This is a genomic window from Paenibacillus sp. SAFN-054 (assembly GCF_051966755.1).
In the GTDB taxonomy this organism is placed as follows: domain Bacteria; phylum Bacillota; class Bacilli; order Paenibacillales; family Paenibacillaceae; genus Paenibacillus_AQ.
In genome coordinates, this window is record NZ_JBQCKS010000006.1 from 346029 (window position 1) to 398753 (window position 52725).

The following is a 52725-nucleotide window of genomic DNA, read 5'->3' on the forward strand; positions in this document are numbered from 1 at the left end:
TGGGTATTCGCCCGATTCCGCTCCTATCCCTGTCTACCGGGCATTCGTCTATACCTTATGTTCGCCTAGCACATACAGTATAATAAAACATTCCAAAAAGGAAAGTGATATCCATGCCTGAGCATTACTATCACCGCAAGACTCGCAACGATCAACGCTCACTGAACGGCGGCGGTCCTTTTTCCCCTTACCCATCCTATTCACCCTATCCGGGTATCCCTTATAGCGATTTCGCCGGCCCCGGCACGGGACTTGTTCCGTTCCAGGGCGCCGAGGCTTTCGCCGGAGCTGAGGCTCTGGCGGGAGCGGAAGTGGCGACCGGGGCCGCCGAGCTTGTCACCGCAGCCGCGCCGGCAGCCGCAGCAGCCAAGACCGGCTTCTCATTAGCCAATATCGGCGAGCTGAAGGGCATTATCGACCGGCTTGGCGGCATCGACGGCATCGTGAACAATATCGGGAAGGTGCAAAAGGTCATGACCGGCGTACAGCAGGTCGCGCCGATGTTCAAGCTGTTCTTCGGCAAAGGCAAGACCAACAGCGCCGATGATGATGGATACCGCCCGCGCCGCAGAAGAAAATCCAGCCAAAACCGCAAAAAGTCGTCTTCCCGCAAACGCAAAAACACCGCGAACCGTCCCGTAAAATCGAAAAACTCCTCGGGCAAAAAGCGGCGCTGATTCCACCAGACACATAAAGCAGGGCACAGGGGGCGAAAGAAAGGCCCCTTGTTTCACCTTGAAATTTGGACAAGATTCATGAGCGCGTAGCATCTATCCCCCCCTACCGCACACGTTCTTGGCAGCATTCGGACAGCCGAACCTCATTCGTTCGGTTACATCACAAACAGGCCCCTACTTACTTAAACCATCCCCGTTTCAGGAACCACAGCACCATCCCGCCTCCGAGGACGAACATGAGAAGCAGCACAGCTGGATAGCCCCATGTCCAGTCCAGCTCCGGCATGCGGGCGAAATTCATTCCATAGATGCCGGCTATGAGCGTGAGCGGCATGAACACGGTCGTAATGACCGTGAGGGTCTTCATGATGGAGTTCATCCGGTTCGAGTTCAGCGATATGTAGCTGTCACGCAGATCCGCCGTCATTTCGCGGTCCGCTTCGATCATGTCGGTCAGCTTCAGCAGATGATCGTAGATGTCGCCGAAATACACTTTATGCTCGGTATTGCTCTGAATATGCTGCGAGTTGACGATCCGGTACATCAGGTCGCGCATCGGCACCACGGTTCGGCGCAGCTTCAGAAGGCGTCCCCGCAGGTCGAACACCTGGTTCATCAATTCCTCGATGGACTCGGTACTGCCGCGGTTCTCCAGCTCCGCCAGCTCATCCTCGATGCTGAAGACGCTGGGGAAATACTTGTCAACCAGCTTGTCCATCACGTTATAAGCGCAAGAGACCGGTCCGCGCGACCAAATTTTGCGGTCATGGGCATGCTGAATAATCTCGGCCCACGACTGATCCACCTCCTGCAGCAAGGCGTTATGGAACGATACGATCAGGTTCTGCCCGAGAAACAGATCGACTTCCTCGACCCGCAGCGTGTCCGGGTCCAGCGCGTGCAGGACGAAGAACTGCAAATCATCATAATAATCCAGCTTCGGGCGCTGCAGCACATGCAGGCAATCCTCGACCGCCAGCGGGTGAAAATGAAAATACGTCGTCAAATATGCAGATTCCTCCGGCGTCGGTGCATTGAAATCCACCCAGATCCATGCGTAATCGTCCGGCTGGAGCTTCTCCAGCGGTATGTCCGTCACCACCTCATGCGTACGGGTAATGGCCAGCGTGCGTATCATCGTTATGTACTTGCTCCTTTCGTTCTTGGCAGCTGCTGCTCCAGCTTCAACCGGGTTCATCCTGTCAACCTTCACAGCATTATTGTACCCTATCGGCCCGTGAATCACGAAATCAGCGGCTTCATGGGCAAACAAAAAAGCCAACCTCAACGATTGGCCCCCACTCTAATCCTATTGTTTTATCTAAAATAATATTTTAAAAATAATGCCTGCCAGTATGGCCGAAATCGGAATGGTAATAAACCATGTAATGACGATTCGTCCAGCCAGCGACCACTTCACTTCGGAGAAACGCTTCGCGCTGCCTACGCCGAGGATCGCGGAGGTCACCGCATGGGTCGTGCTGACGGGCAGATGCAGCAGAGTCGCGCCGAAGATGACCGAGGCGGAGGTAAAGTCAGCCGCAAATCCGTGAATCGGCTCGATTTTGAAAATTTTCGTTCCCATCGTCTTGATGATCTTCCAGCCGCCGATGGAGGTGCCGAGCGCCATGGAGGTCGCTGCCGCGATTTTAACCCACAGCGGTACTTCAAGACTTTCCAGATGCCCCGACGTCACGAGTGCGAAGGTGATGATCCCCATCGCTTTTTGCGCATCATTCGTGCCGTGCGTAAAAGACTGCGCAGCAGCGGTCAGGATCTGCATCGTACGGAAGCCTTTGTTGACGGTATGAGGGCTCCTCTTGGCAAATATCCACTTGAGTATCGTCATGATGATATAACCGATGACAAATGCAATCAGCGGAGACAGCAGCAGTCCTTCTACGATCTCAATGAATCCGCTCCACTTGAGGTGATCCGAACCGGCTCCGACAAACACTGCACCGGCCAAAGCACCGATGAGCGCATGCGAGGAGGAGGACGGAATACCGAGCCACCAGGTCGCCAGGTTCCAGATGATCGCAGCAAGCAGCGTGGCCGTCACCACTTCCAGACCGTTATCGAGCGTCGTCGGATCCGTAACGCTTCCGCCGATTTTCTTCGCGACGCCCGTAAAGAGAATGGCTCCAAGGAAGTTCATGGCCGCTGCCAGGATGATCGCCGTACGCGGCTTCAGCGCGCGCGTCGATACCGAGGTTGCAATCGCGTTGGCCGTGTCATGGAAACCGTTGATAAAGTCGAACGCCAGCGCCAGGAAGATGACAATGCCTATAACGAAGATTGATGATGTATCCATGTTTTAGTAGGCCCCTTACGAGTTGCTCATAATGATCGATTCCAGCATATTGGCCACGTCTTCACACGCATCGGTGGTGGTTTCAAGCCGTTCGTAAATCTCTTTGCGCTTGATCAGCTCGATCGGGTCCGTCACTTTCGCGAACAGCTCTTTGATGCAGATGCGAAGCAGCTCGTCCCCTTGGTTCTCCAGATCGTTCAGACGAATGGTGTATTCGCGGATCGCAAGCAGCTTTTTCTGTGACAGCAGGTGGATCGCCTTCTGAATCTCGTAGGCCGACTGCCGCAAAATTTCCGCAAACTGCACGATATACTCGTCCGGGTCCGGGAGATGATACATATCGAAACGTGAAGCACAAGCTTCCAGTCCGTCCATTACATCATCCAAAGTGGTCGTCAAATCCATGATGTCGTCGCGTTCAATCGGCGTTATAAACGTTTTGTTGAGTTCCGTAATAATGGTGTGTGTGTACTCGTCACACTGCGACTCAAACTTCTTCATTTCATTGGCAAAAAGAAGCACATCTTCGAGATTGGCTACACGCTGTGCGAAATAATCGGCAGCTTGTACAATCGTATCGGCCATATTCTCCAAGGTTTGGAAAAATATGTCCTTTTTCTTCAATTTCATACGATAACCCCTTTACTTAAAATTGCCGTGAACGCGCGAAAACGACAAAAGTGACAACCCCAACTATTTTATCAATCCGCGGCGTATTTTGTAAAGATAACGCCCCTTCTATTTTAACGCAATGTAAAGGTACTCGCAGGTTTTCATACCTTACATTACCCAATCCTCCACAAAAATATCCAAGGGCTGGAATGTGCTATTCCAGTATTTTCATATCATTCGTCATCAATGGCCTACGGCTGATGTATTTGCAGATGGCTGTCGAAGGTTGGCGCATTGGGTACGATATTGAAATATGTGGTACCCGGATACAGCGGCACCTCCTGCCCGTCCTTCACGAAGCGGATCACGTCATTCTTGGCACGCACCCATTGTCCTCTCAGGACCTTCCCCCGCTGCAGCAGAATCGCTTCCCCGCCTTTCTCAACATTGACGGCCAGGCGGCCAACGTCATCGAGCGTCTTATGGTCCGCTCCCAAAATGACCACGTTCGTTGCCGACAGCTGCTGTCCCGTATTCAAATCGACATGGGGCTTACCGTTAATGGAGCGCAGATACATCTTGCTTGCTTCATGGTATTGGTAAGATACCTTGTAGCTTTTCAGCAGAAAGGTGATGTCAACGCCGGACGCGCTCTCGCCCTCTGGAAGCTCATCGTCGGCCCGGAACGCGTAAGAGGGGATGTCCACTTCCTTCGCGTACCGCAGCTTGTCTGCCCCTGCTCTGAGCTTGTCTGCATCCGAATACAGATTATGGGGTGCCTTGCGCGTCTTGTCTCTCCAGAAGTATGCCCCCGCGTTGCCGATTTCATCGAGATCTTCCTTATGCTGCTTTTGCAGGATCGCATAGGCATCATTGCTGCCGCCCGCATGCACGAGCACGCCGCCGTAGCTCTCGCCAAGATCGATCAGATAGGGACGGATGCTGCGGATCGGGCCAATCTTTTCATCAGTGCCTTTACTTTGGAAAATGCCGATCAGACGCGTAATGCCACCTTCGGCCAGCACCTCGTATACGATGTCCGCTTGGGTCAGCCCGGACTGCGGACGCGCGGCCGGCGCATTGTTGATCATGATGGACAGCGGACGGGACGTAGGCGCGTGATCCATGGGCAGTCCGGTCAGCGGCGCCGTAAAGGCAGCTTGTTCCGGCTCTCCCGATGGCACCGGGTTCTCCGGGGCCGGCTCCTCCAGAGGCATCTGTTCCTCCACGACCGGTTCCTTGGGCGTTTCAGCGTTCTGTTGGCCGCATCCAGCCAGAAGTGAAGCGCTTACGATCACGCACAGCATGATGCTCCTCATTCCGTTTCTGCTGATCCCCAATCGACTCTTCATATCCTTTCATTCCCCCTTGATCTTGTTCGAACGGCCTCTCCCAACGTGCAAGCCTTTCGTTTGGTCGATTCTCCCCTCCAGCCTTACTTTTCCTCCCATTTAAGCATAAAAGGGAAGCTTTGTCTTGAAAAACCCGCAATGAACAACCTTTGTGGACGCATGCCAAAAAAGAATAACCACGTCCCTAATCACCAAGAGCCGAAACCGGGTTGCCGGTTCTGCTCACTTTTCCATACTCCGGCTTCACCTTCCAATCCATTTAAAGATCCCGCAGCTAATACAAATCTAGTCCTCGCTACGAACCCCATGATGTAAAGGCTTTCAAAATTAAATTAAATTTTTATTTAAAATTGTGATTTAAATCACATGTCATGTGAAATGTTTCACATATAATAAAGACATGAAAGAGATGATCATCTTCCATCAAAAACAAAGAAGCTAAACACCAAGATTAACAGCTATCTAGAGCTTCCTGAAATAACATTAAAACATTTGAGGAGTGGATTGTAATGTTCAACAACTGGCTGAGAAATAACAAAGTGGCAATGTGGTTACTGACGGTGGTCCGGATCTACCTTGGATATACCTGGTTCAAAGGCGGCCTTGAGAAATTAACCGGCGGATTCGATGCCGGAGGCTTCCTGCAAGGCGCTATCGCCAAAGCAAGCGGCGATCACCCCGCCGTACAAGGCTGGTGGGCGGCATTCCTGGAGCACGGCGCACTGCCTGGCGTGAAATTGTTCAACGTCGTCATCCCGCTTGGTGAAACACTGGTAGGTCTCGGACTCATCCTGGGTACCTTCACCACCTTCGCAGCCCTGATGGGCATGGTGATGAACTTCGCCTTCCTCTTCTCGGGCACCGTAAGCACCAACGCCCAAATGGTACTGCTGGAGATCTTCATCGTCGTCGCTGCTGCTAACGCCGGACGCATCGGACTTGACCACTGGGTAATGCCTTATCTACGCGGCCTCTTCCACAAGAACAACCATGATGTTGCTCCCGCACCTGCACCGCAAGGCGGCATGAAGAAGACCAAAGGCGCAGCTTAATAAGTCGAATGAATAAAAAGACAACCACAAAGAGCCGGGCTGGAACTTCCAGCCCGGCTCATCCACGTTCATCGTTACTGCATTTCTCTCCGCTGTTACCCTGCCTCTTAGGAACCGAACATCCAGCAGTTCAGGCTAAGATTACCGTACTGGTAAGCCTGATAGAGACGCTTGGCCTGGCGGTCATCATCCGCCGCGCCCATGGCATAGAACAAAGGAATGAAATGCTCTACTCCGTAAGAGGGCACCGCCTGGCGGACATACGGAGCTTTTTTGTCGTAATCAAACAGCTCTTGGACCTTCCAGCCCTCCAGCCGTTTGGCGATCCATTCGTCGAACTCCATCGCCCAGTCGTCGGCTTCATCCGATTGGCCGATCATGCGTAAGTTATGCACGAGTCCGCCGCTGCCGATGACCAGCACATTCTGCTGGCGCAGCTCCTTCAGCATGGCGCCGATCGCATACTGCTCTGCGGGCGAACGTCTGGAATCCACGGACAGCTCCACAACCGGAATGTCAGCGTCCGGGTACATTTTCTGCAAAACGACCCACGCCCCGTGGTCCAGACCCCTTCCCAAAACCGGCTGATAGGATAGATTGCCTGCGTCGAACAGCTGGCCAATCCGCTGGGTAAGCGATGCAGAGCCCGGAGCCGGATACCGCAGTTCGTACATGGCTTCCGGAAAACCGTAAAAGTCATGCATCGTACCATGGGATTCATCCACGCTAACAGACTGGTCGGGACTGTCCCAATGCGCCGAGAAAATCGCGATAGCCTCCGGTTTCGGAAGCTCCCGTCCCAGATTCGCAAGAAAGTGCGTGTATCCGTTATCTTCCAGGGCGAGCATAGGTGAACCGTGCGCTACAAATAAAGATGGTAATGTCATCGATGTCAACCTCCACACGCCAGTATAAGTTGCTACTTATATTTTACCGTGTATGAAGAGATATTTCCAATCTCTAGTATCACTGCTGGCTTGATTGATTTCGTGTAATGTATAGAGTGTATGCGTTTCTATGTCAGATCATCCAGTGCTGCCAATCCTGTTGCAGGTTCTTCTGCTCGTTTAACCATTCCTTCGTCCGGTGAATCAGCTGTCCGCAGTGCGAGCCTGACGAATAGGTATGGTTTCCCTGGAAAATGATTTCCTTGTCGCAACGGCCTTCGGAACGCATCCAGAACACCTTCTGATACAGGAACGCGTAGTCCACAGGAATCGTGTCATCCGACGTGCCATGTACGACAAGGACATTGCCTGCGAATTTGACGGCCTCCTGGAAAGGCTGATATGTTCCGAGCGAATCGAAAAAGGAAGGCGCAAACTCGAAGCCGAGATAATCGGAGCTGCCGGTTTTTACCGCATGGTCATAAACGTCCCGGCCGGTGATCTTCAAAATATCGTTCAGCGGATAGCCGACGGCCGACCACAGAATGAGGTTCTTCACCCTGCGGTCCCGCACAGCTGTAAGAATCGCGACCGCCCCGCCCAGACTGTGCCCGATCAGCGTTACCTGGGACGGATCAACGTTCCCGCAGTCGAGGGCATAATCCAACACGCTCCGGGTTTGCGCAATCATGGACTCCAGACCTTCCCTTCCGTAATGGCCGCTGCTTTCGCCGCATCCGGCATAGTCGAAGCGCAGCACCATGTATCCTTCCCCGGCCAGCTCCCGTGCCGTCTTGACGAACAAGCGGTCCACGCCTACGCGGCTTCCGACGAATCCGTGGCAGATGACTACGAGCGGCGCCCGCTCGCCGCAGCGTCCGTTCGTCCCTTCCGGCTGCGCAGGATAGTGAAGGCTTGCGGTAAGTTCTTCCTGACCATGGCGAATCGTGATATGTCTCTCCATTGTTCATTCCCCCATGTATACATTATTTCTGTCCTTACTTATAAGAAAGCAGCGTTTAAAAAACATCATTCCATATATTTTATAATTCCGATAAGTTTAATAAGAATTAGATTTGAAATTCATATTAGCATCGGTCCTTCTGTTGTGTCAATCCACATTTGAATGGCTTTTTAGTGAAATAAGAAGTGTATCTGGTATGGAATGACCGCATGTGACGGAAACTACGGTCAGAACCGTGTTCAGAAAGGGACATGACAATGTGGCAGCAACTGATATCGCAAATACGTGAGCATCCCCTGTCTTGGGTGCTCGCCGCCTGCGTCGTGCTGGCGGTCATCTACGTGGCACTGCACTATGAACAGCTTTTTTATAAGGAATAGGCGGGGACGGGCCAAAAACGAGCTGCCCTTGTCATCGGCGGTTTCTGTTCCTATACTTGTTGTATACGGAGGAACGGATATGACAACAAGACAAATGATACAAGAGAACAACCGTCTGCGGGAGCAGATGACCCCGGCGAACCGGGATTTCTATGAAACCATCGTCGTCTGCGTACGCGACAGCCGCGCGGAGCGGCAGCAGGCCGAACGGCGGCTGCTTGAACTCGCGCAGAATGTCCTTGACGCGCAGAAGAAAGGACAGTCGGCATCCAAGCTGTTCGGCGGGGACGCAGAAGCCTTCGCCCGTTCGGTCATTGAATCGTTACCTGCGGTCAAGCCGATCGAGGGACCGGCCTATTACGCGATGATTGCCTGGACGGCGCTGACCATTCTTTTCCTCGTGGAGGCGATTATCGGCTTCGGTGCACAGCTTGCCGGCTACAGCGGCAGCCCGGTGAACCGCATCAGCCTGCTGGCGATCATTCTGGTGGCTGTGGGCTCCATTCTGGTGATGGAAACCTTGACGAAGACGATGGGCAAATCACAGGAAGCAGACAACGCGAAGCCGGGAATCAACCTGAAAGGCATCGGCGTGTATGTGATCGTCGCGGTCGTCGTGATGGTGATCGGCTTCTCGCTCCGCACCATGCTGCCGGTCTTTACCATTAAGCCTTGGATCAGCCTGGTGCTTTGCCTCATCGGATTTCTTGGACTGAAATTCATCTTTTTACGCAAATCGAAATAAACGTCGCTGAAAGCACAACATCTCAGCTCCGAACGCTAAACCGCGTTTGCTGGAGGCTGAGATGTTTTTTTGCATGCTTCCAAGCTCTCCAGGGGGAACCCGTGAATTGTTTCCGAGTTTTGCTTCAAATGTTTACAGGTTCGAAACAATCGGACGCCTTGACGAAACAACACGCGGGTAATATGAGGATAACAACGAAACCTTGGAGGTGCTTTTCCATGAAATTCAACAAATCCGCAATTACTGCCGCTGCCCTGATCGCAGCGATGTCATTACAAGCCGGTGCCGGAGCGGTTCATGCCGCCGGAACAACCGCCGCTCCCAAAGCCGTCTCGTCATCAAGCTCCGCATCCGCCAAAACGGCACATCAGAACGCAATTTTCAATAACTTGATGAAGCTGCTCACAAATCCGTCCAAGCAGGCCGAAGCCGTGAGCTATATGGAGAAGAACATCTATCAAATGTCGCCATGGCAAGCTTCGATGATGGTGCTGCGGGTAGAGAATGCCGAGAAAGCTAATCTGGACGCCTGGAACGACAAGTTCTTCAAAGACCGCATCCAGTCCACGCTCATGAAGCTGATGAAATCCGGTGATGACCTGACCTCCCTCATCAACAAAACAAGCGATAAGAGCCTGAAAAGCCTGTTCAAAGGCGCCTGCGACAGCGGCTATCGCCTGGATACATCCGAAGGCATGTACTACCTGGTTCTCGATTATCCGAGATTCCAAAAGGTCCGTTCGTATGTATCTGCTGACATCAAGAGCTATATCGATATCATGACCACAGAGACCAAAGCTCCGTTCGCGAATGATGCCGCCCTCTCGATCGGCTGGACAGAAGTAACCAAGCGCGCGCTGGCGCAGGAGGCTTTCCTGAAGAGCTTCGCGTATTCGAACCGTTCAGCCCAGGTCAAAAGCCTGTACAACCAATACTTGAGCACGTCCCTGTATGGCTTGAACAACACGCCGATGTTCGATTATGACACTAAAAAAGTCGACTCGGAGGCCAAAGCAGCCCTGCAGGCAGCCGTCAGCAAAGGCGACGTGACGAAGAGCGGTTACCTGAAAACCATCAAGGGCTTCCTGGATGTGCTCGACAAGAACAACGATACCCTGACGCCGGAAGTGGATAAATACAGAAAGTCCGTGACTAATATGTAATTTAATTATTTTAAAATTCCGAGGGCTACTCCATCCCCCTTCCGGAACCTATCATCCTTTACAGCCGTTCGGAGAGAATCCGGCGGCTTTTTTTGTTTCTCCTTCTTGATATGCCAATGCAGGATAGTTGGTCCAAGTTGGATTTCGCAGCATCGATCTTACATCAGTGCTGATCAGGTAATTCGTAACAAATCCATTTCTTATTCCGTTTTTAATATGTGAGCTTTATTCCTGTGTAAGGGAGGGATTCTTGTCCATAAAGTACTGGTTTGTATACTCGGCGTTATTTTATTGTCCGGATGTTTTAATGGTTCCTCTATCTTATATACTGGGGAAAGTAAGAACTGGTCAGCAAGCTATGCCGTTACGGACCTTAATCGTGATATTCATCAATCCAGATTGACGCTAACATATAAAGGGGAAAACCCTTCTGAAGTTGGTAAAGTCCATTATAGATTCTCTGCATCATCAGGTGGAGGAAGTGCAGAGACAGAATTGTCAGAGCGCAAAGAACTCATTCATGTATCTGGGAGCAATGGCGCCGTTCCTCAGAAAGAAGAAATCATCCATGTTACTGTCGAATGGAAAGATAAGAAGGAAGAGTTGCAGCTTTCAACGAACGGGAAATGACAGCTCAGTAATGAACATTGAAGTTAGTGGTAAAAAGAGATTTGCTGCAAAAGCAGCGAAGCATCACGAAATAGAATCCGCAGTTTAGAATTAGGCAATAAGAAGACTTTCGGGAGCATTCGAGCTCCGGAAGGTCTTCTTTTTTTGTTCTGTTTTTCCATCGAGCGGAGTATATAAATCTAGTATAACTTTCCGTAAATGATTTTCTATATTTGCGGATATTTAGAAAATTATTTTCTAAAAGCGTTTACAAATGATTTGGTTTTTGTTAGCCTATAGGCATTAAAAGGAAATCCATCTTGCACAACGAGGAGTGGAAAACATGAAGCAATATGACGTAGTGGTTATGGGCGGAGGTATTTCCGGTTCGATGGCGGCCATCGCGGCGGCGAAAACGGGTGCCCGTACGCTGATTATCGAATCCCATGGTTTTCTCGGCGGTACGCTGACGGCGAACGGCGTCGGACCGATGATGACGTTCCATGCCGGCGACAAGCTGGCCATTCAAGGGTTTACGGATCAGCTGATTGAACGGCTGAAGAAGCTTGGCAAATCACCAGGCCATATTTTCGATACGGTAGGCTTTACATACTCCGTCACCCCTTTCGATGCCGAAGCGATGAAGCATGAATTGGAGCTGATGGTAACCGAAGCCGGCGGCGACATTCTGTACCATACGATGCTGGCCGGAGTTCATACGGAACATGGACGCATAACCGCGATTCAGGTATGCAACAAGTCAGGCATCGGTGAAATCCGGGCCTCCGTCTTCATCGATGCCACGGGCGACGGCGACCTGTCCGCAGGCGCAGGCGTCGAATACACGAAGGGACGGGAGTCTGACGGCGCAACCCAGCCGATGACCCTGAAGATGAAAATGTACAACGTCGACATTCCCAAGGTCAAGGAGTATATTCACAGCCATCCCGAGGACTTTCCGCTATATAACGGAGATACCTCCATTATCGAGAAAGCTCCCCGCCTGTCGGTCGGCGGCTTTGACAGCCTCTTCCGGACGGCAAAGGAACGCGGCGAGATCTCCATTCCGCGCGAGAACATCCTGTTCTTCGAAACGAACAACCCGGGCGAGGTCATCCTGAACACCACCCGCATCCTCGGCCATGATGCCACAGACGCGCTCAGCCTGAGCCGGGCGGAAATGGAAGGCCGCAAGCAGTGCCGGGAGCTCGAGCTATTCGTGCGTAAATACATTCCGGGCTTCGAGAACGCGGTCGTCGAGTCCACGGGACCGAACATCGGTGTTCGCGGCTCGCGTCAGATCAAAGGCGTGTACACGCTGACGGCAGACGATATATTGGAGCAGCGCCTGTTCGACGATACTATCGCCCACTCCGGCTATCCGATCGATATCCACAGCCCGGACGGCGAAGGCACCAAGCATCAGAAGCTGGAATGGGGCGGCATGTACAGCATTCCGTTTTCCTGCATGATCACGGACTCCGTGAGAAACCTGATTGTCATCGGCCGCTGCATCTCGGCCACCTTCGAGGCGCAGGCAGCGATGAGAACGACACCGACGACGGGCGCCATTGGACACGGCGGCGGCGTTGCTGCAGCGCTCGCTGCGCTGGAGGGCCGGGACGTGCAGGACATCGACATCAAGAAAGTACAGACGATTCTGAAGGAGCAAGGCGCTTATCTGGAAGTGTAGATTGGCATAGCAGCCCATTTGAGAGGGGAAATTCCTGTGACAACGTCCATGTGGTTCCAAGCAATCGGTATTCTGCTCGTCTTTCTCGTATTTGTAGGTCTTATGATGGCACGCAAGCTGCCGACCATTCTGGCCCTCCCCTGCATGGCGATCCTCTTCGCGATCATTGCAGGCGTGCCGTGGATGTCGAATAACCCGGACGTGACCTCCATCGCCAAGACCATCCTGGCCGGCGGCTCCATGAAGCTGTCCGGCGCTATCGCTGGCCTCGTATTCGGCGCCTGGTTCGGCCAGATCCTGAACAAGGTCGGTATTACCAAATCCATCATCCGCAAGGCGGCCGAGCTGGCCGGAGATAAACCCGTACTTATCGCGATTCTTTTCTTCATTACCGCATCCATCATCTTCTCTGCCGCCGGCGGACTGGGCATGGTCATCCTCGTCGGTACGATCGTCATTCCGATCATGCTGACAGCGGGCATTTCCCAATTCGTAGCATCCATCGTCGTCCTGCTGGCCGTCGGGGTCGGCGCACTTTTCAACGTGTCCAACTGGGCAGTGTACGTGGACGTGCTCGGCCTCTCGGTCGATAAGATCGCCAACTACACACTGGTTGTCGCCCTTCCGCTCATCGTCGTATCGCTCATCATGATCGTCTTCTACATCAAAAGGGACGGCAAAGGCCGCAAAGCCTGGGCCATGCCTGCCGCAACACCAGGGGATAACAAAAAGGTGCCGACCATTTCCCTGATCAGCCCGCTTGTGCCGGTCGCCCTCGTCTTTATATTCAAAATCGATATCGTACCGGCAGTCATCGTTGGCGCGATCGTCACGATCCTGCTCACCTGGCCGAAGCGTCCGATCCATATCCTGTCCAGCGCAATGGTGGAAGGAATTCAGGATGTCGCCGGCGCTATGGGGCTCATGATCGGCATCGGCATCCTGCTGAGCTCGGTGATGTCGCCGCAGGTGTCGGCCGTCATCTCGCCGCTGATCGAATCAGTGCTGCCGGGCAACCCGGTAATGTACATCTTATTCTTCACGATCCTGTCGCCGCTCGCGATCTACCGCGGTCCGTTGAACGTATGGGGTCTTGGAAGCGGGATTGCCGCCCTCTTCGTCTCCGCCGGCATGACGCCGGTGGCAGCCATGCTCGCTCTGCGCGCGGTGAGCAACGTGCAGGCCGTGTCCGACCCTACCAACTCGCATAACGTCTGGGTGGCGGATTTCACGAAGAGCGATATTAACGAGATTCTGAAAAAGACGCTGCCGTGGACAATGGCATCCGTGCTGATTTCGTTAATTTTCGGAGCGTTCATGGTGTTTTGATTGAGAGGTTAGAGAGAAGGGTTCGGATTTAGAGATAAAAAGTTCGAATATAGAGATATGAAGCAACGGTTAATAGATGCGAATCAATACAAAGTCCTTGGCCTACCTGTACCGTACTATTAAACAAAGCCGATAAGGGCTTGAAATAGGAATTTTGTTATTGGGTTCGATTTAGGGTTCAATCTTGGGTTCGATTTTGGGTTCAATCTTGGGTTCGATGAAAAGGGCCGATGGAAGCTTTCGGACTCAAGAATTTTGAGATTTTGGGATTTTGGGATTTTGGGATTTTGGGATTTTGGGATTTTGGGATTTTGGGATTTTGGGATTTTGGGATTTTAGGTTGTTGTGTTTGTTATTACGCTTCAACGGAGGAGGCGGAATTATTCTGGAGAAGCGTAGCGTTCGCCTACAAGCTTTCCGCAGGAAAGCTGCTTCGGAAGCACATGCTTTGACCGTGGATTTAAACATTAGATAAAGTTCAAAAGAAATCCAGGGGCAACAGCGATCGTAAGAATAATCCGCATCCGGAGTGCTGCAGTATCAATAACAATGTATCAGATAAAAACCGGGCAAAGATCCCTTCAGCGGTCTCTTTGCCCGTCATCTCAGGAGGACATTATGGGGAGACAAAAGGTACGAGTAGGCATCGACGTCGGCGGCACGTTCACCGACGCGGCCCTGATCGATCACGAAACATTCGAAGTCATCGAAAAAATGAAAATCCCGACCACTCACCATGACCCGGACGGCGTGGCGAAGGGCATCGTTCAAATTTTGAATCAAATATTAAGCAGCAAAGGCATCCTGCCGGAGGACGTCACCTTCATCGCCCACGGGACGACGCAGGCGACGAATGCCCTGCTGGAGGGCGACGTTGCAAAGGTCGGCATCATCGGCATGGGCTCAGGCCTCGACGGACTTAGCGCCCGCTCCGAGTCGAATCCGGGAGATATCGAGCTTGCGCCGGGCAAGTATCTCCACACCTTCCATACGTACCTGGACTCCAAGAACCTGACGGACGAACAGATCGAGGCCGCCATCGAGGAGCTGGCGGGCCAAGGCGCCGAAGTCATCGTCGCCTCCGAAGCCTACAGCGTCGACGATCCCGCGAACGAGCTGCGCGTCGTGGAGCTCGCGAACCGCAAGGGCATCTATGCCACCGGCGGCCATGAGATCAGCCAGCTGTATGGCCTGAAGACGCGGACCCGGACCGCGGTCGTGAACGCCTCCCTCATTCCGAAGATGATGGAGACCGCGAACATGACCGAGAAATCGGTCAAGAACGCGAATATCCAGTCGCAGCTCATGATCATGCGCTGCGACGGCGGTGTCATGAGCATCGAGGAGGTGCGAAAGCGGCCGATCCTGACGATGCTGTCCGGCCTTGCTGCCGGCGTCGCCGGAGCGCTCATGTACGAGAAAATATCAGACGGCATTTTCTTCGAGGTCGGCGGCACCAGCGTCGACATTTCCGTCATTAAGAACGGCAAAGTCATGATAAAGAATGCCGAGGTCGGCGGTCACCGCACCTACCTGCAGTCGCTGGACGTGCGCACGCTCGGGATTGCAGGCGGCAGCATGATCAAGGTAGCCGGCGGCCGCATCACCGATGTCGGGCCGCGCAGCGCGCATATCGCCGGCAAGGAGTACGAAGCCTTCGCACCGTCAGAGAATATCCGGGATCCGAAAGTGAAATTCGTCAGCCCCCGCGAAGGCGATCCCGCCGAATACGCAATCCTTGAATGCGCAGACGGCCGGGAATATTCCTACACCCTCGCCGGTGCGGCGAACATCCTGGATTACATCCCTCCGGGCGACTACGCCAAGGGAAATAAAGATGCCGCCCTCAAGGCTTGGAAAGCACTCGCCGATCATGTCGGTGTGAGCGTGGAGGAAGCCGCCAGGCAGGTAATGAACATCGCAATCGACAAGACGATGAAGACCGTGAACGAAATGATCGACGATTACGAGCTGGACCGTTCCTTCGTGACCCTCGTCGGCGGGGGCGGCAGCGGTGCCGTGCTCGTACCCGCGATGGCGGAGCGCGAGGGATTCAAATCCCAAATCGCCAATAATGCGCCGTACGTGTCCACCATTGGCGTCGCGCTCGCTATGGTCAAGGAGCAGCTGGAACGCACCGTCGTCAATCCAACCGACGAGGACATCAAGCGCATCCGCGCCGACATTGTGGAGCGGATCGTCAAATCCGGCGCTTCCGAGGAAACCGTGGAAGTGACGATCGAGATCGACAACCAGAAGAACATTCTCCGCGCCGTCGCCACCGGCTCCACCGAGCTTCGTTCCAAGGATCTGGCGCAGGAAGCGATGTCGGTCGATGACATGAAATTAATCGCGGCAAGCTCGATCGATTTGCCTGCGGAGAATACGACACTGGCCGCGCAAACCGGGCGCTGGAGCCTGTTTGCGGGCGAAAGCGTCAAAAAATCATTTTTCGGCCTGCTGAAGAAAAAATCCAGCAGCGTCAGCGTGCTCGACCGCGAGGGCGTAGTCCGCTTCAAGAAGAGTAATGTGCATTATGCCAAGCTCAGCAAAGCCGCGAAAGAGGCTCTTAACGATTTTCTCGACGACAATACAATCTATTCCGACGCCAATGCCACGCTGCCGAAGGTATTCGTCTTTTATAAGGAAAAAATGCTCGACCTCACCGGCATGCAGACGAAGGAGCAGCTGCTGTCCATCCTGGATATTGAAACCGAAATGCTGGCCGCCCAGGATGAAATGCTGGTCGTCGCCTACCAGTAGCCATCCTGGTTGATCGCAATGCCATGAAAGGAGACGCCGCGTATGCCTGCTCATGCCCTGTTTAACCCTCCCCTGCCCGATCGAAACGACCTGTCCGATGAACTGCTCGGATGCATGGAGCTCAGGCAGGATCCGCTTTTTCATAAAATACCGGAAGCGAGAATTTCATATTATGTCAGGGAGTCGCTCCATGCAGGCCGCAAGGCAGCAGAGCCGTATAAGGGGAGCAGCATCCGGCGGATGTGCGAAGATGCAGGGCTCCGCTATGAGGTGACGGATGAATCCGGCGACTATCATAACGTGTCTTTTCGCGCACAGATCGATTTTGCCAAGAAACCGCCGCAGGTTACGCTGTACGCGTCCTCCCTGAGGGGAATGCAGAAGGTATGCAGGGACGTCCTCGGACGAGGTTCAGATGATGCCGGGAATGAGCTGGAGCTCCTGACTGACATCCATTTGGCGCATGAATTTTATCACTGGCTCGAGTACCGCGATGGTACATTTACGAATGAGGCCCTGGACCGGATCGAGGTATTCAAGCTTGGACCGTATACGAAAAGATCGAGCGTAGTGCAGTGCAGCGAAATCGCGGCGCATGCTTTTTGCAAGGAAGTGCTTGATCTGCCGTTCCTGCCCAATTTGCTGGATTATGCGTATTTGATCGCAGAGAAACAGATGCGGGCGGAGGCGTTCGCCGAACAGCTCTCCGCTTGCAAATGCTGGATATAATCCGCTCTCCATACCTCACTCCGTATGATATAATGGGGAAATCTAGCGGAGATTAACGGACTCGTCATTTCCAGCGTTAGATCAGGAGGAGGTAGCATGTCTTCACAGGTTCCGGCCGTCATTGCAAAAATCGTATCCCAAACCCAAAAATTGACTTACGGTGAAAACCAGATTGCCAATTTTGTCATACACAATCCCGATTTTATTACGCGCAACACGATCACATCCATTGCCAATGAAATCGGCGTATCCGAAACAAGCATCAACCGGTTTTGCAAAAAGATCGGCTTCAAGGGCTTCAACGACTTCAAAATCGCCTTTGCCCAGGATGCTTTTTACCGGGATATGCAGGCCAAGAAAAAAGAAAGACGGGAAATCAACCCGATCGACGCGCTGGCGCTCGACTATAATGAGCTCATCGTCAATACATCCGCGCTCGTCACCGAGGAGCAGCTTCACCGCGTGGTGGAGATTCTGACGGGAGCCCGTCGGATCTATATTATCGGCCTGTTCGATTCCTATCTGGCGGCCATCGCCCTGAAGAATCGCCTGTCGATCATCGGCATCATGGCCGAAGCGCTGAATGACAGCCGCGCCATGAAAATCGCCGCCGCGCAGTCGGGCAAGGAAGACGTCGTCGTCGCCTTCTCCCGCTCCGGGTCCACGAAGGAAGTGGTCGATACGGTCGCGATCGCGCAGGTCAACCAGGTCAAGACCATCTCGATCACCTGCTACGACTCGTCGCCGATTACGGAGAACGCGGACGTGAACATCATCGTGCCGGACAAAATATCGGTGAACAACAGCGCGCTGATGTCCAACCACATCACTTTCCTGTTCGTCGTGGACTTGATCATGAGCATTTTCATTTCCTCGGACAAGACGTATTTGAAAAAGAAGCTCGACAGCGAAGCCGTGCTGGCGAGCGATCAAGCCATGACCAATTATTATTTATAACACCAAGCGACCGCTTTCCGAATAACCGGAAAACGGTCTTTTTATATCCTGAATATTTAACACAGCCAATTATCCTTGATTCGCGTATTCGTGCAATTCTGAAGCGTGATGAAGCTCTCCGCCTCCTCCTTTTCCGACGAAGCAGGCATCCGGTCGGAACGACGGATGGTATTCCCAGCGAACGTTAACCGATCCACGTATTGGGCTTCTAGCACCTTCCCGAGCGTGTCGAAGGTGTTCCCTTCAATCCGGATATGCCGATGAACGGCCTGACCGTCCCCTTCCTCCTGCACCTCCGGCTCGATCCGGATGACCGGATGGCCACCGGTTCCGCATTCGATAAAGTGGTTATCCCGAATCGTAAGATCGTTCACCATGCCGGATTCATACCAGCTGCTCGCATCATCCGCCACGAGAATGCCGCTCATTTCCATGCGTTCGAACCGATTCTGCTCGATCACGACTGGGCGTCTTGTCGTCACCAGAATGCCCCGGGTCGGAATTCTCGCAAACGTATTTCTGCAAATTCGTACCTCCGGCGTCCAAGTCGCATTTTCTACCACATCGGTAGGCATAACCGGTTGGTTAATGGTACTCTCCAGAGACAGCAGCATTTCCCGCGGATTGATCCGGGTCACGCGCTCCACTCGACCCGAGGCATATACCGTTAACGTTGCCGCGCGTACAAAGTCAATGTCGTCCCCAGGGAAAAAGGCATCAAATCCATAGCTTTGCGCATGCATAAAGCGCACCCGGATTTGCTTGGGTCCTGTCTGCTCCATGATCCGCAGATGCGTTCCATGAACGTTGATCGCATCGTCATGCGCCCCTTCAAACCGGCAGTCCGCAATCTCGATTCTGCCCCGGTTTCCCGACAGATGCAGAAAGTCAGCAAACGCAGCGGCGGTCCTCCCCGTAGACTGGCGAGGACTCAGATCCATTTCCCGGAAGGTCAAATTCTCGCTGTACTGCCCGACCATGCCAAGCCCATGCATGTAATGCATCCCGACGCGGCTCCATACGATATTCCGGCATCTGTGAATGAAGGCTCCCGCCTGGTCGCGAATGCCATCGCGCATTTGCAGTACGTCGCCAATGCTCACGTCCGGAATCGCAGCGTAATGCAAGCGGAGTCTGCCCGGTGAGCGTTCCTCCACACGGGCTGCCGCGCTGATCGGGTTCGGAATCCGCCATGTCCTGTTTTCCCGGGGATGAAACTGCTGCGCCGGTCCATCCCTGAACCTCCAGCCCTCGCCTATCCAATGAAACCCGTCCCCATCCAACGTGTAACGGGAATCCGGATGGACCCTCGTTTCTATGTACTTTTCACCAATGGATTCCACGGTCATTTCCGCAATGGTCGGGCTCGCGTAGTCCACGTTCACGTTCCTGATCGTGATATTCTCGCATGCATCCAGCACGAACATAGTCATTTTGCCATGGAATAGCAGCAAGGACCCGTTGCCTTCCACGGTCACCTGCTTTAAACCATGCAAGAAGAGCCCGATGGATTTGGTCACATCCGCCTGCTCCTCCTCGGAGGCCGTGTTCGAAATGTAATAGGGAGCCTTGACGGCCTGATCCCGAAAGAAATCATACTGTCCCCGCGGGAATTCCAGCACTGCAGGCCTCCCCAACCATCGCACCGCTTCCATAGCCCGTGCAACCGCGGGACCCGCATCCTGGCCTGAATCCGGTATGGCGCCATAATCCGTGATACGGATCACCGCCCCGGGCAGATCTGATGTAGCCTCTTCATTCATCCTTGACCAGCTCCCCTCATCATTTGATTCCGTAACCGCTGCCCAGCTTGTTCCCTGCCATGAGATAGGCCTTGGCGCTCCGCTGCAAAGATGAACATTCTTCATACTTCGTTATATCCGCTTCCAACCGGTTAAATATGCGTTGTTCCGCTTCCCTTGCATCCGGATCTTCATGATAGATTCTAAAATGCTTTTGGAAAAGGACGATATTGGAGTCCGGAGGCAGCACTTCTGCCAGCTTCGGAAAGAGCAGCCAAGAATGGCACATAAAGATCGGGGTGATACCTCTAAAAAAACATCTGGCCCGCTCAAAGGAATCCTCCACCTGCTCGGGATACAGCGGCTCACCGGATGGAATATGCACATTAAGCACGATCTGATTCTGATAGATCCGTCTTTCATCAGCGACCAAATCCCGGTCAAAAGGATAGGGCTGAAACTGCAGCCGCCCCAGTCTGAACAGCCTCAGCTGAACGTGCTCCTGCAGCCAGTTATATTCCTCGATGCCGTATTCGCCGTAATCCTCCTTGCATTTGGAGCTCCACAGCTCGATATCGGAAAAGGTAGCGTCATAAACCTCATCCTCAATGCCTCTTATCCGGTACCCCTCGTAGGCATCCGCCGCAAACCTCACGAAAAAATATAAAAACAGTCTCCTGTACTCCGCTGCCTGTTTGACAGAGTCAAAGAACCGGAAACGGTCATTCACAAACAGCTGTTTATATCGCGCATAGGCGCCTTCATCCATTTCAACAAGAGAGAGCTGCCGCCGCGCTCCCGGGCTCAATTGAATCCGCTCGCAAAATGTGTTCAAATCCAATGATTGCGTCCCTCCCGTTCTTATGTGCGGTTGATCCATTTCCCGTTCGTGAAATCCGGTATGGCCACCGGATGGCCGCCCATGGAGATGGAATCCTCGGTTAGCGAAGAAATGCTCATCCAAGCTGCCATATCATAGACATCCAGTGGCGTAGGCGCTCCCTTTTTTACGCTGTCAAAGAAATCGGCGAAGACCAGCCAATCCATCCCTCCATGCCCTGCTTTGACTCCTTCGTCCAAATATTTCTTCCATACCGGATGCTCATACCGATCCCTGAAACGGTCTGCGTTCCCCCACTGTCCCCGCCAGTCGAAATGGTTCTCGTCATGCAGCCCGTCAATAAAGATAGAATGATTATCCTCGACATACATGCCCTTGGTTCCTCGTACCGTGAAGCCTCTGGAATAATATCTCGGAAGTGTCGTATCCAGCGTGAGCGTGATCGTCTCGCCCCGGGCGCACTTGATGATCGTAGTCACGATGTCGCCCTGCATAAATTCAGCATTCGCCAGGGTGCTGTCCGGGCCTTGAACCTTCCGGATGTATTCATTCATCCCTTTGGCTTTGGAGGACATCGACACAAGCGAAACCATCCGGTTGCCGCGGTTGATGCCCAGAATTCGCGCGATCGGCCCGAGCTCATGGGTTGGATAGTTCTCGCAATTCCGGTGCAGGTAATTGGTCAGCCGGTAATGTCTGTTTTCGCTGCCGTATGCAATTTCTTCTCTCAGATCATGCAGATAACCTCCGGCACAATGCACGATTTCCCCCAATACCCCTTCCTGCACCATGCGCAGAACCATCAGCTCGTCTCGGCCATAACAGCAATTCTCCATCATCATGCACGGAATCCGTGTCCTTTCATAGGCATCGACCAGTCTCCAGCATTCTTGAATGGAATAGGCACCGCCCACTTCACAGGCGACGTACTTTCCCGCTTCCATAGCAGCCACCGAAAGGTTCGCATGATCTGCCCAGGACGCGCAGACGACGACCGCTTCGATATCGGCGATAGCCAGTACCTCCTCATAATGAATGGTTGCGAAAGGACGAAATCCTTTTGCATGTTCAACCCGGTCAGCCGCTTGCTTGCACCGATCCTCATAGAGATCGCACACCGCAGCAATCTCCACGTCCGGCATCTTCAAAAAAACGAGATCCAGCAGCCCCATGCCACGGCCGCCGAGTCCGATTAATCCAACCTTTATCTTCTCTTTCATGAGCTGGAACTCCCTCCGAACAATGATATCGGGATTGCGTGCGGAACCTGGATAGCAGAACCCCCGCCTTTTGCTAACGGATACGAGGGTCCTGTATCTTGGCCCGCATGCTTATTTGGCCGCAGCCACTTTCTCGTTCATGAGTTTTACGACGGACTCGTAGTCGCCGAGCTTTGTAATTTCGTTCTTGAAAGAATCCCATTCATCAAAGCTTTTCTCGCCGATAATGAACTTCGTCACCATTTCGCTGACATACGTATCGATTGGGGTCATGATCTCGTTTCGCATCGCCTGCTCTTCTTTGGTTAAAGCGATGACCGGTGCCCGATCCATCGGCGCGATCGAATCTTTGCCTCCATATTCGTTCGTTACGTTGAAGCTGATGGCGTTCATGTACTTCCCGCCGGCGAAGAATGGCATCGGCTTGTATTTCCCCACGTCGGAGCCGAAGTCCTGCGGCGTAAAGACGAATCCGGACCGGTTATCGCCGCCGGTGCCGAAAGGATCCAGCGCTTTGGAAGGAATTTCGGCGTTCATGATTTCAGGCAGATACTGTTTTTTGCCGTCCTTGATCTCATAGGTTTTGCCTTCGATGCCCCAGTTGACGAGATCGATCATTTCATCCGAATATTGATAATCGATCATTTTTACGAGGAGCTCGGGATTCTTGGCCTTGGCGGAGATCAGGACCCCGTTATATGGTTTGATGATCCTTCCCGGCTCTACGGATGACATCTTCCAGGCTTTCCCGTATTTCGGATTGTTCGGAAGCAGAGCGCCGCCCCACTCCATTTGGCCTTTCGTCAGGCTGTTAAATTCGTCGGCGAAGCCGAACCAGGCCATCGGAATCATGAAGGATTTGCCCGTCGTCATCTTCTGCTTCATCTGATCCTCGGACTGCGTAATGATCTCGGGATCCAGCAGCTTCTCCCGGTAGAGCTTGTTCACGAACTCCAGGGATTCCCTGAAGCTGTCCGATATCGTACCGTAGGTGAACTGCTTCCCGTCCCAATAAATCCCCGCGCTGGTATGGTTGGAATATTGGAATCCTTCCTCTGTCTTAGGCCAACCAAAGGAGTTGACCGGATACGTATCCGGGTACAGCTCTTTCAGCTTTTTGGCTGCTTCATAGAACTCGTCCTGGGTTTCCGGGATTTTGATATTATGCTTTTTGAATATATCGAACCGGTAGATCGAACCGTATACGCTGCCTTCGTTATTATCCGTATTGGACCAGCCGTCTCCGAAGAAATACATGTTGCCTTCCGGCGTGTACAAGCTCGTCTTCGCATACGGCGTGGACTCCAGGAACTTCGAGTAATTCGGTGCCTGATCCAGGTGCTTGGCAATATCCAGAACGATGCCCTGGCGTCCGTACTGCACGGCCAGATCGCCGCCCGAATTCGTCATGATGTCAGGCAGGTCTCCGCTCGCGAGCGTCAGCTTGAACTTATCGTTGTATTCCCCCCAAGGAACGTACTGCCACGTAATATCCAGCTCTCGGCCGATATAGGCCTCCATTCTTTTTTGCCATTCCTTCTGAATCTCGGTATTTTCCGGTACGGAACCGAATGTGCCGGCCATCACCGACAGCTTGAGTGGCCCCTTGTCGTCCTTGCCGTCCGCATCCTTGTCTGAACCTGAAGTGCATCCCCCCAGCGACAACGCGAGCAGCAATAGTACCACTCCGAACAACGCCGGCTTTCTCGTCCTTTTGCTCATGTATACCAACCTCTCCCTTTAACCTTTGATGGAACCGATCATGACGCCTGTCGTGAAATGCTTTTGCATAAACGGATACAGAAATAAAATGGGCAAAATCGAGACGATGACCGTTGCCATCTTGATGTTTTTGCCATGGATCTTCATATCGCTCAGCAGCTTGAAGGTTTGCGCATTCATGGATGAGTTGTCCGTCTCGGCGATCATTTTCCGCAAAATCATTTGAATCGGATATTTGCTCTCGTTGTTCAAGTAGATCAAGGCATCAAACCAGCCGTTCCATGCCCCGACGATTCCGAACAAAGCGAACGTCGCAAGCAAAGGCTTGGATAGCGGCAGGTAAATTTGAAACAGAATCCGAAAGTCGTTGGCCCCGTCCATATACGCCGACTCTCCCAATTCCTTCGGAATGTTCTTGAAAAAGGTGCGGAACAAAATCACGTTAAAGGCCGAAACCGCTCCCGGAATCACCATCACCCACAGCGTGTCGATCATGTGCAGCTTGCGGATCAGCAAGTAGGTCGGGATCAGCCCGCCGCCGAAGAACATCGTAATCGTCAAAAAGATGGTGATGAATTTGCGGAGCACAAAATCGGACACCGATAGCGGATACGCCATCAGCGAGGTTAACAGCAGCATGATGAACGTTCCGAGCAGCGCATAGACGACCGTGTTGCCAAAAGCCGTGATGAGCTTTTTCTCGGAGAAAATATATTTATACCCTTCCAGGTTCCACCCCCGGGGAATCCAGCTTACCTTTCCCTGTACGATCATCTCGGGATTGCTGAGCGAAACCGCCAGCGTATTGACGAGCGGGTACAGCATGACGATGCATAATGCGATGAGAAACACATAGTTGAACAGGTCGAATATTCTGGAGCTGAATCCTTGCCTGTAATGCTTGATGTTCATGCTCACCCTCCCTCTACCATAGACTTGTATCCGATACTTTCTTGGACAGCCAGTTGCCGCCTGCGACAAACAGGAAAGCGATGACAGATAGCATCAGGCCGACGGCCGTGCTGTATTCGTACTGTGCTCCCAGAATACCTTGACGGTATACATAAGTATCGATTACATCCGCGGTCACGTAAATGTTCGGGTTGTACATCAATATGATCTTCTGGAAATCGGACCCGACCACGCTTCCCAGCGATAGAATGAGCAGAATCGTCGTTGCCGGGAGAATCGCGGGCCAAGTAATATGCCGCAACCGCTGCCAGCGGTTCGCACCGTCGATAATCGCCGCTTCATGCTGGACCTCATCCACGCCTGATAATGCCGCCAGGTAAATGATCGTTCCCCAGCCCACGCTCTGCCAGATGCCGGATCCGATAAAGAGCGTCCGGAAATACTCCGGCTTCGCCAGCATCGGAACCGGTTCGAATCCGAACCACGCGATGATCTGGTTGAATAACCCGTCGAGTGCCGTAAACTCCTTAATGAAGCCTACGATAATGACAACCGATAGAAAATGGGGAAAGTACACGATCGTCTGCACCCAGCGCTTGAAAAGCTTGTTCCTGACCTCGTTGAGGAGCAGCGCCAGCACAAGCGGGGCCGGAAAGCTCCAAATTAATGAATAGAAGCCCAGCAAAAAGGTATTCTTGATAAGTCTCGGACTGAAAGGATTATGAAAAAAGGAATAGAAATGCTTGAGACCGACCCAAGGGCTGTTAAAGATGCCAGCCGCCACGTCGTAGTTTTTGAAAGCGATCAAAATGCCGTAAATGGGGACGTACTTAAAAATAAAAACAACGATAAAACCCGGTAATGTCATCAGCAGCAAATAACGCTGACGGTAACATATCGTCCATAATCGCCTCACGGTGTTCCTCCTTTCCCTCATCGTATTTTGATCATAGTTAAGGCGGAGAAAGCTAGACAAGGTACGGATTTTAACATGAGGGTCAAAAATAAAGATGGACGGGGAGCCAGATTTTAAGCATCGTTTCACTTTTCATTTCGCTTATTGATTTTTGCCCACGGTTTTCCATATAATGATTGAAAATGTAACCGCTTACTGCAAGATGATAGTCCCTCCATTAACCAGGATAGGAGAATGGCAGTATGAAGAATCGGCTCGTTAAACTGAAGGAGCACAATATGTATGTGCGGATCATTGCGCTCAATTTGATATTCACCCTCCTGTTCTCCTCCATCCTGCTCTACAATTCCCATTATTTAAAAGGCACTGTGAAGCAAAACGTGGATCAAACGAATAAAAGCTCTCTCATGGACATCGCCGGGAACGTGGATCAGCAGCTGACCAAGCTGAAGCAGAGCATGTATTCGCTGGGCATGGATATCGACCTCGTGTCTCTGAACAAATCCAATCCGGAAACCACCGGTTACCGGTTAATGCTGAACAAGTTCAATCACAAGCTAACCGAGCTTGGACGGCTGCTCCCTTTTGATTCTTCGGTATACGTCTATTTCAAGGATAAAGGCTATGTGACGAGTTCGGACGGCAGCCGCGAGCTGGATCTGTTCTATCAAAAGCTGCGCATGCAGAGCCCCGACTTTACCTGCAACTGTCTGCATCAAATCGAGGATCGGGAATCGCTTCAGATTTATGACCGATTTATTACTTATGCCTACCGAATCAACAACGTAGGGACGATTATGGTGAAGATCAACAAGTCTGCGCTGGAAGCCGATTTGCGGAAATCAGCCCAGGTATTGAACAACATCATGTGGATTTCGACGCTTCAAGGCGAAACGGTGGCAGGAAATTCCCTCCTGTCTTCCGATGTGCGAAACAAGATACAGTCCGGAAGCCCGTCGGTTCAAATCGAGGATAAAAAATATACATCCATTCAAGTCACGCTGAATGACCTGAATTACACGATCCTGTATCCCGAAAGCACTCTTCAGCAGAAAATCCGCAATGCCAACCAATATAACTGGTTGATGTTCCTTATCTTTTTCATTATCGCCGTCACCTTCCTCATCGTAAGCGTAACGATGTACAGGCCGATCAAATCGACGATGAACAAGCTGCTTACGTCCAATCAATCGATGATGCAGACACTCGATCAGCAGCGGACGATTATGGAGCAGAATGCGCTCCTCCGGCTAGCCTCCGGTACTGCGCAGGATGTAGCTCCTGAGATGCTGCACAGGCTTCAAGCGAAATACCGCGGCGGTTACATTGTGACATGCTTCATCGAGTCCTGCCAAGGCCTTGGCTGCGAGCACGCAAGCCGGGGTCTGGAGCAGCTTCTAAGCCAATATCATTCGGTTCATAAACTCCTTCATCGTTCCGATGCGGACACGTATTTGATCTATAACCTCGAGCCCGGTCGTATGGATGAAGACTTGAATCAGATTCTGGAAGCGCTGGACACCTCGGACTGTTTTATGATGTGCGGCATCAGCGGATACATGGCGGATGTGTGCAGTATCCACACCGCGGTTCAGCAAAGTCTTGAGGCGATTGACCATTATCCGTACGACTGGAGCTCCTCATCTCATATCGCCGTTTATACGAGTGTTTCAGGTGCGCCGAGTGCTTCGATCGCGCTCTCCATCGATAAGGAGCAGGAATTGATCGCTTATGTCCTGAAAGGCAATGAGGGGTCCCTCGAACAATTCTTCGCAGGCACCGTACGGAATTTGACCCGGCAGATGACCTATCAGGAGATTCGAACGCTTTACCGTTATTTGAACGACCTGCTCAATATGATTATCACCAGCAAAAAAATCAAACAGGCGCAGACTTCAGGGCCGCTATTCCCCGATTTAAGCATGCTGCATAATCCCGGGCTCATGCATGAGAATCTGCTTGGAAAGTATCAAGCCATCGCCGCGCTTCAAGTTCACCAGGATACCGCTCTATACGACCGCATCGTGAGCTTTATCGATCAAAATTTTGAAAGCGATTTGTCCCTTACCGTGATCGCAGACCAGTTCTCTATTACGACGGTTTATTTATCAAGCTACTTCAAAAAGCATTCCGGCTATAATATCACGTACTACATTATGTTTGTCCGCATACACGAGGCCGTCCGGCGACTGCAGCAGCACCGCCATTTGACCATAAAGGAAATTGCCGGCCAGGTGGGTTACAGCAGCGAAAAGACGTTTACGCGGCACTTCAAGAAATTATTCGGCACGACGCCGGCGCTTTACCTGAAAGTCCCGTTGGATGAGTCTTGATGGGGGACAGAGGCTCCTGAATTCATACAAAAAGCCAGTGAAAACCGCCATGGCGGCCTCCACTGGCTTTTCTCCGTTAGAGGTTGTTACGAATCAAATCAACATATTATACAAGTTCGAATCCTTGTTCAGCTCGGTGTACTGCAGGCCCTTGCGGTTCATGCGCTCGATCAGCGGGAGGTAGTCCTCTTTGCTGTTCAGCTCGATGCCGACCAGCGCCGGACCGTTTTCCTTGTTATGCTTTTTCGTGTATTCGAAGTTGGTGATGTCGTCTCCCGGACCGAGCACGTCCTGCAGGAATTCGCGCAGCGCACCGGAGCGCTGCGGGAAGTTGATCATGAAGTAGTGCTTGATGCCTTCGTACATGAGCGAACGCTCCTTGATCTCCTGCATCCGGTCGATATCGTTGTTGCCGCCGCTGATGATGCAGACGACGTTTTTGCCCTGAATCTGCTCGCTGTACAGATCCAGCGCGGCTACAGGCAGCGCACCTGCCGGCTCGACCACGATCGCATTTTCGTTATACAGGTCGAGGATGGTGGTGCAGGCTTTGCCCTCCGGCACCTTCACGATGTCGTCGAGCTTGCCGGAGCAGATCGAGTACGGCATATCCCCGACTCGTTTCACCGCCGCGCCATCCACGAATTTATCGATCTCCTGCAGGGTGACGACTTCTTTGCGGAGCAGCGCTTCACTCATGGAAGCCGCGCCCAACGGCTCGACACCGATGATCTGCGTGGCCGGACTCACGGTCTTGATGTACGTGCTGACGCCCGCCGCGAGGCCGCCGCCGCCGATCGTCACGAACACGTAATCCGCCGGAGCATTCAGGCTCTCCATGACCTCCATGGCGATCGTTCCGTTGCCTGCGATGATCTTCGGGGCATCGAACGGGTGGATAAAGGTTAGACCCTGCTCCACGCATGCCTTCATTGCTTCCTCGGAAGCATCATCGAATGTGTCGCCAGTCAGCACGACCTCCACGTTGCTGCCGCCAAAACGCTTCACCTGCTTCACCTTTTGGTTTGGCGTCGTGCTCGGCATATAGATTTTGCCCTGAATGCCGAGTGCATTGCAGGAAAAAGCCACGCCCTGCGCGTGGTTGCCTGCGCTCGCGCAAACGATGCCGTTAGCCAGCTCCTCGGGAGACAGGCTGCGGATCATGTTATAGGCGCCGCGAATTTTAAAGGAACGCACCACCTGCAGGTCTTCCCTTTTCAGATACACGTTGCATTTGTATTTCGCCGACAGCACGGCGTCATGCTGCAGCGGTGTTCGCACGATGACCTCGCGCAGCACATGATGTGCCCGCACGATATCCTCCATGGTTACGACATGATCTGCATGTTCGCCGGCAGGCGCAGCGGCTTGCGGCGCTTGGGCGGTCGTTTCTTGCACATGTTCCTTCATCTCTTCTCCTCACTCCATCAGCCCTCGCTCTGTCGTGTTCGGGGCTCTAAAATATCTTCACTGAAATGTTTATTAAAGAGTACCGTACCCTTTTTACGCTTGTTTTTCAAGGGTTTGTCCGATATTCCTTCCTCTGATTGCCGAAAAATCCTGTCTGAAGTCCGAGCAAATAAAAAACCTCCTGCGCGGAAAGGGCAGGAGGCTTCGCATATTGCAGCTTTCATTAAAAACGGTTGTCGAGCCAGTCGGAGGCGGCATACAGCTCTCTTTTACTCAGCTGGTGTCCTTGGTTATCCCAGTACACTGTTACCTCGGCTCCCGCCTCCTCGAGAAGGGACTGGAGCTCCTCCGTTTCGGAGATGGAGCACAGCGGATCGTTCTTACCTGCGCCGATGAAGACCGGTACGCCGGTCAGCTCCGGCAGCTGCTTGCCGCGCAGCGGCACCATCGGATGCAGCAGGGCTGCGCCCCACAGCGCATGCTCGTAATGGAACAGCAGGCTTGCCGCGATATTCGCGCCGTTCGAGAACCCGACCGCGATCATGCGGTCGCGCTGAAGTCCATATTCCTGTGCGGCTTCATCCAGGAAATCGTTCAGCTCCTTCGTCCGCAGCACCAGGTCCTCCTCGTCAAATACGCCCTCCGCCAGTCTGCGGAAAAAGCGCGGCATGCCGTTTTCCAGCACGCTGCCGCGAACCCCCAGCACCGAGGATTCCGGTGACAGCATTTCCGCGATCGGCAGCAGGTCATGCTCGTTGCCGCCCGTCCCGTGCAGCAGCACCAGTACCGGAGCCGCCGGATCGGAGCCTGGTTTAAATATATGCTTCATGCTCAAATTGCTCATTTATATTCCCTCCACTTCGCGTACTTCAATTGTAGGCAATCCTTGTTCGATCAAATTCCGCTGCGGTTCGTACCATTCGGGCAGCATCAGATGCGTGCCCAGTTCGTCTTCCGCCTCGTCGCGGGCAAAGCCCGGAGGATCAGTCGCGATTTCAAACAGAATTCCGCCCGGTTCACGGAAGTATATCGCATTGAAATACTGGCGGTCAATAACCTGCGTCGGTTGAAAGCCGATTTGCGCCAGCAGCTCGCGCCATTTCTCATGCTCCTCGTAATCTCTGGCGCGCCATGCGATATGATGAACTGTTCCCGCGCCCGGATTGCCCCAGCTTGCATTCTCGGCATTCACGTCAATGATCTGGCCGATATCGCCGAAGCCCTGGTAGCGGACCAGTCCGTCTTCTTCACCAGTACGCAATAGTCCGAGCACTCTTTCGAGCACCAGCATCGTATTCTCCGAAGATACGCTGCTCAGTACCGCTCCGCCGAAGCCCTTAATCGCATGCTCCACGGGGACGCCGTTAAAGGACCAAGCGCTCGGCGTTCCTTCTTCGCGTTCGACAAGCTCGATGAGCAGCCCCGACGGATCGGAGAAGCGCAGGAAGCTTTCTCCGAAACGCGACGTGGATTCATGGTGGATTCCGAAGGCATCCAGACGGTTCACCCAGAACCCCATGCTGCCTTTCGGAATGGCGTACACGGTAATGCTGACCTGTCCTCCGCCGATCTCGCCCGTTCTCGCGTTATCCTGCGGGAAGAAGGTAATAATCGTGCCCGGGCTGCCGTTCTCGTTGCCGAAATAGAGATGATAGACGTCCGGCGCATCGAAATTGATCGTTTTTTTGACAAGACGGAGTCCCAGGACACCTGCGTGAAAATCGACGTTTTGCTGTGCATCGTTGACGAATGCCGTAATATGGTGAATACCTGCTGTTCTTAACATATCCTTCTTGCCTCCTTGTCATAAATATTCTTTATATTAAGATTATTAATTATATAATAATCCAATTGGAGATAAATTGCAAGCGGCTTACGAAACGAAAGCAAATTGCGTTTCTTTGAACGTCTTTAACCTCATTAAAAATGCCCCGCAGCTTCCGTTCATCCCGGAAGCTGCGGGGCCCTGATAGGTCAAACCTCGCTTACACAAGCGCCTTTGCGGCAATGTCCGTGCGGTTTTGTTTGCCGCGGAACGTGATCCGTTCCGCCTGTTCGTACGCCTTGGCTCGGGCTTCGGCAATGCCGGCCCCAAGACCGACCACACCAAGCACGCGGCCACCGCTGGTTACGATCTGCCCTTCGCTCCCCCGGGCCGTACCGGCGTGGAACACAATGGCGTCCTGTTCGCCGCCAGCCTGCTCCAGGCCTTCGATCGGCAAGCCCTTCGGATACGATGCCGGATAACCTTCGGAAGCCAGCACCACGCAAACCGCCGCCTCATCGCTCCATTCGATATCCACGTCGGCCAGCGTTCCGTTCACTGCGGCGAGGAATATGTCCAGCAAATCGCTCTTCAGCCGCGGCAGCACCACCTGCGTCTCGGGATCGCCGAAGCGCGCGTTGAACTCAACCGTTGTCGGCGTTCCGTCCGGCTGGATCATGAGGCCTGCGAATAACACGCCGCGGAACGGCCGGCCCTCGGCCACCATCGCCTTCGCGGTCGGCTTGATGATGTTCTCGATGGCAGCGTCGATAATAGACGGATCGATGTGAGGCAGCGGAGAATATGTCCCCATGCCGCCCGTATTCGGGCCGCGGTCGCCGTCGAATACCTGCTTATGGTCCTGGGCTGCCGGCATCGGACGTACCGTTTCCCCGTCCACGAAGGAAAGGATCGACATTTCCTGTCCCTCCAGGAACTGCTCGATCACGACCTGAGCCCCGGATTCGCCGAACACTTTGGAGACCATGATATCCTTCAGTGCCTGATGCGCTTCTTCCATCGTATGCGCTACCGTGACGCCCTTGCCTGCCGCAAGCCCGTCCGCTTTGATGACGATCGGAGCCTTTTGGGTGTTCAAGTAGGCGAGCGCCTCGTCATAGCTGTCGAATTTCTCGTACGATGCCGTCGGAATAGCGTATTTATGAAGCAGGTCCTTCATGAAGGTTTTGCTGCCTTCAATTTCCGCCGCATTCTTGCGCGGTCCGAACACCGGAATCTCCTTCGCTTCGAACGCGTCGACGATCCCGTCCGCGAGCGGATCATCCGGACCTACGACGACCAGTCCCACCTGCTTCTCGAGCGCAAGTGCCGTCAGCTTGTCGAATTCGTTCACGGCAATCGGTACGCACTCCGCGATCTGCCCGATACCGGCATTTCCCGGCGCGCAGTAGATGCGGCCAGCCTTCTTGCTTTTGCTCAGCGCCCACACGATTGCATGCTCGCGGCCTCCGCCGCCAATGACCAAAATATCCATGTCCGCCTCCTGTCCATTGTCCCCATTATATTAGAGGCTCCACCTGACTGCTTCAAGCCGCAGCAGGCGGAGCCAGTGTTCAATTTCATATGTCAGATCTGTTGTCTGTCTCTATAAAATCTTCCTAGTGTTTAAAATGCCGCACGCCCGTGAATACCATCGCGATGCCGTACTCGTTCGCGACTTTGATGGACTCTTCATCCTTGATGGAGCCACCTGGCTGAATGACTGCCGTAATGCCTGCTTTCGCCGCAAGCTCCAGCGTGTCGCCCATCGGGAAGAATGCATCGGATGCGAGCACGGAGCCTTGGGCTTTCTCTCCCGCTTGCTCAATGGCGATTTTGGCGGAACCGACACGGTTCATTTGTCCGGCACCGACGCCGACGGTCATATTGTCCGCCGCCAGCACGATCGCATTGGATTTCACATGCTTAACCACTTTCCAGCCGAAAAGAAGCTGCTTCAGCTCTTCCGGCGTTGGCTTCCGGTCGGTTACGACCTTCAAATCCGCCTCGTCCACGGCATGCACGTCGCTCTCCTGTACCACCATGCCGCCGTCGATCGACGTCACGACAAAGCTGCTCTTGCGGTCTTTGGCGGAACCGAACTCGCCCATTTTGAGCAGGCGGATGTTTTTCTTTTTCGTCAGAATCTCGAGCGCTTCCTCCGTAAAGTCCGGGGCCAGCACGATTTCCAGGAAAATCTCGCTTAAGCGCTTCGCGGTATCGCTGTCGATGATGCGGTTTGCAGCCACGATGCCGCCAAAAATGGAGGTTGGATCCGCGCTGTATGCTTTTTCGTACGCCTCCAGAATGCTTTCGCCCACGCCAACGCCGCAAGGATTCATATGCTTCACCGCCACGCAGGCCGGTTCGTCAAACTCTTTCACAATTTGCAGCGCCGCATTGGCATCATTGATGTTGTTGTAAGACAGTTCCTTGCCGTGCAGCTGCTCGGCTGTTGTCAACGTTCCGGCAGGAGCGAGTGGTTTGCGGTAAAATGCCGCTTTCTGATGCGGGTTCTCCCCGTAGCGGAGGTCCTGGATTTTCTCATACGTAACGGTATAGCGCTCCGGAAGCGGCTCGCCGTTCACGTTCGACAAATAATCGGAGATGAGGGCGTCGTATGCGCCGGTATGGCGGAAGACTTTGGCTGCAAGCTGTTTGCGCGTCTCAAGGGTCGTGTCCCCCTGCTCACGGATTTGCTCGACCACGGTGCCATAATCATCCGAATCCACGACCACGGTCACGAATGCATGATTTTTGGCAGCCGAGCGCAGCATGGTTGGTCCGCCGATGTCGATATTTTCGATGGCGTCCTCGTAGGTTACGTCCGGCTTGGCGATGGTTTCCTGGAACGGGTACAAGTTAACGACCACGAGGTCGATATAGTCCAGTTCGAGCTCCTTCATCTGCTGCTGATGCTCTTCGCTGTCACGGACTGCCAGCAAGCCGCTATGGACGGCAGGATGAAGCGTTTTGACGCGTCCGTCGAGAATTTCGGGAAATCCCGTCACGTCGGAAATACCGATGACCGGCACGCCTTCCTTCGCGAGCAGGCTTTTTGTTCCGCCCGTCGAAATGATTTCCACGCCAAGTGCAGACAGCTCACGGCAAAAATCTACGATGCCCTTCTTATCCGAAACGCTCACAAGCGCTCTTTTAATCCCCACAATATGCTCCTCCTTTGTAGTTGAAGAATGGGATAACACCCGGTCTCTCGCAAGCGCCCTATATACCAGTTCACACGTATATGAAGAGAATGTGAAGACTTGCGAAAAGATGCCGTGCCTCACCCTGATCCTCGCGCAAAAACGCTAACTTTCGATGAAGCTTTATTATTTCCCGAGAAATATCGAATGCCGTACCCAGAAGACCGCGATTTGAAACCGTTCGGTGACAAAAAAATTAAATAAATGTATTAGGACGCGCCACACTTGGCGTATTCGTCACGATTTCAGTTCGTTCGGACTCGTAACCGTCACTTGTCTGCCGTCGAGCTTGACCAAACCGCGGGCAAACCATGACACCACTTCGGGATATAGCATTCTTTCGACGCCATGGACAGCCTTCGCAAAGGATTCCGCCGTCTCCCCCTCGACAACGTCTATCGCCCTTTGCGCGATAATCGGCCCTGTATCCATGCCTTCATCGACAAAATGAACCGTAACCCCGCTCAGCTTCACCCCATAGGAGAGTGCCTGTCCAATCGCGTCTCTACCGGGAAAAGCGGGCAGCAGCGACGGATGAATGTTGATCAGCTTCCCCCTGTATTGGTCCACGATGACCGGAGTCAGCAGACGCATATACCCCGCAAGCACAATCAAATCCACCTGCAGCTCCTCCAGACGCTGGACGATCTCCCGCTCGTAAGCCTCACGGGAATCATACGCCTTGGGTGTGAATACATAAGCGGGTACACCGAGCCGTTCAGCCCGCTGCACAACGGGTGCGGAGGGCTTGTCGCATACGAGCAGGGCCATTTCCGCCCCACCCAGCGCACCTGTTTGCGCCGCTTCCGCCAAAGCCTGAAAGTTGCTGCCCTCGCCCGAAGCAAACACGGCAATACGGTAAGCGCTCATTACACGTCAGCTCCCGTAAAGGTTACCACCGAAGCTCCGGAAGTTACTTTTCCGATCACATATGCCTCTTCGCCCTGCGCTTTCAGAAGCTCAAGCGCATGGTTTGCGTCGTCTGAAGCCACGACAAGCACCAATCCGATGCCCATGTTAAAGGTCGTGAACATATCGCGGTTCGAAATGCCGCCTTTGCGCTGCATCAGCTCGAAGATCGGCAGGATCGGCCAAGAGCCGTATTCGATGTCGACATTCACGTTATCCGGCAGCATGCGCGGAATGTTCTCGATGAATCCGCCCCCCGTAATGTGGGCCATGCCTTTGACCTGCAGCTGTTCCAGCAAAGCCAGCAGCGGTTTGACGTAGATTTTGGTTGGAGCAAGAAGCGTATCTCCCAAAGTTCCGCCAAGCTCCGGAATCGTGTCATGCAGGCTGTAGCCTTCCTTCTCCAGCAAGAGCTTGCGGACCAGGGAAAAGCCGTTGCTGTGCACGCCGCTCGAAGCCAAGCCGATCACCGTGTCGCCGGGCGCGATGGTGGAGCCGTTGATGATTTTGCTTTTGTCGACAACGCCTACCGTGAAGCCTGCGATGTCGTACTCGCCTTCGGCATACATGCCAGGCATCTCGGCCGTTTCGCCGCCGATCAGGGCGCAGCCGGATTGATGGCAGCCTTCGGCAATCCCTGCGACAATCGCTTCGATCTTCTCGGGCACCACCTTGTCGCAAGCCAGATAGTCCAGGAAAAAGAGCGGCTCTGCACCCTGAACGACAATATCATTCACACACATGGCCACGGCGTCGATGCCGATGGTGTCGTGACGGTCCATGGCAAAGGCGATTTTGAGCTTGGTTCCTACGCCGTCAGTACCTGAAACGAGCACCGGCTCATCATATTTATCTTTGTTCAAACCGAACAGAGCCCCAAATCCGCCCAGATCTGTCATCACTTCCGGACGGAAAGTACGCTTCACGTGTTTTTTCATGCGTTCAACCGCTTCATTACCTGCCGCGATATCAACGCCGGCATTTTTATAAGCTTCAGACACTACCATCGCACCCTTCATCTCGATCTATACATGCCATTTCAACGATACCTGTCATTGCATTATCTCCGACAGATGAATCTGCATCAAATCATAACCAGCCACGCTGAGCGAATGGAGGAATCATCAATATATCGCCTTCGCTATAACTTTGTCTCATACGACCTGACACTCAGCAGCTGCAGCCGAACTTCTCTTCACCGTTAAAATCCAGTCGCGTCGGGTAGTCATTATCAAAGCAGGCCAGACACAGGCCTCCCTTATACTCCTCCGCGTTGTGGCCGGCGATGGCCGAGATTAAGCCTTCCGGACTGAGAAAAGCGAGCGAATCCGCGTTGATCTCCCGGCAAATTTCTTCGACCGATCTTGACGAAGCAATGAGCTCCCGCCGATCCGGCGTATCAATGCCGTAGAAACATGGGTTCTTGAACGGCGGCGACGTAATCCGTACATGCACCTCGGTCGCTCCCGCTTCGCGAAGCAGGTTGACGATCCGGCGCGAGGTTGTTCCCCGCACGATGGAATCGTCGATCATGACCACGCGCTGGCCTTCCACCACGCGGCGAACCGCGCTCAGCTTCATCTTCACACCCTGCTCGCGCAGCTCTTGGCTCGGCTGAATGAAGGTCCGGCCGGTGTATTTGTTCTTGATCAGTCCCAGCTCATACGGAATGCCGGTTTGCTCGGCATAACCAATCGCCGCGGAAATACTCGAATCCGGCACGCCAGTGACGATATCCGCATCCACAAACGATTCAAGCGCCATCCGGCTGCCCATCCGCTTGCGTGCGGCATGCTGATTCGAGCCGTTCATGTCGCTGTCCGGGCGGGCGAAATAAATGTATTCCATCGCGCAGAGCGCCTTGCGGTGCTTCTTCGCTTCAAAACGGTCCTCATGCAGGCCGTCACGGTCCAGCACCAGCAGTTCACCAGGCTCGATATCCCGTATCGTTTCCGCACCGATCGTTTCGAAGGCGCAGGTCTCGGAAGCGAAGATATATGCATCTCCAAGCTTGCCCATCGTCAGCGGACGCAGGCCGTGCGGATCGGAAGCCACGATCAATTTGTCGTTGGTCATGATCAGAAATGCATACCCTCCGACGATCCGGTTAAACGCATCCTTCGCTGCCTCGACAAGATCCTTGGACGAACGGGCGATTAGATGGGCAATGACCTCGGTATCGCTCGTCGTCTGGAAAATGGAGCCGCTTTCCTCCAGCTCGCGCCGGATTTGCGGGGCATTCACGATGTTGCCGTTCGTCGCTACCGCAAGATCGCCGGCGCGGTACTTGAAGACTAATGGCTGGGCATTCGTAAGCTTACTGTCGCCGCTCGTAGAGTAACGTACATGGCCGATGGAGATCGATCCGCTAAGAGACGACAGCATATCCTTGTCGAATACTTCCTTGACCAGCCCCATACCGCGATGGTAGCGGAACTCCACACCGTCGCTGACACATATTCCCGCGCTTTCCTCTCCGCGGTGCTGCAGAGCGTGAAGCCCGTAATAGGAAAGAGAGGAGGCATCCGGGTGCCCAAAAACCCCGAATACGCCGCACTCCTCCTTCAATTTGTCGAAAAGGCCTTCCTTGCCGGCCCCTTCGTTATAGTAGTCTCCGGTCCACAGCGTTTGAGGTGCTATTTCATGAGACATGGAATCGCATCCTCCCACACCTGGCGCAGTCCGTCAACCGGTTCATTCAAAGCCGGCGCGTCGTTGATCTCCACCACCAGACGTTCTCCGCCGACCGAGCCGAGCCGAGTCACTGGCACACCCTGATCCGACAAATATGCTTGAAGCTGATCGGCTTGTTCCTTCGTTGCCGACAGCAGAATACGTGATTGCGATTCGCTGAAGAGTGCCAGATCATGCCGAAGCTCCGTACTAAGCGATACATGCGCACCAAGCGAACCGCTGATGCAGGACTCGGCCAGCGCGGCAGCGAGGCCGCCTTCAGACAGGTCATGTGCCGATTGCACAAGCCCGCTTTGGATGGCACCAAGCACGCCTGCCAGCAGGTTTTTCTCGGTGTTCAGGTCAAGCTCCGGCGGGCGGCCTTCAGTCACGCCGTGAACGGCATACTGGAATTCGCTGCCGCCGAGCTCCGCTTTCGTGTTCCCGAGAAGGAAGATCACATCGCCTTCTTGTTTGAAGCCTTGTGTTGTAATGTGATCCGTATCATGCAGCAATCCCACCATGCCGACGACCGGCGTCGGATAGATCGCCCCGCTTGCGTTCTCGTTGTACAGGCTGACGTTGCCGCCGATAACTGGCGTATCGAGTACGCGGCAGGCTTCAGCCATGCCGTCCACCGCACGCTCCATCTGCCAGAAAATATCCGGTTTCTCCGGGCTGCCGAAGTTCAGGTTGTCTGTAATCGCCAGCGGCTCGGCTCCGGTGCAGACGATATTTCGTGCTGCTTCGCTGACTGCGATCTTGCCGCCAACCTCCGGATCGAGATAGACATAACGTCCGTTGCAGTCTGTCGTCATCGCAAGGCCTTTGCGCGTGCCTTGAATCGTGATCACAGCCGCGTCCGAACCCGGACGTACCGCGGTGCTTGTGCGCACCATATAGTCGTATTGGTTATATACCCATGCTTTGCTTGCTACGGTTGGAGAAGCGAGCACCTTTTTCAAAGCGCCTCCCAGATCCTTCACTTCTTCGTAACGCTGGGTGTCCACGTTCTCGTTTGCCACATAATAAGCCGGGATGCTGGATGGCTTCTCGTACACCGGGCACTCGTCCACCAGCGCCTGTACCGGCATGTCGCCGACCAGATCGCCGTGATGGAACAGCTTCAGACGTCCGTCATCCGTCACTTTGCCGACTTTGGCACAGATAACGCCCCAACGCTCGAAGATTTCCATCGCCTGAGCCTCATCCTTCGGCTCCACAACGAACAGCATGCGTTCCTGCGATTCGGACAGCATCATCTCGTATGGCGTCATGCCTTCCTCGCGCTGTGGAACCTGATCGAGATAGAGCTCAAGGCCGTTGCCCGCCTTGCTCGCCATCTCGGCGCTGGAGCAGGTCAGTCCCGCTGCGCCCATATCCTGAATGCCCAGCACGATACCGGAGTCGATCAGCTCGAGGCAAGATTCCATGACGAGCTTTTCCATGAACGGATCGCCAACCTGAACGGCGGTTTTCTTCGCTTCGGATTCTTCGCTCAGCTCGACGGACGCAAAGGTGGCGCCGTGAATGCCGTCGCGGCCGGTCGGAGGACCGACGTAGAAGACCGGGTTGCCGACGCCTTTGGCGACGCCGCGCTGGATTTTATCATGATCGATGAGGCCTACACACATGGCGTTCACAAGCGGATTGCCGTCATAGCTGTTGTCGAACATGACTTCGCCCGCAACGGTCGGAATGCCGATGCAGTTGCCGTATCCCGCGATCCCCGATACGACATGCTCGAACAGGTATTTCACGCGATCGCTCTCGAGCTTGCCAAAGCGAAGCGAGTTGAGCAGGGCCACCGGTCTTGCACCCATGGAGAATATGTCGCGGATAATGCCGCCCACACCTGTTGCGGCGCCCTGGTACGGCTCCACCGCGGATGGATGGTTATGGCTTTCGATTTTGAATACCACGGCTTGATTGTCGCCGATATCAACGATGCCCGCGCCTTCGCCGGGACCCATCAGGACGCGTGGTCCGCTGGTCGGGAAGCGGCGCAGGAGCGGCTTCGAATTTTTGTACGCGCAGTGCTCGGACCACATGACGCTGAACACGCCGATTTCCGTATAGTTCGGCTGACGGCCCATAAACGAACAAATCAGCTCATATTCGCTATCGGACACGCCAAACTGCTGATAAATTTTCTGTTCCGCAATCTGTTCTGCGGTCGGTTCCTTAGCGTACACTTGCTGTGCCATGGGTATCCCTCCAAGCCTTCAGGATTGATGTGAACATGCGTTTACCGTCGGCCGAGCCCAGCAGATCGCTGACGGCCCGCTCCGGATGCGGCATCATGCCGACGACGTTGCCCCGTTCATTCGAGATGCCGGCGATGTCGGCCAGCGATCCGTTCGGGTTGTCCTTGTACGTGAAGATGATCTGGTTGTTACTCTGCAGCAGCTTCAGCGTTTCTTCGTTGCAGAAGTAGTTGCCTTCGCCATGCGCGATTGGAATGACAATTTCCTCGTTCAAGTCAAAATCATTCGTGAACGGCGTCTGATTGTTAACCACCTTAAGCACGGTATCGTGGCAGCGGAATTTCATGGACGTGTTGCGAAGCAGCGCTCCCGGGAGGAGATTGGCTTCGGTCAGAATCTGGAATCCGTTACAGATGCCGAGAATGTACTTGCCTTGCTCAGCGGCCTTCGCCACTTCATTCATGACCGGCGCAAACCGGGAAATCGCCCCGCAGCGCAGGTAGTCACCGTATGAGAATCCGCCGGGAACCAGAATACAGTCGTATGCGGAAAGGTCGGTAGCGGTATGCCACACGTAATCGACAGGCTCTCCAAGCGCTTCTTCCACTGCTTTGTAGCAGTCGATATCGCAGTTGGAGCCGGGAAAGACGAGAACTGCAAATTTCATGGATGTTAGCCCTCCAATTCGTAACGGTAATCCTCAACCACCGTGTTCGCCAAAAGCTTTTCGCACATCTCTTTCACTTGACGCTCCGCCTCTGCACGGTCATCCGTGTCCAGGCTCAGTTCCATATATTTGCCGATGCGCACACTTTCAACTTCCTGAAACCCCATCGAATGAAGCGCTCCCTGCACCGCAACGCCTTGCGGATCGAGTACGCCCTGCTTGATTGTGACATAGACCGTAGCTTTCAACATATTCCTCTGGTTCCTCCTCAGGTTAGATAGAATGAGCTTAAATATAGTTCTAGTGTAAAAGGGTAAGTCAGCACACTTTAAGGATGTTTCGTAAGATGGATCGTTTGAAAAAAAGATTGTGAAAGCCTTTCATCACTTCGCATGCGGATTATTGTTACGATCGCTGTTGTCCTCAGATTTCTCTGATTGAAATAAGTCATTGTCGAAATCGGAGGACAGCATATGCTTTCGATGCGAGCTTTCCCTTGGAAAGCTTTCAGGCGAACGCTCCGCTTCTTCAAAATAATTCCGCCTGCTTCGTTGAAGCAAATTACTTCTACAGTTTATTTCTACTTATCCTGTTCTTTATCGCTTTTTCAGCTTCCGGTTCCGTACCTGCTTTTTGACGCTTACTAGGCACATTTGAAAATTCCAATCTAAAATGTAGAAACGGATTTACAAATATCAATGACCTTACGACATCCCTTACGCCTTCTCGGTCAATCTGCGGTAGATATCCACGTACCGGCGGGTCGTTTCCTCCACCACCCCGGTCGGCAGCGGATCCGGCTGGCTGTTCTTGTCCCAGGTCGTGGAGGCCAGGTACGTGCGCACCGGTTCCTTATCCATGCTGTCGATCTCGATGTCCAGCGCGTAGTTCTCCTTGGCCCAGAAGCGGGAAGCATCCGGCGTGAAAATTTCATCGATGAGGATCACGCGGCCATCCAGAAGGCCGAATTCGAACTTGCAGTCCGCCAGAATGATGCCGCGCTCGGCGCAGTAATCTCGGGCGTAGGCGTACAGCTTCAAGCTTTTATCCTGCAGCTCCAATGCAAGCTCTTCGCCGATCAGGCTCTTCATCTGCTCCATCGAGATGTCTTCGTCGTGGCCGACGTCGTTCTTGGCGGCAGGCGTGAAGATCGGCTCCGGAAATGCCTCGTTCTTGCGCATCCCCTCCGGAAGCTTGATTCCGTTGACTTCGCCGGAAGCCTGGTACTGCCTCCAGCCGCCTCCGGTGATATAGCCCCGCACCACGCATTCCATGTCAATGCGCTCGGCTTTGCGGACGACCATGATCCGGTCCTTCAGCAGTGCTTTGTCCTTCGCGATATCCCCAAGAAGCTCTACGTCCGTATGAACGACGTGATTGTCCATCAGCTCGCGGGTTTGATCAAACCAGAAGGCGCTAAGCCGGTTCAGAACGTTGCCCTTTTCCGGAACGGCCGGCTCCAGCACGTAATCGAACGCGGAAATCCGGTCCGTGACGACGACCAGCATATGTTCTCCCAAATCGTACAGCTCACGTACCTTGCCCTTATACAGCAGCGGTGCATCAACAAGTTCCACAGCAGTGGATACGGCCGGTGATGTCATCTGAATCCTCCCCAATTTTCGTCCTCTACCTTAACTCACTCTATCCATGGAAAGCAGGCCTTGTTTAGATCAAGCCCAGCTTTTTGAAAATGGTATCCACATGCTTCAGATGCCAGGACGGATTGAACGCATCTTCAATCTCTTCCGCGCTGAGCACGTTCGTAATTTCCGGCGTTGATTCCACGATGTCGCGGAATTGGCGCTGATCTTCCCAAGCCTGCATTGCACGCGGCTGCACGGTATCGTACGCCTGCTCGCGGCTGAAGCCTTTGTCGATCAGCTTGGTCATCACGCGGCCGGAGAACGGCACGCCATAGGTGCGGGCCATGTTGCGCTTCATGTTGTCCGGGAACACCGTCAAGTTCTTCACGATGTTGCCGAAACGGTTCAGCATATAGTTCAGCAGCATGGTCGCATCCGGCAGGATGATCCGCTCCACGGAGGAATGCGAGATATCGCGTTCATGCCAGAGCGCCACGTCCTCGTACGCCGTCACCATGTGGCCGCGAATCACGCGGGACAGGCCGGAAATGTTCTCGCAGCCGATCGGGTTGCGCTTATGCGGCATGGCCGACGAGCCCTTTTGTCCCTTGGCGAAGGCTTCTTCCACCTCGCGCACTTCGCTCTTTTGCAGAGCCCGAATTTCGGTCGCGAATTTGTCCAGCGAAGTCGCGATGAGCGCCAGAGTCGCCATATATTCGGCATGGCGGTCACGCTGCAGTGTCTGCGTCGAGATCGGGGCAGGGCTCGTGCCCAGCTTTTTGCATACGAATTCTTCCACGAAAGGGTCGATGTTCGCGTACGTTCCGACGGCGCCGGAGATTTTGCCGAACTCCACCCCTTTAGCCGCATGACGGAAGCGCTCGAGATTACGTTTCATTTCTTCATGCCACAAAGCCATCTTCAGTCCAAAGGTTGTCGGCTCCGCATGCACGCCGTGCGTACGGCCCATCATCGGGGTATCCTTGTAAGCAATCGCTTTGTCCTTCAAAATTTCAATGAAACGGATCAGATCCGCTTCGATGATTTCGTTCGCCTGGCGAAGCAGGTAACCCAGCGCCGTGTCGACCACATCGGTTGAAGTCAGGCCGTAATGTACCCATTTGCGCTCCTGTCCGAGGCTTTCGGATACGGTACGCGTAAAAGCGATGACGTCATGGCGAGTTTCCTGCTCGATTTCATTGATCCGTTCAATATTGAAAGTCGCATGTTCACGAAGCAGTTTGGTGTCTTCCTTCGGAATAACGCCGAGCTCCGCCCAAGCCTCGCATGCGCACAATTCCACTTCAAGCCAAGCCTTGAATTTGTTCTCCTCGGTCCAGATGGCCCGCATTTCCGGTCTGCTGTAACGTTCGATCATGAATTATCCTTGCCTCCAAATTTGAGTTTGTTCGATCCAGTCCAGCGCATGCTGAACGTCCTTGCATAACAGGTTGATATGGCCCATTTTCCGGCCTGTCTTGCTCTCATTCTTGCCATATAAATGAAGCTTAGGCACGACGCCGAATTCGCTCAGCGCGTTATCCGATGCTCCAGCACGCTTCACGACTTTCTCCAGATGCTGTCCCAGCACGTTCACCATGACGACCGGACTGAGCAGCGTCGTATCCCCAAGCGGCAAATTGCAGATTGCCCGCAGATGCTGCTCAAATTGCGAGGTCGCGCAAGCCTCCATCGTGTAATGGCCGGAGTTATGAGGACGCGGAGCCACTTCGTTCACGTACAGCTCCCCACCCCGGGTCACGAACATTTCCACGGCGAGCAGACCCGCTACGTTCAAGCCCTCTGCCAGACGTTCGGCCAGCTTCCTCGCTTCACGCTGGATGCCTTCCTCCACGCGCGCCGGCACGATCGATAGATGGAGAATGCCGTCTACATGCACATTTTCCGAAACGGGAAAGCTTTTCACTTCCCCTTGAGGGCTGCGCGCCGCAATGACGGAAATTTCCGCCTGAAAAGCGATGAACTTCTCGAGCACCAGCTCTCTCCCGGCAGCAGCAAGCTCCTGGTAGGCGGACTCAAGCTCATCACTTGAACGAATCACCGCTTGCCCTTTGCCGTCATAGCCGCCGGTAGCCGTCTTAAGCACGCATGGAAGGCCCAGCTCTTCAGCCGCCTTCATTAGACTGGCCAAATCCGTGACTTCACGGTATGGAGCTACCGGTACTCCGGCCGCTTCAATCGCCCGTTTCTCCCGCAATCTATGTTGGGTTGTGTAGAGCAGGGTGCTTCCCTGCGGTACATAGGATTCCTTTTCGAGAAGGGCTGCTACGCCAGCATCCACGTTTTCGAATTCATACGTAATCACATCTGATGCCAGCGCCAGGTTCCGGGCTGCCGCTTCATCACTGTAAGAGGCTTCGATCTGCGGCGCTACCTGTCCGCACGGGGCCGACGGCGTTGGGTCCAGCGTAATGAATTTGTATCCCATGGCTGTTCCGGAGAGCGCCATCATCCGTCCAAGCTGACCACCGCCAAGTACCCCGATCGTCGAGCCCGGCAGCAGCGTTTTGGGTTCCACTTGCGGGCTGCTATGCTTCATCATAACAATTCACTGCTTTCCAGCACTTCATTGCGGATATGATCCCGCCGTGCCTGCACCCGGTTTTGAATGACGGGATCGGAGGCTCCGAGGATTTGAGCGGCCAGCAGTCCGGCGTTAGTTGCACCCGCTTGGCCAATGGCTACGGTAGCCACCGGAATGCCGCCCGGCATTTGCACGATGGAGAGGAGGGAATCGAGTCCATTCAGCGCTTTCGTCTGCACCGGTACGCCGATCACGGGCAGTACCGTTTTGGAGGCGACCATTCCCGGCAAATGCGCGGCTCCGCCCGCACCCGCGATAATGACCTTAATGCCCCGCTGCGCTGCTTCTTCCGCGAAAGTAAACATCAGATCCGGCGTACGATGCGCGGATACGACCTTCTTTTCATATGGAATGTTTAGTTCATCGAGCACCTTGCAAGCGTGCTGCATCGTTTCCCAATCCGATTTGCTGCCCATAATGACAGCGACCGTTGCTGACATGTGTTCTACCTACTTTCCTGATGGTTTAGATAAATCCATTTTCCCTGTCTAAGTCAAAGCCGAAAATAAGACCAAAAAGCCCGGTCCCAAGAAAATGTTGATTTTCAGGATACCGGACCATGTCAGGAATACGGACGACGCGCCATAGGTATGCGGGTGCGCAAAGGCAGACGCCAAGGCGAAAGAGGCAATTGCCTCCCCTGCGGTATTCCCTCGTAGTCCGGAAATTTACGGTCTCCGGGTAGAAACTTCCGGGCCTTATCCCCGGCATTATACGAGCAATGTTTAATTGTATGAAATATAAAGCAAGCTAAAGTTTAATCTATCGTTCATTTTTCAGTACAAATTATACAGCAGATGCTAATGTCTGCTTCATGTATGCCTTACCTCTATCAGTTTAACAATCCCCTACATCAGATGTCAACTCAAACACGAACATTTATAACAATCGTATATACAATGTTCGCTTTTTAACCCGTTTCAACCTAAAAAGCAAGCCAGCATACCTGGAACCTCCGGTACACTGGCTTGCCATTTCTATTTTAAATTACTTGATTACTAGAACTGGGATACGGGAATGCTGCACCACATTGTGGCTGACGCTGCCGAGAACGAATTCACGGATGCCGCCGAGTCCGCGGCTGCCGATGACAATAACGTCCGAGCAGTGATCTTTGGCATATTTGAGAATCGTTTCCGCCGGTGCTCCCTGAATCATCTCCACGTTAAACGCAACGCCTTCATCCGTCAGACGCTTCTTCGCTTCATCTACCGTCTGTTCCGCCAGATCATAATAATCCTTGTTCACGGAAGCTGGAATCGGAGCAAGGCCTTCACCGATAAAGACCCGCGGAAAATCGAACGCATGCAGTACCTGAATGACCGAGCCTGGTGTAGATTGCGCCAATTCAATAGCACGGTCAAGAGCCTTATTGGAAGCTTTCGAACCATCATAAGCTAGAAGAATTTTGGAGAATAACATGTGAACCCACCTCTTCTTTCTCTGTTTTGATGAACTGCCATGTATGATACGTTTTAACCCTGAATCGGTCCCCTCAATCAGTCGGGGGGCGATGCCTGAAGCCCGATTCACTGTAAGATCAAAACCGGTAAAACCTCTTTTAAAGCAGCTGTCAGCTTAAAAAATAGGCGTACAGAACAGCATTCACAAACAACAACAGAGGGATGCCGATGCGGAAGCTCAGATGGCGCGTCTTGTGGCGTTTACGGTACATTGCGATCCACACGCCAAGCGATCCGCCGATGGCCGCCAGCAAAAATAGCGTTTTCTCAGGCACGCGTTCGCGCCTGTTTCTCGCTCTTCTTTTATCCTCCGACATGACAAGGTAGCCCACTGCATTGATGAAAATAAACCATACCCAAAGGGCCGTTCTCACCGGGGAACCACCTCCGTTCTTACTGCCTAGCTTCATTATAAATCCGCAGCCTGCCGGAAACAATGTCAAAACTCAAAATTATTTCAGTTTCTAAGCCATTTCCGGCAAATGACACCCGAAGCACTGATGTGATTGGATTATTTGTCGTTCTTTTGCTCCATCGCAGCCTTCAGCAGTTCTCCGAGATTGGATACGGCCGCAGATTCTTGGCTGGAGTACTGCTGAACCAGCTTGCGGGCTTCCTTCTTGTTCACATGCTTGCTATCCTTGTTCAGGGTCTCGGTAATGCCGCATGGCAGACACTGCACATACATGCCGGCCTTGCCTTCCTTGATTTCCATCTTTTTATGGCACTGCGGACAGCGGCGGTTCGACAGCCGTTTTTCGTCCGAGCGGCGGTAGCCGCAATCATCGCTGGGACATATGAGCATTTTGCCGCGTTTGCCCTTCTTCTCAAGCAGCTTGGTACCACACTGCGGACAATGGCTGTTCGACACGTTATGAGGCTTGTAGCCTGCGCTGCTGTTTTTCACCCCGGAGACCAGCTCCTGGGACATACCGCGGATCCCTTGCAGGAACGGCTCGGGCTGCCCCTGACCGCGGGCGATTCTCTCAAGCTCGGACTCCCAGCGGGCCGTAAGCTCCGGCGTTCGCAGCTCCGGCGCCACCAGCTCGATCAGCTGCTTGCCTTTCCCCGTCGGATGCAGCAGGTTGCCTTGGCGTTCAATCGTATCCGAATTAATCAGCTTTTCAATGATATCCGCGCGGGTGGCCGGTGTGCCGAGTCCGTGCTTTTCCATCTGGGATAACAAAGTGGCCTCCGTATAGCGTTTCGGCGGAAGCGTTCTTCCGCTTTGCGCATGGACCCGCTGCACCTTGACCAAGTCTCCCTCATGTAGCTCGGGCAGCAGGGAGGAGCTGTCGTCCGTATCCCCATCATGATCGTCGTCGGATAGATCATCCGCATCGGCGCCATACACTTCCCGCCAGCCGGCATCCTTGATCGTAGTGCCTTTGACATGCAGCTGCTCGCCTTCCACTTGTACGATAACGCTCACGTTGTCATAGCGTGCAGGCGGGTAGAACAAGCTGATGAACCGGCGTACAATCAGATCGTAGAGCTTGCGCTCCTCCGTGCTCAGCTGGTTTAACAGCACCGTCTCCTCCGTCGGAATGATTGCATGGTGGTCACTGACCTTGGCATCATCAACAATGCGCTTGGTAATCGGCAAATTTTTGCGCAGCAGCGGCCGGGCAAGGGTCGCATACGGACCGATGGCGACGCTCTCCAGGCGCTCCTTCAGAGTATGAACCATATCCGAGGTCAAATAACGGCTGTCCGTACGCGGATAGGTCACGAGCTTATACTGCTCATACAGACGCTGCAGCACGTTCGAGGTCTGCTTGGCGGAAAAGCCATATTTACGGTTGGCATCCCGCTGCAGCTCCGTGAGGTCATATGCCAGCGGATGAGGTTCGACCTTCTCCGTTTTTTTGACCTGGCTGACCTTGCCGTACTGCCCCTCCAGCTTCTTCTTCAGCGACTCGGTCGTTTGGCGTTCGAAAATACGGGCATCGCCGTCCTTGCCCCGCCAAGTCGCCGAGAAGCTGCCGAATTCCGCCTTCAGCGTATCGTATTCCTGGGAACGGAAATTCACGATTTCATTTTCCCGGTCCATGATCATCCCGAGCGTAGGCGTCTGCACGCGTCCTGCCGACAGCTGTGCTCCGAATTTGACGGTAAGCGCCCGCGTCACGTTCAGCCCGATCATCCAGTCCGCCTCCGCGCGGCAGCGCGCAGACTCATACAAACGGTCAAACTGATTTCCCGGACGAAGCGACGCGAAGCCTTCCTTGATCGCCTTATCGGTTTGGGATGAAATCCACAAGCGTTGGAACGGCTTGTTCCAGTGGGCCATTTTCATGATCCAGCGGGCCAATAGCTCGCCTTCCCGCGCCGCATCGGTCGCAATGATCAGCTTGTTCACGTCCTGACGCTTGGTCAGCGACTGCACGACCCTGAACTGCTGGCCGGTTTCGCGCAGCACCTTCAGCTTCATCGTTTTCGGCAGAATCGGCAGATCCTCCAAATTCCATGTCGCATACTTGTGATCGTAATCTTCCGGCTCCGCCAGACCGACCAAATGTCCCAGCGCCCACGTCACAATATATTGAGGGCCTTCAAAATATCCCTTATGCTTTTCCCTGCTTCCCATGACCCGCGCAATTTCGCGAGCAACGGATGGTTTTTCGGCTAATACGAGTGATTTCATAACGCTCCCCTTTCTGTTGCTACTATTATAACATCCATTGGGGCGCGTCATGAAACGATCTATATAATGCAGCAAAAATCCCTTCCTGGCTCAGCGAATGCGATTCACCGCGCTGGGCCGGAAGGGACTTCGTAACTTTCATCGTTCCATGCCTACTTATAAAAGATTACTGCTGCTCTTCCTGCTTCGGAATCTCATTCAGGCTGGGCGGAAACTTTGCGGCTTTGTCCGGATGCAGCGTGATAATTTCTTCTTTCCTGCTGGCTCTGTTTTGTTGGTTATTAATTTTAAGCGGTTTATGATGCGGCACGGTTATCCCCCCTTTTTGTTATGAATTCCCTAAAGCGACTTACCTTATCCATGTAAAATAGTTCTTATATACTACCCACTTGCTGAATAATGTATTTTTCTATCAATATTCCGATAAATCTATAGCTTATTATGTCTATTTTTGTTAAATTATTAGTTGGCTATATAAACCAATGCAGCTTATAAAATGTGATGTGCTGAATCTTTTGAACCATGCGGGATGGATTACTTAATAATTGTGAAAATATGCACATATTGTAAGCGGCCATGATTTATATCATTCATTTGATCATTTCAGTCACAGGGGGCCATACCTTGAAAAAAGAACGCCATTTTTCGTTAAAGTACAAGCTCATGTTATTCCTGATACCCGTCGTTATCGTTATTTTTATGACGATTCTGCAGTTGAACATCAATACGCTCAAATCCGGCTTGTCACGGGATCTGGAGCACGAGCTTGAAGGCGTCGGCAATTTGACGGTCATGCAGCTTGATTCCACGCTAATCACCTCTTTGGTCAGCCAGCCGGGAAAAGACAATCCCGATTTCGGAAAAGTACAAAACCAGCTGAACGATATCCAAAAAGTGCAGGGAACGATGGATTCCGCTTATATATGGAGAATTCAGGATTCCAAACCGTACTCGGTCGTGTTTACGTCGGATCTGTCCGACGCCGAAACGGATTTCACCAAGCCCGTCACAGGTTTATCACCGGTCAATCTGAGTGCGGCGCTGAAAGCCTTTGACACCGGAACCCGGCAAATCACGCCCAAATATAAAGATGACCTCGGCTCGTGGAGAACGATCATGCTTCCGATCCGAAGCGATGGAAAGGTCATTGCCGTACTCGGAATCGACTATTCCGCAGAGTACATAAACGATGTGGTCAGCGCTTCCCGGACCAAGCAAATCATCATTACCCTCTTGGGTATCGCGATTACGGGAATCATTATTTATGCCGTCGTTCATCGACTTTTGCACCCTCTTCGGCACATTGTAAGAATGGCCGACAAAATCGCGGGTGGCGATCTCTCCACCCAGGATTTTTCCTCGGCGTCGAAGGACGAGATCGGGCAGCTGTTTAATTCGATCAGCAAAATGAACAATCATCTCCGGACTCTCATTCAAAGCATTCAGGACCAGTCCAAACTCATGATCGGTTCATCAGAGCAGTTAAGCATCGGCGCTGCTGAAACGGAAAGCTACTCGCTGGCAGTCACGAAGGATATTGCTGAGGTTGCCGGACAAACGACCACCACGTCCAAAGTCGCCGACGAGACGGTAACCGTTCTGGAAGAGACTGCTCTGGGTATTCAGCGAATTGCCGAGTCTACCTCCTCCGCTTCTGAAGAGTCAAACCAGATGGCCGAGGAGGCTGCGTCCGGGCATCAGGTGCTGCAGGAAATGACAAGCCAGATGGAAGCGATCAACCTCTCGGTCGGCAACATTTCCGATGTGCTTGGGAATCTGAACCAGCGTATTGCGGAGATCGGAACGTTTACCGATCTGATCGCGGAAGTATCCCAGCGGACTAATTTGCTCTCGCTCAATGCTTCCATTGAGGCAGCACGCGCCGGCGAGCACGGAGCCGGTTTTGCTGTGGTGGCAAGTGAGATCCGCAAACTGGCCGAGAGCACGAAGCAGTCCGCCGCGGGGATTTCGGATCTGGTTTCAAGCATCCAGGAGAGTACTCAGCACTCCCTGTCCGCTGCCGAGCAGGGTCAGCTAGAAGCAACCCGAGGTAAGTCCCTCGTATCCGAGGCCGGTCTATCCTTCAGCAGGATTCTGAGCTCGACAAGCAACGTAGCGATGCAGATGCAGGAAATATCCGCGTCCTTGCAGCAAATCTCCGCTTCCTCGGAGGAAGCTACGGCTTCTGTAACGGAGCTCAAATACGCAGCAGGCAGCATTGCCCGTACCTCCGCTCAAGTATCGGACGCAGCAGGCAATCAGCTCGATTTCATCCAGGAAATCAGCAAGTCGGCTCAATCGCTGAGCGCAGTCAGCCGTCAGCTGCAGGAATTGATCATGATGTTTAAAGTATAAACAACGCTCATTCTCATCTATACAAAAAAAAGCGCCGGAGCGTTCAGCCCCAGCGCTTTTCTTTTGTATATGGTGAATCGTTAATGTCTCCTGTAGGGATGCCTATTCTATATTAAAGTGTCTCCAACTCCATACGAGCTTCAAAATAAGTACTTCCATCCGGAGCCTGTCCTTTAAAATACAACGTATCGTCGATCGCATCCGAGCGGTATATCGTCATCACGTTGCCGGCCAACGCCTCATGCTGGTAAGTAATCCTAAAAGCTCTGATGCGGAGCTTATCGATCTCCTCTTTCCCCAGTGCATCCATGCAAAGATCTGCATACCGGGAATTGTTAAGATGGCCGTTTGCGTCGATACCGCTATAGCGGACTACGGTTTCGTAAGCTTTCTGCAGCGAAATCTCTTCATGAATTTTGACTTTGTCGGGCGTTTCGCCGGCCGTATCATCTGCACGGATCGGTACCTCGAAAGGAAAGGCCGATGGACGAAGCACTTTTCTTTTCTTGATATCCACGAGCGCCCAAATGCTGCAAGCCTCTGCAACCACCTGCCCATCCCCGTCCAAGATCCGAAAATCGCGCTGCCATAACGCCCCTTGCGGCCCTTTATTCCAGGTATGGATCGATATATTTTCCAGAGCTTTGGGCATCCGTTTAAAACGGAGGTCCATTGTAATCAGCATCCAACCCATACCCTGAACGATCATCTGATCCCTCGTTGCTCCAAGGCGTTCCAGATCGGCATCCGCCGTACGCTGCATCAAAGCCAAAAGTACCGACAGGCGTGCTTCGGATTTATAGTCAATGTCATTGGAATGAATGAGATAGTCTTCTCTCCATTTGATATCCATGTGCGTTCACTCTCCCATCACTAAATCATACGCCTCCCGGCTTCAAAACACCAGGCATGCAGCTGCTTCGTCTCTAGCCTAAGGTTACAGGAGCATGATCCATTTGCCGCCAAAGGTAAAATAACTCCTTGTACAAAGTTATCCACTGGAGCGAAGCAATCTATCCGCATGTTCATAACTAACCAGAATTCGCGCGAGTCCGTTACATTTGTTATAAAACTGTGTATTATGGGGATGAATTTGTGAATTTGTGGAGAACTTTTTGTAGGATTCTCTAAAATTACAATTTTCGATTGATTTTTCTGTGTACAAGTCTTTTTTATGTAAGAAAAAAGAGACGGGGCTGTGGATGAAATATTCTCAACAATTATTCTATCCACAGATGGGGACAAAAAAACCACCGTCGATTGTTATCAACAGTGGTTCTTTGCTTGGCGGCGTCCTACTCTCCCAGGACCCTTCGGTCC

Annotated in this window: 45 protein-coding genes and 1 riboswitch; of the genes, 13 read left to right on the top strand and 32 right to left on the bottom strand. The window is 53.1% G+C overall.

The features are described from left to right. Positions 1–113: 113 nt before the first annotated feature. Positions 114–677 carry a hypothetical protein gene (locus ACTHPM_RS24385; RefSeq protein WP_440397350.1) on the top strand — a complete coding sequence of 188 codons (564 nt, stop codon included), beginning with the start codon at positions 114–116 and terminating at the stop codon, positions 675–677. A 178-nt stretch (positions 678–855) separates the two neighbouring features. Here the strand turns inward: ACTHPM_RS24385 and corA are convergent, their stop codons facing one another. From corA to ACTHPM_RS24405, 4 genes are all read right to left on the bottom strand, one after another. Further along, complete coding sequence (corA, locus tag ACTHPM_RS24390) at positions 856–1815, bottom strand: magnesium/cobalt transporter CorA (protein ID WP_440397587.1); 960 nt, start codon at positions 1813–1815, stop codon at positions 856–858. A 183-nt stretch (positions 1816–1998) separates the two neighbouring features. Continuing rightward, entirely contained in the window at positions 1999–2991 is a 993-nt protein-coding gene (locus tag ACTHPM_RS24395) for an anion permease (RefSeq protein WP_440397349.1), read from the bottom strand. Positions 2992–3006: 15 nt separating this feature from the next. Continuing rightward, a complete protein-coding gene (locus ACTHPM_RS24400; RefSeq protein WP_440397348.1) occupies positions 3007–3621 on the bottom strand; it encodes a DUF47 domain-containing protein in 615 nt (204 codons plus the stop codon). Positions 3622–3854: 233 nt separating this feature from the next. Then, entirely contained in the window at positions 3855–4955 is a 1101-nt protein-coding gene (locus ACTHPM_RS24405) for a DUF3048 domain-containing protein (RefSeq protein WP_440397347.1), read from the bottom strand. Between the two features lie 509 nt (positions 4956–5464). Between ACTHPM_RS24405 and ACTHPM_RS24410 the strand changes: the two genes are divergently transcribed. Continuing rightward, positions 5465–6007, top strand: a complete 543-nt coding sequence (locus tag ACTHPM_RS24410) for a DoxX family protein (RefSeq protein ID WP_440397346.1) — start codon at positions 5465–5467, stop codon at positions 6005–6007. A 107-nt stretch (positions 6008–6114) separates the two neighbouring features. Here the strand turns inward: ACTHPM_RS24410 and ACTHPM_RS24415 are convergent, their stop codons facing one another. Next, the gene (locus tag ACTHPM_RS24415; RefSeq protein WP_440397345.1) at positions 6115–6894 is read right to left on the bottom strand and encodes a DODA-type extradiol aromatic ring-opening family dioxygenase; all 780 of its coding nucleotides are present in this window, start codon (positions 6892–6894) and stop codon (positions 6115–6117) included. A 133-nt stretch (positions 6895–7027) separates the two neighbouring features. Then, positions 7028–7858 carry an alpha/beta hydrolase gene (locus ACTHPM_RS24420; protein ID WP_440397344.1) on the bottom strand — a complete coding sequence of 277 codons (831 nt, stop codon included), beginning with the start codon at positions 7856–7858 and terminating at the stop codon, positions 7028–7030. A gap of 257 nt (positions 7859–8115) precedes the next feature. On the opposite strand from ACTHPM_RS24420, the gene ACTHPM_RS24425 reads away from it, so the two are divergent. From ACTHPM_RS24425 to ACTHPM_RS24465, 9 genes are all read left to right on the top strand, one after another. After that, on the top strand, positions 8116–8238 hold the full coding sequence (locus tag ACTHPM_RS24425) for a hypothetical protein (RefSeq protein ID WP_440397343.1): 123 nt from the start codon (positions 8116–8118) through the stop codon (positions 8236–8238). A gap of 79 nt (positions 8239–8317) precedes the next feature. Beyond that, positions 8318–8983, top strand: a complete 666-nt coding sequence (locus ACTHPM_RS24430; RefSeq protein WP_440397342.1) for a DUF1129 family protein — start codon at positions 8318–8320, stop codon at positions 8981–8983. 218 nt (positions 8984–9201) lie between these two features. After that, positions 9202–10146, top strand: coding sequence for a hypothetical protein (locus ACTHPM_RS24435; RefSeq protein WP_440397341.1), 945 nt, complete (start codon positions 9202–9204; stop codon positions 10144–10146). Between the two features lie 399 nt (positions 10147–10545). Then, on the top strand, positions 10546–10776 hold the full coding sequence (locus ACTHPM_RS24440; protein WP_440421710.1) for a hypothetical protein: 231 nt from the start codon (positions 10546–10548) through the stop codon (positions 10774–10776). A 322-nt stretch (positions 10777–11098) separates the two neighbouring features. After that, positions 11099–12448 (top strand): FAD-dependent oxidoreductase, encoded by a 1350-nt coding sequence (locus tag ACTHPM_RS24445; protein ID WP_440397339.1) that lies wholly within the window; start codon positions 11099–11101, stop codon positions 12446–12448. A gap of 36 nt (positions 12449–12484) precedes the next feature. Beyond that, positions 12485–13777 (top strand): citrate transporter, encoded by a 1293-nt coding sequence (locus ACTHPM_RS24450; protein ID WP_440397338.1) that lies wholly within the window; start codon positions 12485–12487, stop codon positions 13775–13777. A 618-nt stretch (positions 13778–14395) separates the two neighbouring features. Next, positions 14396–16540 carry a hydantoinase/oxoprolinase family protein gene (locus ACTHPM_RS24455; protein WP_440397336.1) on the top strand — a complete coding sequence of 715 codons (2145 nt, stop codon included), beginning with the start codon at positions 14396–14398 and terminating at the stop codon, positions 16538–16540. Between the two features lie 42 nt (positions 16541–16582). After that, complete coding sequence (locus tag ACTHPM_RS24460; RefSeq protein ID WP_440397335.1) at positions 16583–17269, top strand: hypothetical protein; 687 nt, start codon at positions 16583–16585, stop codon at positions 17267–17269. Positions 17270–17365: 96 nt separating this feature from the next. After that, positions 17366–18226 carry a MurR/RpiR family transcriptional regulator gene (locus ACTHPM_RS24465; RefSeq protein ID WP_440397334.1) on the top strand — a complete coding sequence of 287 codons (861 nt, stop codon included), beginning with the start codon at positions 17366–17368 and terminating at the stop codon, positions 18224–18226. Positions 18227–18282: 56 nt separating this feature from the next. Here the strand turns inward: ACTHPM_RS24465 and ACTHPM_RS24470 are convergent, their stop codons facing one another. The 6 genes from ACTHPM_RS24470 to ACTHPM_RS24495 form a co-directional block, all read right to left on the bottom strand. Continuing rightward, positions 18283–19989, bottom strand: coding sequence for an alpha-1,3-galactosidase-related protein (locus ACTHPM_RS24470; RefSeq protein ID WP_440397333.1), 1707 nt, complete (start codon positions 19987–19989; stop codon positions 18283–18285). Positions 19990–20008: 19 nt separating this feature from the next. Beyond that, complete coding sequence (locus tag ACTHPM_RS24475; protein WP_440397332.1) at positions 20009–20809, bottom strand: acyltransferase domain-containing protein; 801 nt, start codon at positions 20807–20809, stop codon at positions 20009–20011. Positions 20810–20829: 20 nt separating this feature from the next. Beyond that, positions 20830–22029: a Gfo/Idh/MocA family protein gene (locus tag ACTHPM_RS24480; protein ID WP_440397331.1), complete on the bottom strand. Its 1200-nt coding sequence runs from the start codon at positions 22027–22029 to the stop codon at positions 20830–20832. A 111-nt stretch (positions 22030–22140) separates the two neighbouring features. Beyond that, complete coding sequence (locus tag ACTHPM_RS24485; protein ID WP_440397330.1) at positions 22141–23751, bottom strand: extracellular solute-binding protein; 1611 nt, start codon at positions 23749–23751, stop codon at positions 22141–22143. An 18-nt stretch (positions 23752–23769) separates the two neighbouring features. Then, entirely contained in the window at positions 23770–24663 is an 894-nt protein-coding gene (locus ACTHPM_RS24490) for a carbohydrate ABC transporter permease (protein WP_440397329.1), read from the bottom strand. Between the two features lie 13 nt (positions 24664–24676). Beyond that, positions 24677–25579: an ABC transporter permease gene (locus ACTHPM_RS24495; protein WP_440397328.1), complete on the bottom strand. Its 903-nt coding sequence runs from the start codon at positions 25577–25579 to the stop codon at positions 24677–24679. Positions 25580–25821: 242 nt separating this feature from the next. Between ACTHPM_RS24495 and ACTHPM_RS24500 the strand changes: the two genes are divergently transcribed. After that, positions 25822–27912, top strand: a complete 2091-nt coding sequence (locus tag ACTHPM_RS24500) for a helix-turn-helix domain-containing protein (RefSeq protein WP_440397327.1) — start codon at positions 25822–25824, stop codon at positions 27910–27912. A gap of 93 nt (positions 27913–28005) precedes the next feature. On the opposite strand, the gene ilvA is transcribed toward ACTHPM_RS24500, so the two are convergent. From ilvA to ACTHPM_RS24595, 19 genes are all read right to left on the bottom strand, one after another. Further along, positions 28006–29322, bottom strand: coding sequence for a threonine ammonia-lyase IlvA (gene ilvA / locus ACTHPM_RS24505; RefSeq protein ID WP_440397326.1), 1317 nt, complete (start codon positions 29320–29322; stop codon positions 28006–28008). A 223-nt stretch (positions 29323–29545) separates the two neighbouring features. Continuing rightward, the gene (locus ACTHPM_RS24510) at positions 29546–30151 is read right to left on the bottom strand and encodes an alpha/beta hydrolase (protein ID WP_440397586.1); all 606 of its coding nucleotides are present in this window, start codon (positions 30149–30151) and stop codon (positions 29546–29548) included. Between the two features lie 15 nt (positions 30152–30166). After that, the gene (locus tag ACTHPM_RS24515) at positions 30167–31108 is read right to left on the bottom strand and encodes a ring-cleaving dioxygenase (RefSeq protein ID WP_440397325.1); all 942 of its coding nucleotides are present in this window, start codon (positions 31106–31108) and stop codon (positions 30167–30169) included. 199 nt (positions 31109–31307) lie between these two features. Next, a complete protein-coding gene (gene purD, locus ACTHPM_RS24520; RefSeq protein WP_440397324.1) occupies positions 31308–32582 on the bottom strand; it encodes a phosphoribosylamine--glycine ligase in 1275 nt (424 codons plus the stop codon). Positions 32583–32706: 124 nt separating this feature from the next. Then, entirely contained in the window at positions 32707–34254 is a 1548-nt protein-coding gene (gene purH / locus ACTHPM_RS24525; RefSeq protein ID WP_440397323.1) for a bifunctional phosphoribosylaminoimidazolecarboxamide formyltransferase/IMP cyclohydrolase, read from the bottom strand. Positions 34255–34530: 276 nt separating this feature from the next. Next, on the bottom strand, positions 34531–35163 hold the full coding sequence (gene purN / locus ACTHPM_RS24530; RefSeq protein WP_440397322.1) for a phosphoribosylglycinamide formyltransferase: 633 nt from the start codon (positions 35161–35163) through the stop codon (positions 34531–34533). Next, positions 35163–36203, bottom strand: a complete 1041-nt coding sequence (gene purM / locus ACTHPM_RS24535) for a phosphoribosylformylglycinamidine cyclo-ligase (RefSeq protein WP_440397321.1) — start codon at positions 36201–36203, stop codon at positions 35163–35165. Before purM ends, purN begins: the two co-directional genes overlap by 1 nt. A gap of 169 nt (positions 36204–36372) precedes the next feature. Further along, complete coding sequence (gene purF, locus ACTHPM_RS24540) at positions 36373–37854, bottom strand: amidophosphoribosyltransferase (RefSeq protein WP_440397320.1); 1482 nt, start codon at positions 37852–37854, stop codon at positions 36373–36375. Then, positions 37839–40082, bottom strand: coding sequence for a phosphoribosylformylglycinamidine synthase subunit PurL (purL, locus tag ACTHPM_RS24545; RefSeq protein ID WP_440397319.1), 2244 nt, complete (start codon positions 40080–40082; stop codon positions 37839–37841). Before purL ends, purF begins: the two co-directional genes overlap by 16 nt. Then, the gene (gene purQ / locus ACTHPM_RS24550) at positions 40060–40749 is read right to left on the bottom strand and encodes a phosphoribosylformylglycinamidine synthase subunit PurQ (protein WP_440397318.1); all 690 of its coding nucleotides are present in this window, start codon (positions 40747–40749) and stop codon (positions 40060–40062) included. The genes purL and purQ overlap by 23 nt, the downstream gene beginning before the upstream one ends. Positions 40750–40754: 5 nt before the next feature. Continuing rightward, on the bottom strand, positions 40755–41000 hold the full coding sequence (gene purS / locus ACTHPM_RS24555; RefSeq protein ID WP_440397317.1) for a phosphoribosylformylglycinamidine synthase subunit PurS: 246 nt from the start codon (positions 40998–41000) through the stop codon (positions 40755–40757). Between the two features lie 465 nt (positions 41001–41465). Further along, positions 41466–42353, bottom strand: coding sequence for a phosphoribosylaminoimidazolesuccinocarboxamide synthase (locus ACTHPM_RS24560; RefSeq protein WP_440397316.1), 888 nt, complete (start codon positions 42351–42353; stop codon positions 41466–41468). A gap of 64 nt (positions 42354–42417) precedes the next feature. Next, positions 42418–43713 (bottom strand): adenylosuccinate lyase, encoded by a 1296-nt coding sequence (gene purB, locus ACTHPM_RS24565; protein WP_440397315.1) that lies wholly within the window; start codon positions 43711–43713, stop codon positions 42418–42420. Positions 43714–43716: 3 nt separating this feature from the next. Then, positions 43717–44898 carry a 5-(carboxyamino)imidazole ribonucleotide synthase gene (purK, locus tag ACTHPM_RS24570; RefSeq protein ID WP_440397314.1) on the bottom strand — a complete coding sequence of 394 codons (1182 nt, stop codon included), beginning with the start codon at positions 44896–44898 and terminating at the stop codon, positions 43717–43719. After that, complete coding sequence (gene purE, locus ACTHPM_RS24575; RefSeq protein ID WP_440397313.1) at positions 44895–45380, bottom strand: 5-(carboxyamino)imidazole ribonucleotide mutase; 486 nt, start codon at positions 45378–45380, stop codon at positions 44895–44897. The genes purK and purE overlap by 4 nt, the downstream gene beginning before the upstream one ends. A 196-nt stretch (positions 45381–45576) precedes the next feature. Further along, a riboswitch (purine riboswitch) is annotated at positions 45577–45678 on the bottom strand. Between the two features lie 249 nt (positions 45679–45927). Next, on the bottom strand, positions 45928–46362 hold the full coding sequence (locus ACTHPM_RS24580; protein ID WP_440397312.1) for a universal stress protein: 435 nt from the start codon (positions 46360–46362) through the stop codon (positions 45928–45930). 151 nt (positions 46363–46513) lie between these two features. Then, the gene (locus ACTHPM_RS24585; RefSeq protein ID WP_440397311.1) at positions 46514–46777 is read right to left on the bottom strand and encodes a DUF1294 domain-containing protein; all 264 of its coding nucleotides are present in this window, start codon (positions 46775–46777) and stop codon (positions 46514–46516) included. Between the two features lie 137 nt (positions 46778–46914). Next, positions 46915–49050, bottom strand: a complete 2136-nt coding sequence (locus ACTHPM_RS24590; RefSeq protein WP_440397310.1) for a DNA topoisomerase III — start codon at positions 49048–49050, stop codon at positions 46915–46917. 166 nt (positions 49051–49216) lie between these two features. Then, positions 49217–49360 (bottom strand): hypothetical protein, encoded by a 144-nt coding sequence (locus tag ACTHPM_RS24595; protein WP_440397309.1) that lies wholly within the window; start codon positions 49358–49360, stop codon positions 49217–49219. 314 nt (positions 49361–49674) lie between these two features. Between ACTHPM_RS24595 and ACTHPM_RS24600 the strand changes: the two genes are divergently transcribed. Continuing rightward, positions 49675–51405 (top strand): methyl-accepting chemotaxis protein, encoded by a 1731-nt coding sequence (locus ACTHPM_RS24600; protein ID WP_440397308.1) that lies wholly within the window; start codon positions 49675–49677, stop codon positions 51403–51405. Between the two features lie 112 nt (positions 51406–51517). On the opposite strand, the gene ACTHPM_RS24605 is transcribed toward ACTHPM_RS24600, so the two are convergent. Then, on the bottom strand, positions 51518–52258 hold the full coding sequence (locus ACTHPM_RS24605; RefSeq protein WP_440397307.1) for an acyl-[acyl-carrier-protein] thioesterase: 741 nt from the start codon (positions 52256–52258) through the stop codon (positions 51518–51520). Positions 52259–52725 lie beyond the last annotated feature (467 nt).

What these genes read in the sequence shown, in the direction of transcription:
- purE (WP_440397313.1), bottom strand. Translation starts at nt 45,380, where the DNA reads ATGTCAGCAACGGTCGCTGTCATTATGGGCAGCAAATCGGATTGGGAA.
- purS (WP_440397317.1), bottom strand. Translation starts at nt 41,000, where the DNA reads ATGTTGAAAGCTACGGTCTATGTCACAATCAAGCAGGGCGTACTCGAT.
- ACTHPM_RS24410 (WP_440397346.1), top strand. Translation starts at nt 5,465, where the DNA reads ATGTTCAACAACTGGCTGAGAAATAACAAAGTGGCAATGTGGTTACTG.
- ACTHPM_RS24415 (WP_440397345.1), bottom strand. Translation starts at nt 6,894, where the DNA reads ATGACATTACCATCTTTATTTGTAGCGCACGGTTCACCTATGCTCGCC.
- ACTHPM_RS24560 (WP_440397316.1), bottom strand. Translation starts at nt 42,353, where the DNA reads ATGACATCACCGGCCGTATCCACTGCTGTGGAACTTGTTGATGCACCG.
- ACTHPM_RS24515 (WP_440397325.1), bottom strand. Translation starts at nt 31,108, where the DNA reads ATGTTAAGAACAGCAGGTATTCACCATATTACGGCATTCGTCAACGAT.
- ACTHPM_RS24395 (WP_440397349.1), bottom strand. Translation starts at nt 2,991, where the DNA reads ATGGATACATCATCAATCTTCGTTATAGGCATTGTCATCTTCCTGGCG.
- purF (WP_440397320.1), bottom strand. Translation starts at nt 37,854, where the DNA reads ATGTCTCATGAAATAGCACCTCAAACGCTGTGGACCGGAGACTACTAT.
- purQ (WP_440397318.1), bottom strand. Translation starts at nt 40,749, where the DNA reads ATGAAATTTGCAGTTCTCGTCTTTCCCGGCTCCAACTGCGATATCGAC.
- ACTHPM_RS24500 (WP_440397327.1), top strand. Translation starts at nt 25,822, where the DNA reads ATGAAGAATCGGCTCGTTAAACTGAAGGAGCACAATATGTATGTGCGG.
- ACTHPM_RS24420 (WP_440397344.1), bottom strand. Translation starts at nt 7,858, where the DNA reads ATGGAGAGACATATCACGATTCGCCATGGTCAGGAAGAACTTACCGCA.
- ACTHPM_RS24455 (WP_440397336.1), top strand. Translation starts at nt 14,396, where the DNA reads ATGGGGAGACAAAAGGTACGAGTAGGCATCGACGTCGGCGGCACGTTC.
- ACTHPM_RS24385 (WP_440397350.1), top strand. Translation starts at nt 114, where the DNA reads ATGCCTGAGCATTACTATCACCGCAAGACTCGCAACGATCAACGCTCA.
- ACTHPM_RS24445 (WP_440397339.1), top strand. Translation starts at nt 11,099, where the DNA reads ATGAAGCAATATGACGTAGTGGTTATGGGCGGAGGTATTTCCGGTTCG.
- ACTHPM_RS24480 (WP_440397331.1), bottom strand. Translation starts at nt 22,029, where the DNA reads ATGAAAGAGAAGATAAAGGTTGGATTAATCGGACTCGGCGGCCGTGGC.
- purD (WP_440397324.1), bottom strand. Translation starts at nt 32,582, where the DNA reads ATGGATATTTTGGTCATTGGCGGCGGAGGCCGCGAGCATGCAATCGTG.
- ACTHPM_RS24605 (WP_440397307.1), bottom strand. Translation starts at nt 52,258, where the DNA reads ATGGATATCAAATGGAGAGAAGACTATCTCATTCATTCCAATGACATT.
- ACTHPM_RS24400 (WP_440397348.1), bottom strand. Translation starts at nt 3,621, where the DNA reads ATGAAATTGAAGAAAAAGGACATATTTTTCCAAACCTTGGAGAATATG.
- purN (WP_440397322.1), bottom strand. Translation starts at nt 35,163, where the DNA reads ATGAGCGCTTACCGTATTGCCGTGTTTGCTTCGGGCGAGGGCAGCAAC.
- purK (WP_440397314.1), bottom strand. Translation starts at nt 44,898, where the DNA reads ATGATGAAGCATAGCAGCCCGCAAGTGGAACCCAAAACGCTGCTGCCG.
- ACTHPM_RS24435 (WP_440397341.1), top strand. Translation starts at nt 9,202, where the DNA reads ATGAAATTCAACAAATCCGCAATTACTGCCGCTGCCCTGATCGCAGCG.
- ACTHPM_RS24490 (WP_440397329.1), bottom strand. Translation starts at nt 24,663, where the DNA reads ATGAACATCAAGCATTACAGGCAAGGATTCAGCTCCAGAATATTCGAC.
- ACTHPM_RS24485 (WP_440397330.1), bottom strand. Translation starts at nt 23,751, where the DNA reads ATGAGCAAAAGGACGAGAAAGCCGGCGTTGTTCGGAGTGGTACTATTG.
- ACTHPM_RS24405 (WP_440397347.1), bottom strand. Translation starts at nt 4,955, where the DNA reads ATGAAGAGTCGATTGGGGATCAGCAGAAACGGAATGAGGAGCATCATG.
- ACTHPM_RS24470 (WP_440397333.1), bottom strand. Translation starts at nt 19,989, where the DNA reads ATGAATGAAGAGGCTACATCAGATCTGCCCGGGGCGGTGATCCGTATC.
- ACTHPM_RS24430 (WP_440397342.1), top strand. Translation starts at nt 8,318, where the DNA reads ATGACAACAAGACAAATGATACAAGAGAACAACCGTCTGCGGGAGCAG.
- ACTHPM_RS24465 (WP_440397334.1), top strand. Translation starts at nt 17,366, where the DNA reads ATGTCTTCACAGGTTCCGGCCGTCATTGCAAAAATCGTATCCCAAACC.
- corA (WP_440397587.1), bottom strand. Translation starts at nt 1,815, where the DNA reads ATGATACGCACGCTGGCCATTACCCGTACGCATGAGGTGGTGACGGAC.
- ACTHPM_RS24510 (WP_440397586.1), bottom strand. Translation starts at nt 30,151, where the DNA reads ATGAAGCATATATTTAAACCAGGCTCCGATCCGGCGGCTCCGGTACTG.
- ACTHPM_RS24425 (WP_440397343.1), top strand. Translation starts at nt 8,116, where the DNA reads ATGTGGCAGCAACTGATATCGCAAATACGTGAGCATCCCCTGTCTTGG.
- ACTHPM_RS24580 (WP_440397312.1), bottom strand. Translation starts at nt 46,362, where the DNA reads ATGTTATTCTCCAAAATTCTTCTAGCTTATGATGGTTCGAAAGCTTCC.
- purL (WP_440397319.1), bottom strand. Translation starts at nt 40,082, where the DNA reads ATGGCACAGCAAGTGTACGCTAAGGAACCGACCGCAGAACAGATTGCG.
- ACTHPM_RS24460 (WP_440397335.1), top strand. Translation starts at nt 16,583, where the DNA reads ATGCCTGCTCATGCCCTGTTTAACCCTCCCCTGCCCGATCGAAACGAC.
- ACTHPM_RS24590 (WP_440397310.1), bottom strand. Translation starts at nt 49,050, where the DNA reads ATGAAATCACTCGTATTAGCCGAAAAACCATCCGTTGCTCGCGAAATT.
- purB (WP_440397315.1), bottom strand. Translation starts at nt 43,713, where the DNA reads ATGATCGAACGTTACAGCAGACCGGAAATGCGGGCCATCTGGACCGAG.
- ilvA (WP_440397326.1), bottom strand. Translation starts at nt 29,322, where the DNA reads ATGAAGGAACATGTGCAAGAAACGACCGCCCAAGCGCCGCAAGCCGCT.